This window comes from uncultured Pseudomonas sp., from assembly GCF_913774235.1.
Lineage (GTDB): Bacteria > Pseudomonadota > Gammaproteobacteria > Pseudomonadales > Pseudomonadaceae > Chryseomonas.
This window is the reverse complement of record NZ_CAJYDW010000013.1, coordinates 1-57,671: the sequence shown is the minus strand read 5'-3', so window position 1 is coordinate 57,671 and position 57,671 is coordinate 1. Positions and strand designations below refer to the sequence as shown.

The window sequence follows — 57,671 nt, the reverse complement described above, 5'->3', positions numbered from 1 at the left end:
TCGTTGACCTGCAGCGCCAGATCGCCGACCAGGGTGGCGCCGTGCTGGACGTCGCCGCTCATGGTGTCGATGGCGCCCACGGTTTCCTGCACCAGGTCGCGGCCTTCCCGGGCCACGCCCGCGGATTCCTGCGACGCCTGGGAGGTGCTCACGGCATTGCGCGCCACCTCATCCACCGCCGAGGACATCTGGTTCACCGCGGTGGCGGCCTGTTCGATCTCGGCGTTCTGCCGCTGCAGACCGCGGGTGGACTCCTCGGTCACCGCATTGAGTTCTTCCGCCGCCGAGGCGAGCTGGGTGGCGGAGCCGAGGATGCCCTGCAGCGTCTGGCGCAACTGGCCCTGCATGGTCTTCATGGCCTGTAGCAGCCGTGCGGCTTCATCGCGGCCTTCGCTGTGGATCTCTGCAGTGAGGTCACCGGTGGCGATCACCTCAGCCACCTGCACGGCCCGGGCGATGGGCTGAGTGATGCTGCGGATCAACAACCAGGCGAACACCAGGGTCAGCAGCGCCGTGGCGACCAGCAGCGCCACCAGCCACTGCATGGCATGGCTATAGTCGGCCGCCGCCAGGGCGTTGGCCGCCGCGGTCTGCTGATTGACCAGGTCAGTCAGTTGCTTGAGCACGGCATTCACCGCGTCGGAGTTGGCGAGCAGGTCTTCGTTGAGCAGCTGACGCAGCGGCTCCAACTGGCTGGCGGCGGAATAGGCCAGCATGCGCTGTTGCAGGCTGGCGTATTGGCCGATCAATTGTTGGTAGCGGGCGTAGGCATCACGCTCCTCGCCCGCCTGGACCAGGCCCTCGTAGCGCTGCTGGGCAGCGCGCATCTGACCATTGCGCTGTTCGAACAGCGCGGTGGTCTTGGCGATGGTCTCCGGCTCGCGGTTAAGCAGCAGACGGTAGGAAAGCACCCGCAGCCGCAGCGTCAGGGCGGTCAGTTCGTCGAGGGCAGCGACGCGCGGCATGGAGCGCTGCTCGATGGCGAGACCCGAGGCACGGATGTCGTTCATCTTGACCAGGGCAGTGCCGCCGAGCAGCAACAGCAGGAGACCGATGAAGGCGAAGCCGAGCGATGCACGGCGAGCGATGGAAAGGTTGCGAAGGGACATGAACTGTCTCCAGTGAGCCGTAAAGCACCCCTATCGACCGGCGGACGTAGATCCTGAGGCCCGATTATTCAGGGGATGGGTTCACGCCGGTGGTCTGTCCATGCAGCAAAAGCGCGGAACCCTTGTCCTATAGGGGATAGAGCCTTTTTGAAAGCCTGCTGAAAGCTTCGGGCTGCGGCGCTGTGCCACAGGTCACAGGCCGCGTCGAAAGCTCGGGAAGAAAGGTGAATGTGCGCCAACGGCATTGTGTTCACACTTTCGCACATCCCCCGCAAGCTACTGATCGGCAAGGAGAAAGCCCTCGCCTATCGCAATTCACATTTTCTTCACGGCGAAAGGCGCGACTTGGCGGCGAATTGTTGGCTTCGTGCCGATAAAAGTGCGAATGTCGCGGATCGTGCAGGGATAATGGCGGGATGATCTCAGTATAAGTTTGAAATATCTTCTGCGTTGTAGGTCACGAGAGATTCTTTCAGCGTGGATTAAGGTTGTTTCCACCAGGATGCGAAATCGAGGTGCCTGAAGGTGCTTCAAGTAGGCAAGGGATCGCCACGGAAAGACGTCACCAGAGCCCGAGATGGCCGGGGCGTATCGAGGCGAGGCCGGGGGGCGTCTAGCCATTACACCAGCGCTTGCCGCTGCCATTGCGTACTTGAGATGAGGTCAGAAACAGATGAGCGACAACACTGATACCCACGGCGCGCCCGACGAGGCCCTGCTGCAACTGGTCGATGGTTTCAAGCGTTTCCGCCACGATGTCTTTCCGGAACAGGAAGCGCTGTTCAAGAAGCTCGCCAATGCGCAGTCGCCCAAGGCCATGTTCATTACCTGTGCCGATTCGCGGATCGTGCCCGAGCTGATCACCCAGAGCTCGCCGGGCGATCTCTTCGTCACCCGTAACGTCGGTAACGTGGTGCCGCCCTATGGCCAGATGAACGGCGGCGTTTCCACCGCCATCGAATACGCGGTCGTGGCGCTCGGCGTGAAGCACATCATCATCTGCGGCCACTCCGACTGCGGCGCCATGAAGGCCGTACTGAATCCCGATCCGCTGGAAAAGATGCCCACGGTAAAGGCCTGGCTGCGCCACGCCGAAGTCGCTCGTACCGTGGTCGAGGACCACAGCCATTGCGATTGCGGCCACGGCGGCACCCTGGGCTTCTTGACCGAGGAGAACGTGGTCGCCCAGCTGGTGCACCTGCGGACCCATCCCTCGGTGGCCTCGCGCCTGGCCAGCGGCCAGCTGCAGATCCATGGCTGGGTCTATTCCATCGAAACCAGCGAAATCAAGGCGTACGACGCCCAGCAGGAACGCTTCCTGCCCCTGGACGGCGAGAACATGCCGGTCGCCACTCCGCGTCCGCGCCTGCAACCGGTCTGATCCGGCGCTGCTGTCCGGTGAAGCCTCGTCGCTTCCCGGCAGCCGCCCGTCCGGCAGGTCCCGCGGGCCTGCCGACATAACCACAGCGCACTGCGCAGGGCATGCCCGACCGAGGCTCCACGGGACTCGCCCACCGATCTGAACTCTGCCTGGAACGCACCGTGTCATACGACGTGATATGACGCGCGAGCACCCTTTTATCCCGAGTCGCTGGAGGACTAGGACCATGCTTGCCAATCAACCAACCCCCGGGCGCAGCCTGTCGCGCGATGCCCTGGCCTCCCTGGTGGTATTCCTGGTCGCCCTGCCGCTGTGCATGGGCATCGCCATCGCCTCCGGCATGCCGCCGGCCAAGGGCATCATCACCGGTATCATCGGCGGCCTGGTGGTGGGCTTTCTCGCCGGCTCGCCGCTCCAAGTCAGTGGCCCGGCCGCGGGCCTGGTGGTGCTGGTGTTCGACCTGATCAATCGCCATGGCATCGAAGCCCTGGGGCCGGTGTTGCTGCTGGCTGGTCTGCTACAACTGGTCGCCGGCTTCACCCGCCTGGGCGCCTGGTTCCGCGTCACCTCGCCCGCGGTGGTCTACGGCATGCTGGCCGGTATCGGTATCCTCATCGTGCTCTCGCAACTGCACGTGATGCTGGACGCCAAGCCGGCGGCGTCGGGGCTGTCCAACCTGCTGGCCTTCCCCGGCGCTGCGGTCGAGGCCGCCAGCCAGTGGAACGGCAGTGGCAGTGGTGCCCAGGCGGCCCTGATCGGTCTGCTGACCATCGCCAGCATGTGGCTATGGGAGAAATTTCGCCCGCAGACCCTGAGATTCCTCCCTGGCGCCCTGATCGGCGTGACCCTGGCGACCCTGGCCAGTCTTTGGCTGGCCCTGGACATCCGCCGCGTCGAGGTACCCAACAATCTGGCCGACGCCATCGACTGGGTGACCTTCGCCGATCTAGGAATGTTGGCCAACGCCGAGCTGGTGGTGGCCGCCTTGGCGCTGGCCTTCATCGCCAGTGCCGAGACCCTGCTCTCCGCCGCTGCGGTGGATCGCATGCACAACGGCCCGCGCTCGCACTTCGACCGCGAACTGGGCGCCCAGGGCGTCGGCAACCTACTGTGCGGCGCGGTGGGCGCCCTGCCCATGACCGGGGTCATCGTGCGCAGCTCGGCCAATGTCCAGGCCGGCGCCACCAGCCGGGCCTCCACCATCTTCCACGGCCTCTGGCTGCTGGCTTTCGTCGCCGCCCTGCCCTTCGTCCTCAAGCTGGTCCCCGTGGCGAGCCTGGCCGGGGTACTGGTGTTCACCGGGGTCAAGCTGGCCGATCCCAAGTCGCTGACCGGACTCAAGCGTTATGGCCGCGCGCCCATGGCCATCTATGCGCTGACCGCGCTGATGATCGTCGCCACCGACCTGCTGACCGGGGTGCTGGTGGGCTTTGGCCTGTCCATCGCCTTCCTGGCAATCAAGGCGGCGCAGCTCAAGGTCAGCCTCACCTACCGCGAGGACGATCCGCAGCAGGCCGAGCTGCGTCTGGTGGGCGCCGCTACCTTCCTGCGCGTCCCCCAACTGACCAAGGTGCTTGAGCAGGTCAAGCCGGGCACCACCCTGCACGTGCCGCTGGATCGGGTTTCCTATATCGATCATGCCTGTATGGAATTGCTGGAGGACTGGGGCCGCACCCAGGCCAGCAATGGCATGCGCTTGGTGATCGAGGCCAAGGCCCTGGAGCGCCGCCTGGAAGGCCAGGCACCCGCCAGTCAGCCGGTGATGGCCACCCAGGCGCCGGCCTGACCGCCACGCTGGAGCGTCCCCAGGACGCTCCAGCGCCTTCCTCCGGACGGCATGCCTCGGCCGCCAGGTGCGCCTGGCGCTTCGCCATCGCTCCCATCGCGCCGTTCATTCATGCCACGCCTCGGCCCCTCGCCCCGGCGGTCGTCCCGCCCAGCACGAGTCCACCATCCTGGAATTCCCCTGGCGGCCACGCACAGCAGCCATCTAGAGCCACCGCAGTCAAACGCCGAACCACCCTGATCCGCCGAACGGTGGACATTTCGTCCACTAATAGTGCCTGGAATGCCGCACAGTTGGCGAAGAAATGATCAGTCATCCTACCAACGGCTAATAGTCTGCTAATTAACTTTCGCTTGTGCGTGCTTTGCCTTATAACGCTATCTGGTTCGACTTTTGTCGCACCAACGTTATTGGTGTCGGGCCACCCTCTACCTTGGGGGAATCGCTTTGCCAGGAGAGCCATGCGAGGCCCGCACGGCTAAAAATGACTCCACGAGAGGTAGTTATGCGCAAGCCAGAACTGGCAACTGTGATCGCTGAAAAAGTCGGACTTCCAAAGGAACAAGCCAACACCGTGCTCAATACGCTGTTGGACGAGATCGCGAACGCGCTGCACCGCAAGGACAGCGTGACGCTGGTCGGCTTCGGTACCTTCCTGCCGCGTCACCGTGGCGCCCGCATGGGGAAGAATCCCCAGACCGGCGAGCCGGTCAAGATCCGGGCGAGCAATACGGTGGCGTTCAAGCCCGGCAAGGCACTGAAGGACAGCATCGAAGGCTGAGAATCGCGTGGCAGGGATGGCCGCTACAGCCAAAAGGCATCGCTCTCGCGATGCCTTTTTTGTTGCTCTTTATTACTAGTTATTACCAACAGGACCCGGCGATGCGGGATCAGCCGATTTCGATCATCTCGAAGTCAGCCTTGCCCACGCCACAATCCGGGCAGAGCCAGTCTTCCGGTACGTCTTCCCAGCGGGTGCCGGGGGCGATGCCGTCATCGGGCCAGCCCTGGGCCTCATCGTAGATATAGCCGCATACGATGCATTGCCATTTGCGCATTTTCTGTCTGTCTCTCATCCAGCTTCCGGTAGGGCGCACGCTACGCGAAAGCCCGGCAAAGGCCAACCGCGCCGGAACCCGCACGAGCAGCCAAGGCTCCATAGCCGGCGACCCGCTGTCTTCAGATAAGCTGAGCCCATGAGTACTTCATCCGCGCCTATGCCCTGGGCCATCTATTTCGCCGTGCTGGGCAGCGTCATCAGCGTAGGGCTGGCCATCGGCCTGTCGATGCCCCTGGTGTCGCTGCGCCTGGAAAGCTGGGGCTACGGCAGCTTCGCCATCGGCGTCATGGCCGCGGCCCCGGCCATCGGCATCCTCACCGGCGCCAGCCTGGCCGGCCGCCTCGCCACCTGGGTCGGCACGCCACGGCTGATGCAGCTGTGCCTGGTGAGCGGCGCCGGCTCGCTGATCCTGCTGTCGCTGCTGCCCAGCTATGCCCTGTGGCTGCTCCTGCGCCTGGCCCTGGGCGCCATCCTCACCCTGGTCTTCGTGCTCGGCGAGAGCTGGATGAACCAGGTCATCACCGATCACTGGCGCGGCCGGCTGGTGGCCCTCTACGGCAGCGCCTACGCCCTGAGCCAGCTGGCCGGTCCGCTGCTGCTCGGCGTGCTGGGTACCGAAGGCGATCAGGGCTTCTGGCTCGGCGCCCTGCTCATGCTCGGCGGTGCCGCCCTGCTGCTCGGTCGCCAGGGCGCGCCGGCCGCGGGCGGCCATACCGCGGCCTGGCGAGCGCTGCTGGATTTCTGCCGCGGCGCCCCGGCCATCGCCTGGGCCGTGGCACTGTTCGCCTGCTTCGAGGCGATGATCCTCACCCTGCTGCCGGTCTATGCCCTCAACCAGGGCTTCGGTCAGCAACTGGCGCTATACATGGTCAGCGCCGTGGTGGTGGGCGATGCCCTGCTGCAGCTTCCCCTGGGCCTGCTCGCCGACCGTCTTTCACGCCAGGGGCTGTTCCTCGGCTGCGCCCTGGGACTGCTGGCGGTCAGCCTGGCGCTACCGGCGCTGCTGCACACCTTCGGCGTCTGGCCCCTGCTGGTGCTGTTCGGTGCCACTGCGGGCGGGTTATTCACCCTGGCGCTGATCCTGGTGGGCGAGCGCTACCGCGACGCCGAACTGGTCCGCGCCAATGCCTGCATCGCCCAGCTCTGGGGCCTCGGCTGCCTGGTCGGCCCGCTGCTCACCGGCGCCGCCAGCCAGTGGCTCACCGGCCATGCCCTGCCGCTGCTGATGGCGATAGGAGCGGCGGTGCTGCTGGTGATCATCGGGCGCCGGGGGAGCGTGCCGGCCGCGGTGGGTTGACGTAATTTTCAATGTGCTGACGCTGCCTAGACGACCCCATCTGTTAACCTGTTCACAGTCAGGACAGGCGTAAAGAGAAACGGACGTTCCCCCTCTTAGTCCCCCCTTTTCCTTTCCCATCTGTCCCTGGACGTATCGTCACGCCGGAACACCAGGCTCCGGCGCTCTTGCTGGCGCTCATAAGGAAATGCTCATGCAGTACAAAGGATGGGGAATCACGGGTCTTGTCATGGCTCTGGCAAGCCTGAGCGGCTGCCAGACCCCGAATGCCGACAACTACGCATCCAATGTCTACACCGTGAATCAGGTGAATGCCCGACAGTTGGCGAGAACGGTCAACATCCTAGCCATCCTGCCGGCGAAGATCGAAGTCAACGACACCAGTTCCCAGCAAAACACCCAACTGATCGGCGCCCTGCTGGGGGTGGTGACGGGCGCCGTGCTGGGCAACAGCCTGGGTGGTGCGGGCGGCGGGATGCTGGGCGGTATAGGCGGCGGAGCGCTCGGCGCGGCCGGCGGTTCGGTGCTGCCCCACACCCGCCTGGTCGATGGCGTCTCCATCACCTATGCCGACGCCGGCGAGACCTTCAACTCGGCCCAGGTCGGCCTACCCTGCCAGTTCGCGCCGGGCACGGCGATCATGGTGGCTTCCTCGCCTACGGAAACGCGAATCCAGCCCAATGCCACCTGTCCTGTCGCCAGGTAGGAGTAAGACATGCGTGCCTTTCTCTTGATTGCAGCCCTGCTGCTGGTGACGACCGCCACAGCCGCCGACTTACAGACCCAAATCGACACCGTGCGTCAAGCCGAGCTGGGCCAGCAAGCCGAACGCCGCGCCGAGTGGGAATACCGCCTGCGCGAGCAGCAGGCGGCCTGGCAGTGGGAGTACGATCACTGGCTGGCCGAAAAGCGGCGTATCGAAGCCGCACGCGCCTCCCGCGAAGCCGAGCGCCGCGCCGACAAGCGCCGTGAACAGGTTTACGAAGATGAGTTGCGTCGCCTGGATATCGAGGAGCGCAAGCTTCGTCTCACCCAGCTCAAGACCCGTACCGAGCGCAGCGGCGAATTCATCGACCAGGAGCTGCACGGGGAAGCGGCGCGCACCGATGAGATCCAGTCGCGGGCTGACGCCAACCGCAATCTGTCCGAAGGCGCCAAGACTCTGATGCAGAGCGAAGGCGCTGCGCGGGAAAAAGAGGCGAGTAGCTGGTTCAAATGACCCGGCCCTGCCCATTCACCATAGAAAACGCCGGCGCAAGGCCGGCGTTTTCTATGGTGGCAAAGCTCAGAACGCCGGCACCACGGCGCCCTTGTACTTCTCTTCGATGAATTGCTTCACCGCCGGGGTGTTCAGCGCCTTGGCCAGCTTCTGCACGGCATCGCTGTCCTTGTTGTCCGGACGGGCGACCAGGATGTTGGCGTAGGGCGATTCCTTGCCTTCCAGCAGCAGGGCGTCCTGGGTCGGATTGAGCTTGGCTTCCAGAGCGTAGTTGGTGTTGATCAGCGCCAGGTCGACCTGGTTCAGCACCCGCGGCAGGGTCGCGGCTTCCAGCTCCTTGAACTTGAGCTTCTTCGGATTCTCGGCGATGTCCTTGGGCGTGGCGAGGATGTTGGCGCTGTTCTTGAGCTTGATCAGCCCGGCCTTTTCCAGCAGCAGCAGGGCACGGCCGCCGTTGGTGGCGTCGCTGGGGATGGCCACGACGGCGCCTTCGCGCAGTTCGTCGAGCTTCTTGATCTTTTGCGAGTAGATGCCGAAGGGCTCGACATGCACCTGGGCGACGGTCACCAGGTCGGTACCGCGGCTCTTGTTGAATTCGTCCAGGTAGGGCTGGTGCTGGAAGAAGTTGGCGTCCAGACGCTTCTGGGCCACCTGCAGGTTGGGCTGCACGTAGTCGGTGAAGACCTTGATCTGCAGGTCCACCCCTTCCTTGGCCAGTTGGGGTTTGACGAATTCAAGGATCTCGGCGTGGGGCACCGGGGTGGCGGCGACGCTGAGGGTCTCGGCGGCGTGGGCGGTCAGGCTGGCGGCCAGCAGGGCAGCGGTGGCGAGCAGTTTCTTCATGGCAGTTTCCTAGAACGGGGTGGAACCGTCGGCGCCTCTGCGGGCGTCGACGGCAGTGGAGCAGAGGCTTAAAAGGCGGGAACGACGGCGCCCTGATACTTCTTCTCGATGAATTGCTTCACCTCGGGGGTGGTCAGGGCCTTGGCCAGCTTCTGGATGGCCGGGTCGTTGGCCTTGTCGGCACGGGTGTAGAGCAGGTTGGCGTAGGGCGACTCGCCGCTTTCGATGAAGATAGCGTCCTTGGTCGGCACCAGCTTGGCTTCCAGGGCGTAGTTGGCGTTGATCAGCGCCAGATCGACCTGGTTCAGCACACGCGGCAGAGTCGCGGCTTCCAGCTCCTTGAACTTCAGGTGCTTGGGATTCTCGGCGATGTCCCGCGGGGTGGCGGTGACGTTGCTCGGGTCCTTGAGGGTGATCAGGCCCTGCTTGGCGATCAGCAGCAGCGCGCGACCGGAGTTGCTCGGGTCGTTGGGAATGGCCACGGTGGCGCCGTCCTTGAGCTCCTTGATGTCCTTGATCTTCTGCGAATAGGCACCGAAGGGCTCGACGTGCACCGCCACTACCGGCACCTGGTCGCTGCTCGGATTGCTCTTCTTGTAGCTGGCGTAATAGGGCTTGGTCTGGAAGTAGTTGGCATCCACCTGCTTCTGATCGGTCTGGCGATCCGGCTGGATGTAGTCGGTGAAGACCTTGATCTTGAGGTCCACGCCTTCCTTGGCCAGCTGCGGCTTGATGAATTCCAGGATCTCCGCGTGGGGAACCGGATTGACCGCGACGGTCAGGGTCTCGGCGGCCTGGGCGGCGGTGGCGACACCCAGGCCGAAGGCCAGGGACAGCAGGGTACGTTTCAGCGACATCTGGATTTTCCTTGTATGGACCTTCGGGTGGGATCAACGACGACTGAAATGGGCGACGAGCCTATCGCCGACCATCTGCAGTACCTGGACCAGCACCAGCAGCAAGAGCACCGTGACCACCATGACGTCGGTCTGGAAGCGCTGGTAGCCGAAACGAATGGCCAGGTCACCCAGGCCGCCGCCGCCGATCACCCCGGCCATGGCGGTGTAGGACACCAGGGCGATGGCGGTGACGGTGGTGGCCGCGATCAGCCCCGGCAGGGCCTCGGGCAACAGCGTACGGGTGACGATCTGCCAGAGGCTGGCGCCCATGGCCTGGGTGGCCTCGATGATGCCGCGGTCGACCTCGCGCAGGGCGGTCTCCACCAGCCGGGCGAAGAAGGGCGCGGCGCCCACCACCAGCGGCGGAATGGCGCCCTCGACGCCCAGGGAGGTGCCGATCAGCCAGACCGTGATGGGGATCATCAGGATCAGCAGGATGATGAAGGGCACCGAGCGCAGCACATTGACCACGAAGGAGAGGATGCCGTAGACCAGCGGTTGCTCCAGCAGCTGGCGGCGGCTGGTGAGAAACAGCAGCACGCCCAGCGGCAGCCCGAGGATCAGGGTGAAGAGCATGGACCAGCCGAGCATGGCCAGGGTGTCCTGGGTCGCCTGCCCGATCTCGGCCCAGTCGATGTTGGTGAAGAGTTCGTCCATCAGCGCAGGACCTCCACGGTGACGTCGGCGGCCTGGAAGCGAGCCAGGGCGGCATCCAGGTCACCGCCCACCAGGGCGATGGTGAGCTGGCCATAGGGCTCGTCCCGGATGCGGTCGATGCGACCGCCGAGAATGCTGTAGTCCACACCGGTCTCGCGGGCGACGTGGCCCAGGAGCGGTGCATAGGTGGCTTCGCCGCGGAAGGTCAGGCGCAGGATGCGGCCTTCGACGTGGGCATAGGCGTCGGCCAGGTCGGCTTCGTCCTGGTGTTCGGCCTCGAAGACGAAGCGACGGGTGGTGGGATGTTGCGGATGCAGGAAGACATCGGCGACGGCGCCCTGCTCCACCACGGCGCCGCCATCGAGCACGGCGACGCGATCGCAGACGCGGCGGATCACGTCCATCTCGTGGGTGATCAGCACGATGGTCAGCCCCAGCTCGCGATTGAGCTCGGCGAGCAGTTGCAGCACCTGGGCGGTGGTCTGGGGGTCGAGGGCGCTGGTGGCCTCGTCGCAGAGCAGGATCTTCGGCTCGGTGGCCAGGGCGCGGGCGATGCCGACGCGCTGCTTCTGGCCGCCGGAGAGTTGCGCCGGATACTTGCGCGCCTGGTCGGACAGGCCGACCCGTGCCAGCAACTCCTCGACACGCTGGGCGATCTGCGCCCGCGAACGCCCGCCGGCCAGTTCCAGCGGCATGGCCACGTTGGCCGCCACGGTCTTGGACGAGAGCAGATTGAAGTGCTGGAAGATCATGCCGATACGGCGACGAAAGTCGCGCAGCTCAGTGGAGCCCAGGGCAGTGACCTCGGCGCCATCGACCAGCAGGCGACCGCCGCTGGGGGCTTCGAGACGGTTGATCAGGCGCAAAAGGGTGCTCTTGCCCGCGCCGGAATGGCCGATCAGGCCGAAGATCTCGCCGGCTTCGATCCTCAGGTCGACCGGCTGGAGCGCCGCGACCTCGCGACCGCGCGTGCGGTACGTCTTGTGGACAGCATGGAATTCGATCAATGGAAGAACCTTGTGGGTATCGTCGGACAACAGGAGGGTGATCCCGGCGCGCAGTTTAACGTGCGCGCTTATATCTGCTTAGCACTTGTTATCGGATGTTAAGCCCATAAAGGCATATGGCCAGTGCCAGAGAGAATCCCGCGCCCAAGGAAACAGCCCGTCGCTTCGTACCATCTGAACGGAACACCGGCTCGCACCGGCTAGTCACTACAGGACTGCCTGAATTCGCCCCACATTCCGTAGGGGACGTAAAGAGCGCCTTCCAGGCGCCTGATGAGGACTTTCCATGGCTACGCCCCCCAAGAGTGAACTCGCCGGTACCGATACCCTGGATCGCCAGAACACCTCGAAGAAAACCGAGCAACTGGAACAATTCCGCTCCGATGCCACCGGCCAGGCACTGCGCACCAATCACGGCGTGAAGATCGCCGACAACCAGAATTCGCTGCGCGCCGGCACCCGCGGGCCTTCCCTGCTCGAAGACTTCATCATGCGGGAGAAGATCACCCACTTCGACCACGAGCGCATCCCGGAGCGTATCGTCCATGCCCGCGGGACCGGTGCCTACGGCTACTTCCAGCCCTACCAGGACTGGTCCGACCTGACCAAGGCCGCGCTGTTCCGCGACCCCAACCACCAGACCCCGGTGTTCGTCCGCTTCTCCACCGTTCAGGGCCCCCGCGGCTCAGGCGATACGGTGCGCGACGTGCGCGGCTTCGCCATCAAGTTCTACACCGAGGAAGGCAACTGGGACATGGTCGGCAACAACATGCCGGTCTTCTTCATCCAAGACGCCATCAAGTTTCCCGACTTCGTCCACGCGGTGAAACCCGAGCCGCACAACGAGATCCCCACCGGCGGCAGCGCCCACGACACCTTCTGGGACTTCGTCTCTCTGGTGCCCGAGTCGGCGCACATGGTGCTCTGGACCATGACCGACCGCGCCATCCCGGTGAACCTGCGCAGCATGCAGGGCTTCGGCATCCACACCTTCCGCATGATCAACACCGCCGGCAAGGGCGTCTTCGTCAAGATCCACCTCAAGCCCGCCGGTGGCGTGCGCTCCCTGGTGTGGGACGAAGCCCAGAAGCTGGCCGGCAAGGATACCGATGCCCACCGTCGTGACCTCTGGGAAGCCATCGAGGCCGGCGACTATCCCGAGTGGGAATTCGGCGTACAGATCATTCCCGAGGAAGACGAGCACAAGTTCGACTGGGACATCCTCGACGCCACCAAGATCATTCCCGAGGAGCTGGTGCCCATCACCCCGCTGGGCAAGCTGGTGCTCAACCGCAACCCGGACAACTACTTCGCCGAGACCGAGCAGGTGGCCTTCTGCCCCGGCCATGTCGTGCCCGGTATCGACTTCAGCAACGACCCCCTGTTGCAGGGTCGGTTGTTCTCCTACACCGACACCCAGATCAGCCGTCTCGGTGGGCCGAACTTCCACGAACTGCCGGTCAACCGCCCGGTGGTGCCGAACCACAATGGCCAGCGCGACGCCAAGTACCGCATGACCATCGACAAGGGTCGCGCCTCCTACGAGCCCAACTCCATCGACGGCGGCTGGCCCAAGGAAACCCCGCCGGCGCCCCAGGATGGCGGCTTCGAGAGCTACTACGAGCGCATCGATGGCTACAAGGTGCGCGAGCGTAGCGAGACCTTCGGCGACCACTTCTCCCAGGCCACACTGTTCTACAACAGCCTGTCGGAAGCCGAGCAGGCCCACGTCGCCGATGCCTACAGCTTCGAACTGGGCAAGGTCGAGCGGATGTGGATTCGCGAGCGCCAGGTCAACGAGATCCTCGCCAACATCGACCTGGAGCTGGCACAGAAGGTGGCCAAGAAGGTCGGCGTGACCCCGCCCATCGCGCCCACCGTACAACCGCGCAAGATCTCCATCGACAAGTCGCCGGCGCTGAGCCAGCTCAATCTGCTGTCCGGTAACATCAAGGGCTTCAAGGTGGCGGTGTTGGTGGGTGACGGCGTCATCGCCAGCGAGGTGGACGCCATCAAGCAAGCGCTCAAGGCCGAAGGCGCCCATGTGAAGGTGCTCGGCCCCACCGCCGGCCCGGTCAAGGCCGCCGACGGCAGCGAAGTCGCCGTGGACGGCTCGGCCGAGGGCATGCCTTCGGTGGCGCTGGACGCGGTCTATGTGCCGGGTGGCGACGAGAGCGTCAAGGCCATGCTCGATGACGGCGTGATCAAGCACTACCTGCTGGAAGCCTACAAGCACCTCAAGGCCATCGCCCTGACCGGCGAAGCCGAGCAGCTGCTCAAGGCGGTCTACCTGAGCCCCGACGAGGCGCTGCTGACCGGCAGCGACTTCAAGGCGGTGCAACAGGACTTTTTTGCTGCCATCGCCAAGCACCGTTGCTGGGCGCGGATGCCGAAGATCAAGTCCATCCCGGCCTAAGCAGGCAGGCATGAAAAAAGCCGACCGTCGCGAGACGGTCGGCTTTTTTTATCTGGGGCCATCGCGGCCATGGGCCGCTCCTACAGGAGATCATGCTGCTGTAGGAGCGGCCCATGGCCGCGATTGACCACTGATTACCCCAGCACCAACACCCCATCCATCTCCACCTGCGACCCCTTCGGCAGCGCGGCTACACCAATGGCAGCGCGCGCCGGATAGGGCTGCTGGAAATAGCGGCCCATGATCTCGTTGACGGTGGCGAAGTGGGCCAGGTCGATCAGGAAGATGTTCAGCTTGACGATATCGGCCAGCGAACCACCGGCGGCCTCGGCAACGGCCTTGAGGTTTTCGAAGACCTGGACCACCTGGGCCTCGAAGCCGTCCACCAGCTCCATGCTGGTCGGGTTGAGCGGGATCTGCCCGGAGAGATAGACGGTGTCACCGACCTTGATCGCCTGGGAATAGGTACCAATGGCGGCGGGCGCCTTGTCGGTGTGGATCACTTGCTTGCTCATGGATCACTCCTGTGCGGGAAAGACCCGATTCTGCAAGCCGGTGGCAACCCGCTGCAACCTCAGCTGCGAACCCGAGTGATACCAGCTACGCCCTTGAGCGTGCGCAGCTTCTTGATCACTCGCGCCAGGTGCACGCGATCACGCACGCTGACTACCAGCTGGACCACGCTGACCCGGCCGTCACGCTCGTTCATGCCGATCTTCTCGACATTGGCGTCCACGGCGGTGACGTTGTTGGCCAGCATGGCGATCAGGCCGCGCTGGTGCTCCAGCTGGACGCGCAATTCGACGCTGAATTCGCCGGTGACGTCCTTGGCCCAGTTGAGCACGATGCACTTTTCGCTGTTGTGCCGGAATTCGGCAATGTTCCGGCAATTTTCCAGGTGGATCACCATGCCCTTGCCGGCCGAGAGGTGACCGACGATGGGATCGCCCGGAATCGGCGTACAGCACTTGGCGTAGCTGATCACCAGGCCTTCGGTGCCGCGGATCGCCAGCGGGCCCTGAGGAGTGGTGCTGGCCTGGGGTTCCAGCGGCTCTTCCTGCTCGCTGCCGGACACCAGGCGCCGCGCCACCACATAGGCCATGCGATTGCCCAGGCCGATCTCTTCGAGCAGGTCTTCCAGCACCACGCCCTTGTATTCGCCGAGCACCGAGAGGATGCGCATCGGCGAGATCTTCGACAGCTGAGTGCCGAAGCCGGACAGCGCCTTGTTCAGCAGCCGCTCGCCGAGGCTGATGGATTCGGAGCGACGCTGCTGCTTGAGCGCGTGGCGGATGTTGGTGCGCGCCTTGCCGGTGACCACGAAGTTGAGCCAGGCCGGATTGGGCCGGGCGCCGGGGGCGGTGACGATCTCCACCGTCTCGCCACTGCCCAGCGGCTGTGACAGCGGCGCCAGGCGGCGGTTGATGCGACAGGCGATGCAACTGTTGCCGACGTCGGTGTGCACCGCGTAGGCGAAGTCCACGGCCGTGGAGCCCTTGGGCAGCTCCATGATGCGGCCCTTGGGGGTGAAGACATAGACCTCGTCGGGGAAGAGGTCGATCTTCACGTTCTCGATGAATTCCAAGGAGTTGCCCGCACGTTGCTGCAACTCAAGGATGCCCTTCACCCACTGGCGCGCCCGCAGGTGGCTGGCGCGCGGCTCGTCGCCACCGGCCTTGTACAGGCCATGGGCGGCGATGCCGTTGTTGGCCATCTCTTCCATCTCGCGGGTGCGGATCTGGATCTCGATGGGCACGCCGTGCATACCGAACAGGGTGGTGTGCAGGGACTGGTAGCCGTTGGCCTTGGGGATAGCGATGTAGTCCTTGAAGCGCCCCGGGAACGGCTTGTAAAGATTGTGCACCGCACCGAGCACCCGGTAGCAGGTGTCGACCTTGTCGACGATGATGCGGAAGCCGTAGACGTCCATGATCTCGTTGAACGACTTCCGCTTGCCGCGCATCTTCTGGTAAATGCTGTGCAGGTGCTTCTCGCGGCCGACCACCTCGCCGTCGAGGCCGTCGCGAGCCAGGCAGTTGGCCAGGGATTCCTGGATCTTGCCGAGGATCTCGCGGCGATTGCCCCGTGCGGTCTTGACCGCCCGCTGGATGCGTTCGGCGCGCATCGGGTGCATGGCGCGGAAACCCAGGTCCTCGAACTCTACATAGAAATCGTGCATGCCCAGCCGGTTGGCGATGGGCGCGTAGATTTCCAGGGTTTCCTTGGCGATGCGCCGGCTCTTGTCCGGCGGCATGGCGTCCAGGGTGCGCATGTTGTGCAGCCGGTCGGCCAGCTTGACCAGGATGACGCGGATGTCCTTGGACATCGCCATGGTCATCTTCTGGAAGTTCTCCGCCTGGGCCTCGGCCTTGGTCTCGAACTTCATCTGGGTCAGCTTGCTGACCCCGTCCACCAGCTCCGCCACCGTCTCGCCGAACTGGCCGGCAAGGGCCTCCTTGGCGATGCCGGTGTCCTCGATCACGTCGTGCAGCATGGCGGCCATCAGGCTCTGATGGTCCATGTGCATGTCGGCGAGGATGTTGGCGACGGCCAACGGATGGGTGACGTAGGGCTCGCCGCTGCGGCGGCGCTGCCCGTCGTGAGCCTGCTCGGCATAGTAGTAGGCCCGCCGGACCAGGTTGACCTGGTCCGGGGTCAGGTAGTCCGCCAGACGCTCGGCCAGCAAATCGATGCCGGTCGGGCGGACGTCACTATGCGCAGGCTCGGCGGCCATGGCTTAGAGGGCCTCGCCGTCCGCTTCGTCGTTGACTTCGAAGGCGGCGAACAGGGGCTCTTCCTCGACGATGTCGTCCAGACGGATGACTTCCTCGTCGACCAGGCCTTCGGCGATTTCGCGCAGGGCGACGACGGTGGGCTTGTCGTTGTCCCACGGTACCTTGGGCTCCTTGCCGCCGGTAGCCAGCTGGCGCGAGCGCTTGGTGGCGAGCATGACCAGCTCGAATCGGTTGTCTACGTTATCCAGGCAGTCTTCGACAGTGACGCGGGCCATGGTCTTCCTCGTGGCGATGATGATCCCGGGAACGGGTGACCCGATAGTATAAAAATTCGCCAGTGGCAAGGGAAGAGGCGGTGGTCGGAGGGCCAGCGGTCGTCAATGCTGTTCCGGAGAGGGTCCGCCCCGAGCAAAAGGCTTCTGCCTGATCCGCTGGATCACCAACGTACTGTGAGCTTTCCTTTTACTCGCAGAATACTCCTGCTTAAGCTCTCTTCGAGAAGACCCGAGGGATCGCACAGCTCGGGATAGAGGCTATTTGCTAAGCCTCTGCATAGCTTTCTGATCAAAAGGAATGGATCAATGTCGGGATACGCCAAGCCATGGATGAGCGTGGATGATCAGCTGGCTCAATTGACTCGACGGGGTCTGACCATCACCGATAGAACGTTGGCGCTCAACTACCTGAGCCGAATCGGCTATTACCGTCTGAGCGGCTATTGGTATGCGTTCCGAGAGCGAAGCGGTGCCGTGGTGTTGCTCGATAGGGGTAAGAAGCCGCAAAAGCTCAGGGTCACCACCTTGGCGCTGGACGATTTCAAAGTCGGTGCCACCTTCCAGAATGCCGTCGACCTCTATGTGTTCGACAAGAAGCTACGACTACTGACGCTGGATGCCCTGGAGCGCATTGAAGTCGGCTTGAGAGTCGACATCGCCTACTGCCTCGGCGCCAGAGACGCCTTTGCCTACCTGCGCCCCGAACTATTGCACGGCGACTTCAGCAGCAAACTTGATCCTCGAACCGGACTCAGCCGCCACCACGACTGGCTGGGGCGTCAGGCAAAATTGATCGCCCGCTCCAAGGAAGACTTTATTCGGCATTGCAAGGATAAGTACGGGCTGCCTTTGCCAATCTGGATAGCGGCGGAAGTTTGGGATTTCGGCACGACGTCCACGTTGTACAGTGGCCTGCAAGAGACCGAACAGGACGCCATTGCAGCCAAGTATGGACTATCGAACGGTCGTATCTTTTCGTCCTGGTTACGTAGCCTCAACTATCTACGTAATGTTTGCGCGCACCACAGCCGACTGTGGAATCGCAACATCGTCGATCAGCCGAAGCTGCCCTCCTTGACCGAGGCGCCTTGGACACAGCCTTTCATAGGTAATGCCCATGCTCTGGCGCGCTGCTATCTACTGCTGCGTATGACACGCCATCTTCTAGACGTCGTGAATCCTCGATCAACCTGGTCACAGCGAATCAAGGCGCATCTACTGAGTTTCCCGGAGCTATCACACCTAGGCCTGAACATCGCAGGCATGGGCGCCCAGCCTGGCTGGGAAGCCGACTGGTAAAACGCAGACAATAAAAAACCCCTCAGCAGCTTCATCACCTAAGTGAGTCAGCCGAGAGGGGCCGTGTTGGGATCCATACTAGGGAACGACCTGAGGTCCGTCAAGCCGGTGCATACGGCGTTGGATCAAGGGCCTCAACGCTCGCTCCGCAAGCTACGTCCGAGCGTTGAGAATCATACCTTCAGGCCCCGGCTTTCTTCTTCAACCGCCAGGCGTGCAGCAGCGGTTCGGTGTAGCCGCTGGGCTGCTCGCGGCCCTTGAAGATGAGGTCGCGGGCGGCGCGGTAGGCGTAGGACGTGTCGAAGTGGCCGGCCATGGGCTCGTAGAGCGCATCGCCGGCGTTCTGGCCGTCGACCACCTTGGCCATGCGCTGCAGCGTCTCGTCCACCTGTTCGGCGCTGACCACACCGTGGTGCAGCCAGTTGGCGATGTGCTGGCTGGAGATGCGCAGGGTGGCGCGGTCTTCCATCAGGCCGACGTCATGGATGTCGGGCACCTTGGAACAGCCCACGCCCTGGTCGACCCAGCGCACCACGTAGCCGAGGATGCCCTGGCAGTTGTTGTCCAGCTCCTGCTGGATGGCTTCGGCGGACCAGTCCGGCGACTCGGCCACCGGCACGCTGAGCAGCCCGGCGAGCAATTCGCCGCGGGCGGCATCGACGTCGCTGCGCTCCAGTTCCTGCTGTACCTGCTGGACGTTGACCTGGTGGTAATGCAGGGCGTGCAGCACGGCGGCGGTGGGCGACGGCACCCAAGCGGTGTTGGCGCCGGCCTTGGGATGGCCGATCTTCTGCTCCAGCATGGCGGCCATCAGATCCGGCATGGCCCACATGCCCTTGCCGATCTGCGCCTTGCCGCGCAGGCCGCAGGCCAGGCCGACCAGCACGTTGTTGCGCTCGTAGGCGGTGATCCACTTGGAGGTCTTCATGTCGCCCTTGCGCAGCATGGGACCGGCCAGCATGGCGGTGTGCATCTCGTCGCCGGTGCGGTCGAGGAAGCCGGTGTTGATGAAGGCCACTCGCGCCGCGGCGGCGGCGATGCAGGCCTTGAGGTTGACGCTGGTGCGGCGTTCCTCGTCCATGATGCCCAGCTTGACCGTATTGGCCGGCAGCCCCAACAGGGCTTCGACACGGTCGAACAGCTGGACGGCAAAGGCCACCTCGGCCGGGCCGTGCATCTTGGGTTTGACGATGTACACCGAGCCGCTGCGGGAATTGCCCTGGCGCTTGAGGTCGTGCATCGCGATGGTCACGGTGACCACGGCGTCGAGGATGCCCTCGGGGATCTCACGCCCATCTTCCAGCAGCACCGCCGGGTTGGTCATCAGGTGGCCGACGTTACGGATGAACAGCAGCGAACGCCCGTGCAGGGTCAGCGGCTGGCCGTTGGCACCCTGGTATTCGCGGTCGGAGTTGAGGCGGCGGGTAAAGGTCTCGCCGCCCTTGCTGACTTCCTCGGCCAGGTCGCCCTTCATCAGGCCCAGCCAGTTGCGATAGGCCAAGACCTTGTCGGCGGCATCCACCGCGGCGATGGAGTCTTCCAGGTCCATGATGGTGCTGACCGCGGCCTCCATCAGCAGGTCCTTGACCCCGGCGGCGTCGGTCTTGCCGATGGTGCTATCGCGGTCGATCTGGATCTCCAGGTGTAGGCCGTTATGGCGCAGCAGCACGGCCGAGGGCGCGGCGGCATCGCCCTGGTAGCCGACGAAGACGGCCGGATCGGCCAGTTCGCTGGTGCCGCTCTTGAGGTCCACCACCAGGCGGCCGTCCTGGATGCGGTAGGCGGTGGCGTCCTGGTGCGAGCCGCTGGCCAGGGGCGCCACGCCGTCCAGCACCTGGCGGGCGAAGGCCACCACCTTGGCACCGCGGACGGGGTTGTAGCCCTTGCCACGCTCGGCGCCGTCGGTCTCGGGCAGAGCATCGGTGCCGTAGAGGGCGTCGTACAGCGAGCCCCAGCGGGCGTTGGCGGCGTTCAGGGCGTAGCGGGCGTTGAGCACCGGCACCACCAGCTGCGGACCGGCCTGCTCGGCGATCTCGCGGTCGACGCCCGAGGTCGAGGCCTGCACCTGGCCGGGCACCGGCTGCAGATAGCCGATGCCTTCCAGGAAGCTCTGGTAGGCGGCCACGTCGGTCACCGGGCCGGGATGGGCACTGTGCCAGTTGTCCAGTTCCACCTGCAGGCGATCACGCTCGGCCAAGAGTTCGCGATTGCGCGGCGCCAGCTCGTGCACCAGTTGGTCCACCCCCGACCAGAAGGCGGCGGTGTCGAGCCCGGTGCCGGGCAGCACTTCCTCGTCGATGAAGCGCTGCAGCTCGGTGGCCACCTGCAGGCGGCCCAGGGTAGTACGGTCGGTCATGATGGCTTTCCTTAATGTGAAGCGTTGAATTCAGTTGAGGGCTGCAATCGCGGCCTTGGCAACCTGGGCATCTTCCGGCGCCTTGACGCCCGAGACGCCGACGGCGCCCACCACCTGGCCGTCTACCAGGATGGGCACCCCGCCTTCGAGCATGCCCTGCATCAGTGGCGCGCTGAGAAAGGCGGTGCGGCCGTTGTTGATCATCTCTTCCAGCGCCTTGGACTCCTTGCGCGCCAGGGCGGCGCTGCGGGCCTTTTCCGGGGCGATGTAGGCGCTGTTGGGCGCGGCGCCGTCGAGGCGCAGCAGCGCCAGCGGATGACCGCCGTCGTCGGCCACGGCGATGCACACGGCCCAGCCCTGGCGCTCGGCTTCGGCGCGGCCGGCGGCCAGCAGGGTGTCGATCTCGGCGAGGGTGAGCACGGCTTTGGTCTTCATGGGGCCTCCAGGGTCAGGCTTGGGTCGGGGCGGCCAGGGCCGCGTCGAGGATTTCGATCCAGTGGCGCACGGGAGTACGCCCGGCGCCGTCGAGATGGCTCTGGCAGCCGATGTTGGCGGTGGCGATCACCTCCGGCCGGCCGCTCTCCAGGGCGTCGAGCTTGGCGTCGCGCAGCCGCCGCGACAAGTCCGGCTGGGTCAGCGAATAGGTACCGGCCGAGCCGCAGCAGAGGTGGCCGTCCGGCACCGGCGCCAGGGGGAAGCCGAGGCGCTGCAGCACGCCTTCCACGGCGCCGCCCAGGCGCTGGGCGTGCTGCAGGGTGCAAGGGCAATGGAAGGCCAGCCGCGGGGTGTTGGCCAGGCGCAATTCTTCCAGCGGCAGTTCGCGCAGCACCTCCACCAGGTCGCGGGTGCGCGCCGAGACTTCCCGCGCCTTGGCAGCATAGGCCGGATCGTCCTTGAGCAGGCTGGCGTATTCCTTGACGAAGGCACCGCAGCCGCTGGCGGTCTGGATGATGGCCTCGGCGCCGGCCTGCAGCGCCGGCCACCAGGCGTCGATGTTGCGCCGGGCGCGGTCGAGGCCGGCCTCCTGGGCGTTGAGGTGGTAGTCAACCGCGCCGCAGCAGCCGGCACGGGGCGCCGCTTCCAGGCTGATGCCGAGGCGATCCAGCACCCGTGCGGCGGCGGCATTGGTATTGGGCGACAGCCCCGGCTGCACGCAGCCTTCGAGGATCAGCATGCGCCGGGCATGGCGCGGCGCCGGCCGTACACCGGGGGCGGCGATGCGCGCCGGCAACTTGGCCTGGACACTGGCCGGCAGCAGCGGCTTCAGCGCCTGGCCGCTTTTCAGCAGCGCCCCGAACAGCCGCGGCTGCGGCAGCACCTGGCGTAGCCCGGCGCGCAGCAGGCGCTGGCCCAGCGGCCGGGGCACCCGGCGCTCCACCTCGGCGCGGCCGACGTCGAGCAATTCGTGATAGGACACGCCCGAGGGACAGGTGGTCTCGCAATTGCGGCAGGTCAGGCAGCGGTCGAGGTGCTCGCGGGTCTTCTCGCTGACCTCGCCACCTTCGAGCATGCCCTTGATCAGGTAGATCCGGCCACGCGGACCGTCCAGCTCGTCGCCAAGCAACTGGTAGGTTGGGCAGGTGGCGTTGCAGAAGCCGCAGTGCACGCAGCTGCGCAGCACCCGCTCGGCATCGGCGGCGCGGGGCAGTTCGCGAGCGGCGGGACTCAGATTGGTTTGCATAGCTCGCTCCTTACAGCCCGGCGTACAGCCGACCCGGATTGAAGATCCCCTGGGGGTCGAGGCGCGCCTTGAGGCGGCGGTGGTAGTCCAGCAGCGCGGCCGGCAGCGGATGCTGGGCCTCGCGCTCGGCATCCGGTGCATAGCAGAGCGCATGGCCACCGGCTCGTTCAGCGATCTCGCGCAGGACGGTGGCCAGGGCATCGCTCTTGAGCCAGTACTGGGCACCGCCCCAATCCAGCAAGCGGGTGCCGGGCAGGTCCAGCAGCGGGGTATTGACCGGCACCGACAGCCGCCACAGCGGCGCAGGGCCTTGGAAGAACGCCAGGCGCTGTTCGTTGAGCTCGTCCCAGAAGGCATCGGCCAGGGCGTCACCGCCCAGCCGATCGGCGGCCGAGCGCACCGAGCCCTCGCCGCCTTCCAGGCGCAGGTGCAGGTGCTGGCCGTCATGGCAGGCCGCGGAAATCGGCAGGGCTTCGCGACCCCAGACGGCCAGGCGCTGCAGGGCGCGCTCGGCGTCCAGCTCCAGGCTCAGGCTCTGGGTGCAACGGGGCTTGGGCAGTACCTTGAAGGACACCTCGGTGATCACCCCCAGGCAGCCCTGGCTGCCGGCCAGCAGGCGGGAGACGTCGTAGCCGGCGACATTCTTCATCACCTCGCCACCGAATCTCAGGTGCTCGCCGGTGCCGGTGATCAGGCGGGTACCCAGCACGAAATCGCGCAGGCTGCCGGACCAAGGCCGCCGCGGACCGGAAAGGCCGCAGGCCAGGGTGCCGCCGACGGTGGCGCCCTCCCCCAGCCGCGGCGGTTCGCAGGGCAGCATCTGGCCCTGTTCGGCCAGGGCGGCATTGAGTTCGGCCAACGGCGTGCCGGTACGCACCGTGGCCACCAGTTCGGTGGGGTCGTAGCGCACCAGGCCGCGGTGGACGCTGACGTCCAAAGGCTCGCCCTCCACCGCACGGCCCAGTCGGGCCTTGGTGTCGCCGCCGTGGATGCGCAGCGGCTGGCGACGGGCCAGGGCCTCGCGGACCTGGTCGAGGAGCAGGTTCAGATTGTCCATCAGAAACGCTCCAGTTCGGGATGGGGCAACTGGCCGTGGTGCACGTGCAGGCCGCCGAATTCGGCGCAGCGGTGCAGGGTCGGCACGTTCTTGCCGGGATTGAGCAGCCCGGGGGCATCAAAGGCGGCCTTCACCGCATGGAAGAAGGTCAGCTCGCCCGGCTGGAACTGGGTGCACATGGCATTGATCTTCTCGCGACCCACACCGTGTTCGCCGGTGATGGTGCCGCCCACCGCCACGCAGAGATCGAGGATGCGCCCACCCAGGGCCTCGGCCTGCTCCAGCTCGCCGGGACGATTGGCATCGAAGAGGATCAGCGGGTGCAGGTTGCCGTCGCCGGCATGGAAGACGTTACCCACCGCCAGGCCGTATTCCGCCGACAGCGCCTCGATGCCGCGCAGCACCTCGGGCAGGGCACGACGCGGGATGGTGCCGTCCATGCAGTAGTAGTCGGGCGACAATCGACCCACGGCGGGAAAGGCGTTCTTGCGCCCGGCCCAGAATCTCTGCCGCTCGGCCTCGTCGCGCGCCAGGCGGATCTCGGTGGCGCCGGCCGCGGCCAACAGGGCGCTGACGCGTTCGATGTCGGCGGCCACATCGGCTTCCACCCCGTCCAGCTCGCAGAGCAGGATGGCGGCGGCGTCTACCGGGTAGCCGGCGTGGATGAAATCCTCGGCGGCTCTCAGGGTCAGGTTGTCCATCATCTCCAGACCACCGGGGATGATGCCGGCGGCGATGATGTCGGCCACCGCCGCGCCGGCGCGCTCGACATCGGCGAAGCTGGCCATCACCACCCGGGCACAGGGCGGCTTGGGCAGCAGTTTGACGGTCACCTCGACCACCACCCCGAGTAGGCCCTCGGAACCGGTGAACAGCGCCAGCAGGTCGAAGCCGGGGCTGTCCAGCGCGGCGCTGCCCAGGGTCAGGCGCTCGCCTTCCAGAGTGACGATCTCCACCGCCAGCACGTTGTGCACGGTCAGACCGTATTTCAGACAGTGCACGCCACCGGCGTTCTCGGCCACGTTGCCGCCGATGGAACAGGCGATCTGCGAGGAGGGATCGGGGGCGTAGTAGAGGTCATGGGGCGCCGCGGCCTGGGAGATGGCCAGGTTGCGTACCCCGGGCTGGACCCGCGCACGACGACCGTCGGGGTCCACTTCGAGGATGCGATTGAAGCGCGCCATCACCAGCAGCACGCCCTGCTCCAGCGGCAAGGCGCCACCGGACAGCCCGGTACCGGCGCCGCGGGCCACCAAGGGCACTTTGAGTTCGTGGCAGAGACGCAGGGTGGCCTGGACCTGCTCCACCGTTTCCGGCAGTACCACCAGCAGCGGCGTGGTGCGATAGGCCGCCAGGCCATCGCATTCGTAGGGTTTGAGGTCTTCCCTGTCGTGCAGCAGGCAGTGCTCGGGCAGCTCGGCGCACAGGCGCTGCAGCAGTTGCGCCTTGTCCGGGCGGGGCAAGGCGCCGTCGAGACGTTCGTCGTAGACCAGGCTCATCAGGTAACCGCCATTGTTGTTGTTCTGGCTGAAGAGGCTTCGTTGTACCCCGGGACTCGCCAGCGAGTCCATGGCTGAAACCACTGGTCATACCAGTTTTTTCGGCCTCTTCGACCAAAGGACTAGGCTATCTCAGCAGGCTTGACGGCCTTTCCCGTCAATGGCTCACTAGCCTTTAACCTCGTGGTCATACCAGCAGGAAACCAGCATGACCGTTGCCACTGCCCGCCTCCCCGTCGCCGAGAACGTCAGCCAGCAGATCGAACGCCTGGTGGTGGACGGGGTACTCAAGGTCGGCCAGCCGCTGCCCTCCGAGCGCCGCCTCTGCGACAAGCTCGGCGTCTCCCGCACCGCCCTGCGTGAGGGCCTGGGCCTGCTGCGCGCCCGCGGCATCATCGAGACGCGCCACGGCCAGGGCAGCTTCGTCGCCCGCCTGGCGGCCCCGGCGGCGGAGAATCCCTTGCTACACCTGTTCAGCAGCCAGCCGCGCACCCTCTACGACCTGCTGGAAGTCCGCGCCCTGCTGGAAGGCGAGGCGGCGCGCCTGGCCGCGCTGCGCGCCACCACCGCCGACCTGGTGCTGATCGGCCGGCGCTACGACGAGCTCTGCGCTGCCGCCCGGGACCTCGCCACCCTCTCCGCCGAAGCCCACGCCCGCCTCGACCACGCCTTCCATCTGGCGATCAGCGAGGCCTCGCACAATCCGGTGCTGGTGCATACCCTGCAATCGCTCAACGAACTCTTGCTGGGGTCGGTGTTCGCCTGCATCGCCAACCTCTACCACCGCCCGCCGCAGCGCCAGGAGATCGATGCCCAGCACGCCCGCCTCTATGCCGCCGTGAGTCAGCGCCTGCCCGACGAGGCCCACGCCGCCGCCCGCGAGCACATCCATAGCGTCAGGGACAGCCTGCGCGAAATCGAACAGGAAGAGCAGCGCCTGGTGCGGGCGACCATGCGTCTGGAGGGCTGGACCTAGATGAAAGGCCGCGGGCGCCAGGGCCCACGCCAGAGCGCCTGTCGGATCCCACGTACGACCACCGGACCATCCGTCGGGCGCAACATCTTGCAACTGCCCTGCCCCGCCCCCATGCTAAGCCGACCTTTTTCCAGTTCCCGGCCCTAATGGACCCTTCCACTAGTCTTTCCTCGACGCTGTTCGCCGATCTCGGCCTCGTGTTCTTCGCTTTCTTCCTCGTGCTGCTCAACGGCTTCTTCGTCGCCGCCGAGTTCGCCATGGTCAAGCTGCGCGCCACCCGCGTGGAGGCCATCGCCAAGAAGCACGGCTGGCGCGGGCGCATCCTCAAGAAGGTGCACAACCAGCTCGACGCCTACCTCTCCGCCTGCCAGCTCGGCATCACCCTGGCCTCCCTGGGCCTGGGCTGGGTCGGCGAACCGGCCTTCGCCGAATTGCTCGAACCGCTACTGGGTGCCGTCGGGGTCAACAATCCCGAGGTGGTCCACGGCATCTCCTTCTTCACCGCCTTCTTCATCATCTCCTACCTGCACATCGTGGTTGGCGAGCTGGCGCCCAAGTCCTGGGCCATCCGCAAGCCAGACCTGCTGTCGCTGTGGACGGCGGTGCCGCTGTACCTCTTCTACTGGCTGATGTACCCGGCCATCTGGCTGCTCAATGCCAGTGCCAACACCATCCTGCGCATCGCCGGCCAGGGCGAGCCGGGCGCGCACCACGAGCACCACTACAGCCGCGACGAACTCAAGCTGATCCTGCACTCCAACCGGGCCACCGACCCGGACGCCCGGGTGCTGGCCTCGGCCGTGGAGTTGGGCGAACTGGAGGTGGTGGACTGGGCCAATTCCCGCGAAGACCTCATCTACCTGGACAGCAAGGCCAGCCTGGACGAGATCCTCACCCAGATCCGCCGCTCCAAGTACAGCCGCTATCCGGTCTACGACGAAGAGAGCGAGACCTTCACCGGGGTGCTGCATATCAAGGACCTGCTCCTGGCCATCGCCGGCCTGGACAGCGAGACCGCCTCCTTCGACCTCGACGACCTGGTGCATCCGCTGGAGCGGGTGACCAAGCACATGCCGCTGTCCGACCTGCTGGAGCAATTCCGCCGCGGCGGCGCGCACTTCGTGCTGGTGGAGGAAGCCGACCACAAGGTGATCGGCTTCCTGACCATGGAAGACGTGCTCGAGGTGCTGGTGGGCGACATCCAGGACGAACACCGCAAGACCGAGCGCGGCGTGGTCGCCTACCAGCCGGGCAAGCTACTGGTGCGCGGCGACACCCCCCTGTTCAAGGTCGAGCGGCTGCTGGGCATCGATCTGGACCACGTCGAGGCCGAGACCCTGGCCGGGCTGATCTACGACAGCCTGAAGCGCGTGCCCGAAGAGGAAACGGTGCTGGAGGCCGAGGGCCTGCGCATCATCGTGAAGAAGATGAAGGGTCCCAAGATCGTGCTGGCCAAGGTCATCAAGCTCGATCCGCGGGAGCCGAAGCGCCGCCAGACCGACGACCGCTGAGGCGCGGGCGAGCGCCTCAGCTCCGGCTGCTCAGCAGCCGCGGCAGGCCGTCGCTCAGGCAAACGCGATTGCGCCCGCCGCGCTTGGCCGCATAGAGCGCCCGGTCGGCATCCTCCAGCAGTCCCTGTCCATGCTCCAGGTTGCTCGGCACGGCCACTGCTACGCCGATGCTCACCGACGGCCGCAACGATCCGTACTCGCTCTGCAGTTCCAGCTCCGCCACCTGCTGGCGAATGCGCTCCGCCAGCAGGTGGGCCGCCTGGGGATCGCTGCCGGGCAGGGCGATGACGAATTCCTCGCCCCCGTAGCGCGCCGCCACCTCCCCTGCTCGCTGCGCATGCTGGCGCAGCAACTCGGCCACGCACCTCAGGCACTCGTCACCCAGGGTATGGCCGTGGGTATCGTTGACCGCCTTGAAGTGATCGATGTCGACCACCAGCACTGCCAGCGGCACCTCGGCGCGGATGGCGCGGCGGATTTCCTCCTGGAACACCCGCTCGAAATGCCGGCGATTGCTCAGGCCGGTCAGGGGGTCGGTCTGACTTTGGTGCAGCAGCTCGCGATTGAGGCGCTCAAGGTCGGCCTTGGCCTGCTGCAATTCCACGGTGCGCATGGCCACCCGTAGCTCCAGCTCGACGAAGGAAGCCTCGCGCTCACGCGCCAGGGCGGCCGACGCCTCCAGCGCCTGGCGCTGGGCTTCGATCCGCTGCCGCCGCTGCTGGCTCAAGCCTTCGGTGAGCCCCAGGGACAGCATCACGAAGCCCAGGGCGAAGCCGGTCATCTGGCCGTAGAGCGCCGGGCTTTCCGGTGCCAGCCAACCGGCGATGGCCAGCAGTTGCGCCAGGCTGCCCAGCAGCAACAGACCCCAAGCGGCGCTGAACCAGAGCGCCATACGGCTGCCACGCAAGGCCAGGTGCGTGGTGGTGCCGAGCAGCACCACGCAACTCAGCGCCATCATGCCCAGCAGACCCTGGAAGCTCAGCAGGTCCGGCCAGACCAGGGCGATGACCAGCCCCAGGCTCCAGTAGCCGATCAATAGGCGATTGCCGAGGTCGAGCCAGCGCTCGCCGTGATAGAGGCTGAGCAGATAGCGGACGAACAGCCCCCCGCTGAGCAGGCACAGTGCCGCGAAGGCCAGGTGCGCGCGCAGGCCGAAGGCCGGGCTGTCCGGCCAGAGCAGCCAGGCACCGTAACCGGTGGTGACCGCCTGGTAGCCGATGACGCTCAGCAGATAGAGGGCATACCAGCCGAAGCCCGAGCGTCGACCGAAGCTCCACAGGGTAAGAGTCAGCAGCAGGATGGTGACCAGGCAACCGAAGAAGCCGCCGATCAGCCAGGCATCCTGCTGCGCCTCGGTGAGGTAGGTGGCCGGCGTCACCAGGCGCAGCGGCAGCACGAAGGTCTCGCGGGAATCCACCCGCAGATAGACCTCTTCCACCACCCCGGCGGTCGGCGCCAGGGCGAACATGAGTTGGCGACCCGGCAGGGCGCGCTCCTGGGCCGGCAGGGCGATCCCGCTAAGCTGCGGCGCGCTCCACTCACCGGTGGCGCTGCGGGTGCGCAGCTCCAGCCGATCCAGCACCGCCCAGCTGGGAATCAGCCACCAGGCCCGGTTGTCGCGGCTCTGCAGGCGAAAGCGCAGCCAGAGGCCCTGGCGGCCGTCGTACAGCAGCGTTTCCAGCACTCCAGGAGCATACCAGCCGTGCTGCGCATCCACCGGCTGGGCGGCGGCTTCGGCGAAGCTCAGGCTGGCGGGCGCCTTGAGGATTTCCAGGAACGGGCGGGGATCGTAGCTGCGTGTTGGATCATCGAGGCTCAAGACCTCCGCCCGGCCGGTGGTGGCGAAGACCAGCAGCGGCAACCACAGCACGGCGCTGCACCCCCAGAGGCGCAAGGCGGCCAAGAATCCATTCATGGGTATCGTCCACAGCTGGTAGGAAGAGAGAGCAGCTGGCGAAGCAGGAGGACAGGAAATCTGGTGATAGCATAACGCCACCCACCCCGATCCTGGCAATGGATTTCTGACCGTCGCGACGACTTCGGTCGCGCGGGAGATGTCTGGCGACCGGGCGAGCGCGAAGCGTCTGCGCGGAGTCTAGCGGTCGCCTAGGGCCATATTGGGCAGCGCCGCCAGGGGACGCACGAAGCGGAAGGGGATCGACACCAGCTCGCCGCCCTCGCGCGCCTGCACCACGAAGTGCAGGTGCGGACCGGTGCTACGCCCGGTATTGCCCGACTCCGCCAGCGGCGTACCGACCTCCACCCGCTCGCCGGGGCGAACCTTGACCGAGCCACGGCGCAGGTGCAGGTAGGCACTCTGGCTGCCATCCTCGTGGGCGATGCGCACGAAGTTGCCGGACGGACTGGGCCCATGGCCGAACTGCCCATTCTCGACCTCGATCACCGTGCCCGCGCGGGCCGCGGCGATGGGCGTGCCCTCGGGCATGGCGATGTCCACCGCGTAGCGACCCTTGGGGGTGTTGTGGCTGAAATCGCCGCCGGCGCCCTGGGTCACGTAGTAGACGCCCTGGCGCCAGGGCCAGGCGTAGCCATAGCCTATGCCGCTGGTGGTACCGCCCGCGGCCACGTCCGCCGTCAGCGGCACGCTGCCGACCGGTAGCTGCGGGCTGTAGTTGAACGTCTGGTCGAAATGCATGGGGAAGCCCTGTTGCCGCTTGCGGATCACTGCCAGCTGTACCGTCGAGCGGGGCTCGATGACCTGGCGAATCGGGCGCTCGGCACCGGCCACGTTGACGGTGCGCTGCAGGCGCAACTCGACCCGCACCGGCACGTCGAAGTCATTGCGCACCTCGAAGATGCGGCCTTCGCTGGCATTGCGCACCCTGAGCTTGACCTGCCCCTTGCGGGCCTGGCTCTTGGCGGAAACCTTGCTGCTGGCGGAGGACTCGGCGGCCTGGCTGGCGACGGGCGCGGCCAGGGCGAAGGTCAGGCAGGTGATCAGGGCGGTCAGGCGTCGGTCCATGGCATAGGGCCACCATGATGAACAAGGGCCGAACCTAACAAAGCCGCAGCGGGCGAGCGATCACCAAACCGCGGCTTTGTGAAGCCGCTGGCAAAGCATCGTCGTAAAAAGCCCCAGTTTTGCAGGGCTTTCGATAGGCTCGTCATACGGAAGGCTGTGACCGTTCCCCGTCCGCATCTGAAGCGCTTGGTGTTTTTCCAAGTGAAAGTCTGGGCTTTCTGTTGGCCGTGCTGTAGAGGGCCTTACATGGTCCTAACAGCTCGTCTGCATTCCGAGCGCCGTCACTCCAGGCAAGTTCTGCCTTTCCCCTATGCCTCACTAGCTCATCAAGATAGGCTTCTATCTTTTCCATCCGATCAGGATCAATCGTGACGTATCCAACCGGGACAGTCACCGCACTGGAGCTATCGGGTTGCACATGGTACTGCACCACCGCGAGCTGACCTGGGATCAGTAGGATTTCGACTCTGGACGCCATATCGCTGCCCCGATACACAATCCCGTTAGCGATGCGGGTGTGGTACAGCGATTTCAGCCTTTGGCACTCTTTGAAGTCATCGAGCCCCATGATCGCCGTGACCCAGCCACGATCCTCACCGCTCTCGGAAAGGAGCTTCGACAGTTTGAAGCCGAAGTCACGCAGCCCCGTGTTAGCAGCCCATAATGGCACATTGCTGGCGAGCCAAAACGCACGATGGGTCTCGTTTGGCTTCCAATGCTTGGATACAGTCTCCAGCATCCGATCTAGCGTCTTCTGATTATTTTTGGCAAAGACAGGGCCGACGATCGCGCGGGTATCGGTCGAGCCAAAGCCGGTTTTACGATTGGCATGATCGATCAGCCATAGGCCAAGATCCAGGCCGCGATCATCCACGTAACGCTCAAGCACTGGGTCGTCGAATACACGGCAGTACCGTTCGAGGCTCATACCTGGCACCGGCATCCGCTTACCCAGGTCATTCAGGTAATCGGAGAGCTTGGCCTGGATCTCCATCGACAAGGGCCGATGCCGGGTCGAGCCATCCCCTTCCTGGATGGCTTTGATGACATCGACTGCGCCGTCCTGGTTTGGCTTCACCCAAATGTCGATGTCGATCGGAATCTGCACAAATCTGCCCGTGCCGCAGCTTTCGACCTTGTAGAGACGGGTTTTGCGCTTCTCGAATTCAGGCCTGTTCGAGTAGTCCAGGAATGCCCTGAACTGCCTTCCGAAGGCCTCAGCCACTCGGCTGGGTGCAGGACTATGGTTCTCCGAAGGAATCGGGATCTCGGGAAGGCCATACCGTCCCTTCTGCAGATTCTTGCTGGGCATCACCGTTACCGTGAGCGCCTCGAAGACTACGCTTTCGTTTTTGGTCTCGTACTTGGTCAGACTCGGAGTGGCATCAGGGTTACCCTTGGTGCGATCCAGCAGGATGGTGCTTGGCACGAGATTGTTCTGGTCGTTGTACTTCACCAGTTTATTTTTGGTGAGCGTGTCGATGAGAACTTCAATTTCACGCGCATTGATGTCGAAGTAGCCCTGCAGCTCGCCAGGTGCGAGCTCCCCCATGGCGATCAGCAGCCGGCAAGTAAATTCCTCGATCGCAGGCAGCGGTATCTCCTGCGTCCAGGCGCAGCCAATGTCATACCGATAGGCCGGGATCATCAGGGAGATAACATTGCACAGGCGGGTACCACCCTGTTCGTTTTCGTGCTCTTCAAACATGGCGGTGGCCCTCGATCACAGTGGTGCCATCCACCAGCTCATATTTATGATTGCCAGCGGCAATCTGCTTGGTAATGAAACCCAACACATCAGCCAAGGCCGATTGCTGGTTGCCGGCCTCCCACATCTGCTTGGATCCGATGATGACAAGGCGCTCCTGTGCGCGTGACAGCGACACGTTGATGCGTGACGGCTCAATCAGGAAGCCTTGTTTTCGCTCAGGATTGTTGCGCACCAGATTCAGGATAATGATCTGGCGCTCTTGGCCCTGATAGGAGTCGACCGTAGCGATATCAATCAAGTCGCGTAGGGGCGCCATCCATTCCTGGCGCGACATCTCGCTCTCGATGATCTTCTTTTGAGCGCTGTACATGACAATGATCCCGATCGGATAGGGATGCTTTTCACTCTTGGTTTCTTTCAGGCGTTCCAAAGAAGGAGAATTTGCGATCTTGCGCAGCAGATCCATGCAAACCTGCATCTCGTGGCGGTTGATGTACTTGCCGCTACCTTTGCTCTGATCCTCTTCCCAAACCGAGCGAGCGCCAGAACCGCTGTCGATCCAGCTCACTGGCTTATTCATGGGATAGGGCAATTCGCTGAACCAGGGCTTCGCGTCTTTGCGGTGGCTGTGCAACTTGCCGCTATAGAAGCAGTGGCTAATCACTTCGCCGATGGGCTCGATCATGCGGTACTGGGTATCCAGAGTGACCCCATCGTTCGCGATGAAAGCTCGTTCGAAGTCAGTTTTTTTGACTTCGGCTTCATCGATCTTTAAGTGCCGTGCGACATGCTTGGTCTGGTGATTGTCGTAATGGGGCGGAAGCTGACGGTGGTCGCCGACCAGCAAGGCGCGCTTGGCGCACTGCAGTACGATCATCAGCTCCGAGGCCTGAGCCCTTCCCGCTTCGTCAACGATAACCCAGTCAAAGCTTTGCTCTTCGATGTTCAGCCAGCGGGCGCCCATGCCTACCAGCGTGCCCGTGACTAGCTGACTGGTCTTCACGAAGAACTGGTCAAAACTACCTTGGCCAGAGGTCAGTACATCAATCCAATCCTTGCTGATGGTGATCAGCTGCATGAGGCGCTGCAGAGCCAACTGGTTGGTGACGCCGTGCATGATCGCTATCTGCCTAACCAGCTCTTTCCAGTAGCCAGGACTGACGACTTCAGGCAGAGAAAACTCATAGCCCCGCGTGCGGATGATGTTCTCTACGATGGCCACACCGTCGGTGATGCCGCGCGAATACTCATCTTTCTTGATGTGGTAGTCGGTAGTTTGCTCACCGCGCTGTTCCAGGCGCAACAGCTTATCCCCTAGCGTCGCGATGCGGGCCAAAAGAGGACTGATACTGCGATGGAGCTTGGCTACTTCCTCAACGAAGTCTTTGTCGAGCAGCAGGCGCTTCGCCAGAGCATTGATGCGCTTTTCGTATTCCCGCTGGAATTTGTGCTGCATGCGCATCTGCACGGCACTGGGATGGCACTGCAACAGCTTCTCGTCGATCTGGTGCTCCTGACCAAGGCGCACCACACTGATTGTGTTGCCCATCTCCTCACAGAGCTCACGAGCTTTGATGGCCACCGTATCAACGGAGGTGTGGGATTGGCCAACGAGCAGAATGTTGCGCGCCAGATTATTGCTGAACAAGTAATCGATTAGCTTGCTTACGAAGCTCGTTTTACCGGTGCCGGGCGGCCCTTGAATAACCTGTAGTGGTGCTCGGCTGATAACCTGCTGAAACGCAACGATTTGTTGCGGATTCAGGACTTCGGGGGAGCCTTTGTAGTTGTCGTATCGGCTACGAATAGACTCCTCAGAAGGCACAGCATAGTGAGCGCAGGCACGGATTTCGCCTTCCTCGTCAAAGTAGGAGGGTAGCGAGAGAATACGGGCCTTGCCAGCCAGCACGCTATCCATAGCTCGCTGCCGGCGAAAACGCGATGCGTGGTTGCGTTTGGACTCGAAAAAGATCTCTGTGCCTGCTGGGATTTTCTTGCGGAAAGAGCCCAAGGATTCCCCCTGCGGTCTTACGGCAAGGGTGATACCGCCCGATTCCTCAGGCACCACCCAGCCAAAGTGGCGCTGATCGCTCGCTAGGTAGATGCCGATCTCCTCGTCTTCACCGCTCGAGAAGTCCAGCTCATTTCCAGATTTTAGGACGCAGGGGATGTGCCAGTGACCCGTCCTGCTTTCGGTAATTGCGCCATCACCCACCTCCACTTTGAGGCGTTGTTCACCCTCGGTTTTGAGAAGCGCCTGCCAGATATGGTGGGGCTTGATGGTCTGCGCAACCGTTTCGCTGGGATCAAGGTCAAGAGTCTCTTCCTCATCCAGGCCAAACATCTCGTCGAGTAGATCAATGACGTCATCTTGATCAAGCACGAAGTTGAGCAGCGAGTCTGGAAGGTTGTTCGGGGTCACACCGCGTTGAACCATAACCGGACGGGTAAAGGTTGCCACTGAACGAAAGGCCGCTTGGGCGTATTCGTTCAGGCTGATGTCATCGACCCAAACAGTAGTGATGAATCGCTTTTCGGGGTTTATTCGAAAGCGCAATTTTCTGTAGTTGCCGGTCAGGGTGCAACTGAGTTCCCCTGCATATTTTTTCGAAACCTCAACACTGAGGTGGTATTCGAGACCACTATCCTGAAACAGGGAAGCTTGCTCTGGCAGCGAATTGTTCTGAAAAACAAGCTTCAATGGAGGCTCTTCGGGCTTTTCCGGCTCATCCTTTCTAGTGAGCAGCTCATCTATGCAAGCTTTGAGCAAGCCAAGCTCGACTGGAACTCCATAAGGCTGTTCAGCAGCCGCCTGGATCTCCGCTTCAAGCTCGACTGGGATCTCGTCACCAAAGAGCTCTGCGACCATGTGGTATACGGCGAATTTGTCGCGACCAAAGCTATCGGTTGCTGCAGGGTTGGATGGGCCGTAGCTGGTATTATGCGGCTCTGATGCGCCACCCCAGTCCAGAGCGTCGATCAGTACGAGTTTGGCTGACGGGCTCCCCTCCCCGGCATCAATGGTCTGCACGAGTATGTTTTCAGGATGCAGGTCGCCATGAGCAAATTCACTGGCATGGATCTGCAGGATGATTTCGCAAAGCTGCTGGCCGATCCTAAGACGCTCCTCGACCATCACCAAGTCGCCGACATAATCCGCCCAGGTTTGGCCTTCTTCGTAACGTGTGACGATAAACAGGCCTTCGCCTTGGCCGAACATACCGTGCTTTAGCACCTTGGTGATCGGCAACTTATTATTGATCGCCGTTTCGATGCGCATACGCATGCGCAGCAAGCGACGGTTGATGCCAGGATTTTTGCCATCGATAGCGGCTTTCTGCCAGAACTTCAGGTATCCCTGTTCACCGTCGACAGTGCAGCGGTAAGCGATTTTTTCGCCCATCAGCGGAGGCGCCGCGCCCGGTATCGGCGGAAAGTGCGCGATCAGATAGAAAGGGCTGAGATCACTTTTGATGAAATCCCCACTGGTCAGGCCAGCGATTACCTCAGCGTTGTCATCGAACAGGCGATCATCACCCAAGGCGATCGTGTTGAAGGTCGCATGCATATCAGCAGCGTTTGCAAAGCGGTTCTGGTGTTCCAGATCCATGGCCTTGGCAAAGAAGCCATCAAGCTTCCCTTCAAACGGATCGTTTTCGATAGGTGACCAGACGCACAAGCCCTCTTCCGTTTTCATCTTCTGGTCGGGGAAACAGATCTTGTGCGCAACGATTGCGAGCAGGTAAACGTCCTGGGCAAAAGGATCGTGGATATCTCCATCCTCGCCATAAACATCTTCTGGAAGCAGCGACTGATTACTTTTGATCAGGCTGCTGAGCTCCTTCACAGTACCTTTTTCAGGCAGAAAAGCATTGTGGAAGCCACTGACCAGGATATGGGCGCTGTCTTCGGCGTACCAAAGCACTTGTGGCTGGATATCGCGGTGCGCCACAGACATCGTGTGCATTTCGGCAAAGGGCTGTAGCAACGCGCGGACGATGTCCAGCTTCTGCTCGGGCGACCACTTATGAGCGTTGCCGGCGATGAAGTCGCTCAGGCGACGTGTATTGCTCTTGAGCTCGTAGGCCGCAACACAGTCTTCGCCGATGTTGTCTTCGTCAGGCGCTTCGATTGGCCTGAGCATGTAATTCTGGAGGGTGCTGTTGGTTGCAGAGGCGGTGCGGTAAAGATGATCTTCCCGAGTCACGATTCGCTGCCAGATAGCGTCCTCGCGATGTATCAGGCCCAAAACCGTCAGATCCCAGCGGCGTATCAGCGCTTTCTGGTTGTGGTATTTCTCGTGCTCAGCAGAGTATTCAGAGAATAGGCCATTTCCATGCTGGTGATCCGGGGTATCCGTAAGGGCGCGATAGCCCTTGATCTTAAACGTAGCCGGCTCTACACGAGTCCCGGTGAAGAATGCATCGAAGTGCTTGAGGTTCGCGGGATCATTAGGTCGCTTGAAGTTGATTCCGTCGAACCGAAGGAATTGATGCCCCGTGATCAGTTTGGCGTAACCAGCCTCCCCTCGGATGGTCATGAACTCATCAAGGGTATGGACGAAAAGCCGATCGTTTGGCTGCAGAGTGTCTGGCTTCGAGGTACCACACATCACGACATGGGCTTCGACGCTAGGATAAAAACCGAGCTTGTGCTGCAGCTCTGTCTGAATGATCTTCAGCAAGCGCAGCGCCTGGTCGCGCTTGGTGTGGTAGGGGCTCTTTGAACGGCGTTTGCCGTTTACATACCAATTCCCATTGTAGGAGGTGAGCTCACCATTCCAGTTTTTTAGCTCAACGACCAGGAGCCGGTCGTGGGTCACGATCAGCAGGTCGAATTCCATCGAGCCTTGCGAGTCCGTTACAAGGACAGAGGCATAGGCGTGCCAGGAGTCGCGAAGCTCCGCCTCCATCCGAGCGACCGCCTTGGTCTCACTGCCGTGGAGCCCTTGGCCTCTAACGATGATCTTCATGCCGCGTCCTCGTGTTTCGGGAGGCTAGGCATCTGCTTAGGCATCCTGCCTCCATCAATGCAATCCGTGTCTTGGAGCAGCAGCTTGTCGATAAAGGCTGACTTTTCCGGGTGGTCGCATCCTAGCCTAAGACTGGCTTGGCGGGAAGATGTGAAATGCGTCAAATTTTTTGCGAATTCTGAAGCAACAAAACCGCTCTTTTTAATCTACATCAATGTGAATTTTGGATTATTTTATAATATAAAATATATTATTTTTAAATTGACTAGCCCAAGCCAATTATTCTGCCATTGCCATCTCATCAACGGCAACATGGTTATCAATAATCGCCCAATATAAAATAGAATTCTCGAACATATAAACCGCCACATGATCAAGCTTAATTTTCTTTGCAGGTCACAAAAGATTTGTTCCTGATACTCGCAAAGCATTTAAATTTCTGGCAATTATATACTACTATAGCCTAAATTTTTATTTTTCCAGCCGCCCTGTGAATCACAGGACAAGCCCGATCCAAGTCGCCTTTTAATAGTATTTAAAGTTTTTGGCGAAGCTTTTCAATGCTAACATATCAGTTAGAGGTTACCGCGACCCCTAAGTTACTCTCAACTCCTAGCTCGTACGAGAACCAAAATTTCTTTGGTTCGATACTCGTCAAGTAAATGGCCAGTGATGATTGGTTGGTGACCAGCAAGACTTACAATTGGATCTATTATTTAGCGCTTTCAGGATCATCTAATTTACGTAGAGACAACAGTGACCGATGACCTATCAAGAACTATTTTCATGACGCGACCAGTTAGCTTTTTTAAAAAAACACTGTCGATCACTCACGGCCTTACTTGTGTATGCTATGGAGCACGGCGTAGAGCAAGCGTATCCAAGAACAGTATTAGCGCACTTTTCAAGTCGAAGACGCTATTTATTCCATCGTACGTCGATCCGCACGCATCTCTTAGGCCTCAGCTGATATAGCGATGGCCTATGAAGGATGAGGGATCATCTATCACACGGCGTCAGGGTCGCCTTTTCGGCAGTCGGCGCGAGTACGGGCGCGGCCAGGGCGAGGGTCAGGCAGGTGATCAGGGCGGTCAGGCGTCGGTCCATGGCATAGGGCCACCATGATGAACAAGGGCCGAACCTAACAAAGCCGCAGAAGGCGGGCGATCACCAAACCGCGGCTTTGTGAAGCCGCTGGCAAAGCATCGATACGAATAAAAAAGCGTGGTACTCAGATCCCTGTACCACGCTGCCACCGACAAGACGGTAGTTCAAATGCACTGCCAGCCTTTCAGGCTAGCGAACCAAGCGGCCGATGTTCTGTGCGACACTCCTGGGAGAGACCTGTCCTGGCGTGCAGGCGCCTCTTCCCCTCAGTCCGCACGATGCTCCGGCCATAGTGCGGCAGGTTAGGCCCTAGCGCCTCGTCGATGCCCAACCGAAACGGACAGCCGTTATGCAGGAACAGACAATCGACCGGTATCCCCGGTCGATCACGGCGCCCACCGCGACGCCCCTGGTGTCGCGACTCAATACCTTCGCCCATGGCCAGGTGTGGCCGCCGCACGCCCACGCCCAGGCGCACCTGATGTACACGGTCAACGGGGTATTGGAGGTCAGTACCGAGGAAGGCGTCTGGTACGTGCCACCCAAGCAGGCGATCTGGATTCCGCCCGGGGTCGAGCACCAGGCACGCGCCAATGGCGAGGCCACCCTGCAGGTGATCATGATCGACCTGCCGCGCGAGTTGCCCTCACCGCAGTCGGCTACCCGCATGTCGGCCACCCGCATGGTGCTGATCTCGCCGCTGCTGCGGGAACTGCTGCGCTGCCTGCGGCGGGGCGACAACACCTATGGCGAGGCCGACCTGGGACGTCATGTCCGGGCGCTGATGCTGGCGGAGCTGGTCTTCCTCGAAGAGACCGCGCTGCACCTCCCGGCCCTGGCCGACCGGCGCCTGCGCACCATCCAGACCAGCCTACATGCCGACCCGGCCGACGACACGGCACTGGCGACCTGGGCGCAACAGCTGCACCTCTGCTCGCGCAGCCTCGCCCGGCTGTTCCTCAAGGAGACCGGCACCAGCTTTTCCACCTGGCGCCAGCACACCCGCCTGATGCTGGCCCTGCCGCGGCTGGCCGCCGGCGAGCCGGTGACCCGGGTGGCCCTGGACCTGGGCTATGCCTCGCCCTCGGCCTTCACCCGCATGTTCCGCCGGGTGCTGGGGGTCTCGCCGAGCGAGTATCTCGACGCTCAGGGCTGAAGCTAGACGAGGGTGTGAGCCTGCTCAAGGGCTCGCGAGCTAGCACACAAGGCCTAGGCGGCCTCACGAACAGGCGCTCAGGGACCGCCGACGGCGAAGTTCGGCAGGCTATCCACCGCCTGGGCGAAGCGGAAGGGAATGGATTCGACCGCCTCGCCGGTGTTGCGCTGAACCACGAAGTGCAGGTGCGGCCCGGTGCTGCGTCCGGTATTGCCCGAGGACGCCAGCGGCTGGCCGGTACGCACCCACTGGCCCTCGGCGACCTTGATCGAGCCGCGCTGCAGGTGCAGGTAGACGCTCATGGTGCCGTCGTCGTGGAGGATGCGCACGAAGTTGCCGGAGGGGTGGTTGCCACGGCCGTCCTGGTCGTTCTCCACCTCCACCACCTGGCCGGCGCGCGACACCACGATGGGCGTGCCCTCGGGCATGGCGATGTCCACCGCATAGCGACTCTTGGGGGTGTTGTGGCTGAAGCCGCCGCCGGCTCCCTGGCTGACGCTGAAGGGGCCGCCCAGCCAGGGCAACGGATAGGCGAAGCCGGAGGCGAAGACCGGGGTGGCGCTGCCCATCAGGGTAGTGAGCTGCGGGGTATAGCGCTGTGGCCGACTCGGATCGGGGGCGATCAGGGTGGCCAGACGGGTCAGGCTGCGCGCCGGCAGGACCTTGCGGATCGGCGCCGCGCCCACCCCGCTGACGTTCTGCAACGCGGAAAGCCGCAGGGTGACGGTGACCGGCAGGAAGCTGTCGTTGCGCACCTCCAGCACGGTGCCACCGGCATAGTGCCGCGGTTGCAACTTGACCCGCTGGTCCAGTCGCTCGATGGGATCGTCGCTGAAGGTCAGCACCTTGGCGCCCTTCTGCGCCTTGTCGGTGTAGGTCACCACGCCATTGGCGTCGACGTACTTGTAGATGGGCGCCGCGAGCGCGGGACCGCTGAGGACGAGGCAGAGCAGCAACAGATGACGGGCGCAGGGCATGGAGGGGGCGTCAGGAATCCGCGATGAGGCGGATCGAAGCAGTCTCCGTGCCAGCGCCCTCATGCCCCGGCTCCGTCCTAGGCGCCCGGCACGTAATGCCGCTGAGCGGTACCCTTGGCGATCAGCCGCGACAGATAGTCGAGCTTGGCCGGGTCCCGGTCGATGAAGCGGAAGTTGACCTGCACCCACTCGCTGGCCGGGGTCGGTTCCACCGCGGCCAGCGAATGCAGGTAGCCGTTGAGGCGCGCCACGTCGCCACCGTCGTCGCCCTGCTCCAGGTCGAGTACGGCGGTTTCCAGGATCTGCGGCAGCGGGTCGCCGCGGCGTACCACCAGCAGGGCCTCCTTGATGCTGAGGGCCTTGATCAGGCAGGCCATGCTGGCATTGGGCAGCCGCAACTGGCCCTGGCCGAAATTGGCGGCGGGCTTGCCGCGGGCGGTGCTGGGCGGAGGGACCGCGCCGGTCAGCAGGGCAGCGCTGGAACTGGCGGCCGGTGCCGGCGCCGCGACCGGCGCTGCCGGACTCGGCTGGACCACGTCGCTGCGGTTACCGGTGAGGGCGCCGAGGGAGTCGTTGGCGAAGCCGGTGGCCGGGCGCGGCTGGGCGCCGGCCTGCAGTTCGGCGAGCTTGCCGGTGCGCTGCAGGGCCTTCTTGACCTTGGCGGCCAGTTGCTCGTTGGAGAAGGGCTTGCCCATGTAGTCGGACACGCCGGCCTGGATGGCCTGGACGACGTTTTCCTTGTCGCCGCGGCTGGTGACCATGATGAAGGGCACGCCCTGATGGGCCGGCTGGGCACGGAACCAGGTCAGGAGTTCCAGGCCGGTCATGCCGGGCATTTCCCAATCGCAGAGGATGAGGTCGAAGCGCTGCTTGCCGAGCAACGTCTGGGCGCGGCGACCATCGGCCGCCTCGTCCAACGCGAGCCCCGGAAACAGATTGCGCAGGCCCTTCTTGATCAGGTCGCGGATGAAGGGCGCATCGTCCACTACCAGTACGTTCAACTTGCTCATCGGTCACTCCATGCCAAGTCTTGCAGCATAGCAGGCAGCCCCGGGTCGCCACCCGGGGAGTGACCGGGCGGATCATTCGCGCGACCGATTGACCTCTTCGGCCATGCGCTTGAGGCCCAGGTGGCGGACATCGGTGCCCTGTACCAGGTAGATGACCAACTCGGCGATGTTGCGGGCGTGGTCGCCGACGCGCTCCAGGGAACGCAGGACCCAGATGATGCTCAGCACCCGGGAAATGGAGCGCGGGTCTTCCATCATGTAGGTGGCCAGCTCGCGCAGGGCGGACTTGTATTCGCGGTCGATCAGCTTGTCGTACTGGGCCACCGACAGCGCCAGCTCGGCGTCGAAGCGGGCGAAGGCGTCCAGCGCCTGGTGCACCATCTTGCGCACCTGTTCGCCGATGTGACGGACCTCGACGTAGCCACGCGGGGCCTCGCCGTCCTCGGTCAGTTCGATGGCGCGACGGGCGATCTTGGAGGCTTCGTCACCGATGCGCTCCAGGTCGATCACCGACTTGGAGATGCTGATGATCAGCCGCAGGTCGGAGGCCGCCGGCTGGCGCCGGGCGAGGATGCGCAGGCATTCCTCGTCGATGCCGCGCTCCATGATGTCGATCTGGTCGTCGATGGTGCGCACCTGACGGGCCAGGCCGGCATCGGCGTCGATCACCGCGCGCACGGCGTCGCTGACCTGCTTTTCCACCAGACCGCCCATGGCCAGCAGGTGACTGCGGACCTCCTCCAGTTCGACGTTGTACTGCTGGGAGATGTGCTGCGTGTGACCGTCTTTGTTGATCATGGTGTCAGTCCTGCCTGAGATGATCGAGTCGCCGGTAGGGGCACCGGCCTGCCTGTAACTAGCCGTAGCGGCCGGTGATGTAGTCTTCGGTCTGCCGCTTCGCCGGATTGGTGAAGAGGGTGTCGGTGTCGCCGTGCTCGACGAGCTGGCCCAGGTACATGAAGGCGGTGTAGTCGGAGACCCGCGCCGCCTGTTGCATGTTGTGGGTGACGATGACGATGGTGTAGCGCTGTTTCAATTCGTGGATCAGCTCTTCCACCTTGAGGGTGGAGATGGGGTCCAGCGCCGAGCAGGGTTCGTCGAGCAAGAGCACGTCGGGCTGCACGGCGATGGTGCGGGCGATCACCAACCGCTGCTGCTGGCCGCCGGAGAGGCCCAGGGCCGACTCGTGCAGGCGATCCTTGACCTCGTCCCACAGCGCCGCGCCATGCAGCGCCCACTCCACCGCCTCGTCGAGCACCCGCTTCTGCTTGATGCCCTGGATGCGCAGGCCGTAGACCACGTTCTCGTAGATGCTCTTGGGAAAGGGATTGGGCTTCTGGAACACCATGCCTACGCGCCGGCGCAACTCGGCGATCTCGGTGCCGCGGGCGTAGATGTTCTGGCCGTCGAGCAGGATCTCGCCGTCGATGCGGCAGTCTTCCACCAGGTCGTTCAGGCGGTTGAAGCAACGCAGCAGGGTCGACTTGCCACAGCCGCTGGGGCCGATGAAGGCGGTGACACGCTGGCGCGGGATCTCCAGGGCGATGTCCTGTAGCACCTGCTTCTTGCCGTAGAACAGGTTGAGCCGCGGCACCGACAGGGCCACGCCACCTTCGCTCGCCGCGGGCGGGACGCTGGCCGCGTAGGCGGCGGCGGTTCTGAAGATGGACGAATCGGAAGGCATGGGTTCTCCTCGGCGCTAGTATGGTGCTTCAGAAGTTCGCACGAGATTTGGCGAGTGATTTTTGGGTGGGGGCCAGGCGCCGCGACGAGTCATAGCAGGGCTATGGCGAGGAGTGGCAACGCCGTCCACGCCGAAAAAGCGCCGCCAAAATCGTGTAGTTAACTTCTGAAGCACCATACTAGTCTTCCAGCAGCCGATACTTTTCGCGCAACCGGTTGCGCAGGAATACGGCGGACAGGTTCAGCCCGGCGATCACCAGTACCAGCAGCAGTGCGGTGGCATAGACCAGCGGGCGGGCGGCTTCCACATTGGGGCTCTGGAAGCCGACGTCATAGATGTGGAAGCCCAGGTGCATGATCTTCTGGTCCAGGTGCAGATAGGGATAGTTGCCGTCCAGCGGCAGCGCCGGTGCCAGCTTGACCACCCCGACCAGCATCAGCGGGGCCACCTCGCCGGCGGCGCGGGCCACGGCCAGGATCAGCCCGGTCATCATCGCCGGACTGGCCAGCGGCAGCACCACCTTCCACAGGGTCTCGGCCTGGGTCGCGCCCAGCGCCAGGGAGCCTTCGCGGATGCTGCGCGGAATCCGCGTCAGCCCCTCTTCGGTGGCGACGATCACCACTGGCATGGCGAGGATCGCCAGGGTCAGCGAGGCCCACAACAGGCCCGGGGTGCCGAAGGTGGGCGACGGCAGGCTGGCGCGGAAGAACAGCTGGTCCAGCGAGCCGCCCAGCACATAGACGAAGAAGCCCAGGCCGAAGACGCCGTAGACGATGGCCGGTACCCCGGCGAGGTTGTTGACGGCGATGCGGATGCTGCGGGTCAGCGGGCCTTGGCGGGCGTATTCGCGCAGGTAGATGGCGGCGATCACGCCGAAGGGGGTGACGATCACCGCCATCAGCAGGGTCATCATCACGGTGCCGAAGATGGCCGGGAAGACGCCGCCCTCGGTATTGGCCTCGCGCGGATCGGCGCTGAGGAATTCCCATAGCTTGGTGCCGTAGAAGCCGAGCTTGGCGCCCAGGCCCATGGCGTTGGGCTGGTAGGCCCGCACGATGCGGTCCAGGTTCAGCTCCAGGGTACGGCCCTCGACGTCGCGCACTACCAGGCTGTCGCGGCGCAGCGCCTGGCGCAGGCTGGCGAGCTGGTCTTCCAGCTCGTCGTAGCGCGCCTCCAGCTCGGCGCGACGGGCGGCCAGGTCGGCCTGGGCGGCGGCATCGAGGCGACCGTCCAATTCCAGGCCACGGCCCTCCAGGCGCAGGCGCTCCAGGGCATGGTTGACGCTGCCGATGTCCTGCTTTTCCAGACGTTCCAGACGTGCGCTGAGCGCCTGGTTGCGGGCCAGCCGGCGTTGCAGCTCGGCCAGCGCCGCGGCGCCCTTGGCGACCTGGCGGCCTTCCTCGCGCACCTCCACGGCATAGCCGTAGAAGTTGCCCCATTCGCGGCGCTCCAGCACCAGGACGTCGGCGGGGGAGCGGCGATCCTGCAGCCAGTCGCCGATCAGCCAGACGAAATCGCTGCCCAGGAGGTCGCGATTGCCGAGTTTGAAGAGTTCGCGGGTGAGGGTTTCACCGCTGTCCGCGCTGATCGGCAGACCAGCACTGCGCAGCTGCTCCACGGGTACCGTTTCCCGTTGCACCACCTCACCCAGTACCAGGCGGGACGCGAGCCCCGGCGGCGCATAGCGCGCCTCTACCACCTCGGCCGGCCAGAAGTGCGCCAGGCCGCGCACGGCGATGATGCCGATCAGGCCGAGGGTCATCAGCACGGCGATGGCCACGGCGCCGCCGCTGAGCCAGATGCCCGGATCGCCACCGCGCAGCCAGCCGCTCAGGGAGCGCCGGCGCCCGGGGTGGCCGCGCTCTGGCGACACGCGAGCCTCAGAGCGTCGCATACTTTTTCCTCAAACGCTGGCGGATCAGCTCGGCCAGGGTATTCATCAGGAAGGTGAAGCTGAGCAGCACCAGGGCGGCCAGGAACAGCAGCCGGTAATGGGTGCCGCCCACCTCGGACTCCGGCAGTTCCACGGCGATGTTGGCCGCCAGGGTGCGCATGCCCTCGAACAGGTTGGCGTCCATGATCGGGGTGTTGCCGGTGGCCATGAGTACGATCATGGTCTCGCCCACGGCGCGACCGAGACCTATCATCAACGCCGAGAAGATGCCGGGGCTGGCGGTCAGCAGCACCACCCGTACCAGCGTCTGCCAGGGCGTGGCGCCCAGCGCCAGGGAACCCAGGGTGAGGCTGCGCGGCACGCTGTAGATGGCGTCTTCGGCGATGGAGAAGATGTTGGGAATGACGGCGAAGCCCATGGCCAGACCGACGATCAGGGCGTTGCGCTGGTCGTAGGCGATACCCAGTTCCTGGTTCAGCCAGAGCCGCAGGTCGCCGGCGAACAGTGCTCCTTCCAGCCAGGGACTGAGATAGAGAGCGAGCGCGGTGGTGAGCAGTACCACCGGCAACAGCAACAGACTTTCCCAGCCCTCCGGCACCCGCTCGCGCAGCGCGGCCGGCAGGCGCGACCAGCCGAAACCGGTGGCCAGGATGGTCAAAGGTAGCAGCAACAGGAGGCTGAACAGGCCTGGCAGGTGATTTTCCACGAAGGGCGCCAGGAACAGGCCGGCGAAGAAACCGAGGATCACCGTGGGCAGGGCTTCCATCAGCTCGATGACCGGCTTGACCGTGCGCCTCATGCGCGGCGCCATGAAGTAGGCGGTGTAGACTGCCGCGGCGATGGCCAGGGGCGCGGCGAACAGCATGGCGTAGAAAGCCGCCTTGAGGGTGCCGAAGGTCAGCGGCGCCAGGCTGAGCTTGGGTTCGAAGTCGGCGGTCGCCGCGCTGGACTGCCAGACCTGCGCCGGCGCGGCGTAATTCTCGTACCAGACCTTGTCCCACAGCGCCGACCAGGAGACTTCCGGGTGCGGATTGTTCAGGACGAAGCCGAGCAGGTGGCCATCGACCTCCAGCAGCAGCCGGTCGGCCCGCGGCGACAGGGCCAGCACGCCGGCGGCCGGGGCGATCTGCTCGCGCAGCAGGGTACGGGCCGCGGTGCTGTGGTAGACGCCGAGCCAGCCCTGGGCATCCAGCGCCAGGAAGCCCTTGCGCCGCTGCTCGGGCACCAGTTGCACGATGGGGGCAGCGCCGAGCTGGAAGCTGCGGATGTGCCGCAGCACCGGTTCGCCATCCTGGCCGCGAACCATGAACCACTGGGCGATACCGCCCTTGGCGGTGCCTACCAGCAGGGACACGCCGCCGAGCAGTTGGGCACTGGCGGTGACCTCGTCGTCGGCGGACTCGAGCAGCTTGTAGTGACCGTTGAGGCTGCCGTCGCGCAGGTCGAAGACGTCCGCCTGGGCGCGACCGTTGAGGGCATAGAGCCACTGGCCGCGCGGATCGAGGTGGAGCGCCTTGACCGCGGCATTGAGCGGAATCAGCCGCGTGACGCTACGCACCTCGCCGCTCTCGCCACCGGTCACCGGCACCGCACGCCGCGCCAGGCGCAGGGCGGTCACCCGATTGCCCTGGGCGCCGGCGAGCACCAGCAGGTCGTCGTCGCCGGCGATGGCTACCCGGTCCAGCGCGGTGCGGTCGGCGCCGAGGTCGAGGGGCGTGCGGCCGTAGGGGAAGTCGAGTTCCGGGATGATCACCCGGTTACCCTGGGGATAGCGCGAGACATAGCGCTTGTGCGCCACCAGCACGCGGCCGTCGGACAGTCCCAGGGCGATCAGCCCGCGCGGGGCGTCCTGGGCCTGGCTGGTGATGCCGACCCCCGGCGGCAGCGGCAGCCGCTCACGCAGGACCGGCTGACCATCGGCCAGGGTGAAGAAGGTGGCTTCGCCGCTGGCGGCGAGGTGCAGGCCGATGCGGTTCTGCTCGTCGAGGCCCAGCAGCAGCGGTGTCCCGGCACTCGCCAGCCAGTCCGGTTGGGGCAGCGGCTGGGCCTGCAGGCTGGCACCGCGAAACAGCGGCGCCACCACGTAGGCCAGGTAGAAGAAGATCAGCGTGATGGTGGCCAGCACGGCGAGGCCGCCGACCAGTACCGCCCCCCGGATGAGTCGATCCTGCAGGGCCCGCCAACGCCGCCGCCGGCGCAGTGCGGACGTGTTGAAGTCCAGCCGGGCGGGGCCGCGAGGATCGGGCGTGGACGGGGGTACCGGGGATTTCATGGCGCAGAGCCTAATCACGTCGTGTGACAGAAAGGTTACAGCGAATGGACAGCCGGACGCGCCCCTGGCGAGGCGAGCGGAAGCGCAGCGGCGATCAGTAGCCCAGGGACTTCAGCGCCTGCTGCACCACCGGCGCCGGCAGCGGAATGTAGCCGTCCTTGACCACCGCCTCCTGGCCGGTGCGGGAGAGGATCAACCGCAGGAACTCGCCTTCCAGGGGGTTGAGCGGACGATTGGGTGCCTTGTTCACATAGACGTAGAGAAAGCGTGCCAGTGGGTAGCGCCCGGACAGGGTGTTCTCCTGGTTGTCCTCGACGAAGTCGGTGGTACCCTGCTTGGCCAGGGCCAGGGTGTGGACGCTGGCGGTCTGGTAACCGATGCCGGAGTAGCCGATGCCGCCCAGGGACTGGCTGATGGCCTGGACCACCGAGGCCGAGCCAGGCTGCTCGTTGACGTTGGCGCGGAAATCGCCGCGACACAGCGCTGCTTCCTTGAAATAGCCGTAGGTGCCGGACACCGAGTTGCGGCCGAACAGCTGGATCGGGCGCCTGGCCCAGTCGCCGGTCAGCCCCAGGTCGCCCCAGGTGCGCAGCTCGCGGGGGCCACCACAGAGCCGGGTGCTGGAGAAGATGGCATCGACCTGCTCCAGGGTCAGCTGTTTCAGTGGATTGTCCTTGTGCACGAAGATCGCCAGGGCATCGATGGCCACCGGCACGGCGGTGGGGCGATAACCGAAGCGCTGCTCGAAGGCCTGCAGTTCGGCGTCCTTCATCTTGCGACTCATGGGACCGATACTGGCGGTGCCCTCGGTGAGCGCGGGCGGCGCGGTGGACGAACCGGCGGCCTGAATCTGGATATTGAGGTTGGGATATTCGCGTTTGTAGCTCTCGGCCCATAGCGTGACCAGGTTGGCCAGGGTATCGGAGCCGACGCTGGACAGGTTGCCGGAGACGCCGCTCACCTTCTGGTACTCGGGCAGGGCCGGGTCGACGTCGGTCGCCCGGGCGACGGTCGGGCCACCGAGCGCCAGAACGAGCGCCAGCGTGGTCAGCGGGCCTCTGAGATGCATGCCGGATTCCTCGCGGGGATGGGAGACGGACCTGGGCCGGCGACGCGCAGGCGCGAGCTGGCACTCTAGGCAGGCATTGTGACGGATTTATGAACGACTGCCACGGGTCGCCCAGGCGGCACAGCTGGCCGCCGTGCACTAGGCTGGCGCAAGGATAGGTACCGCGCCCTGCCCCACTCGCGCCAAGACGCGGCTCGGACGGGCCGGACCGGTACTTGCATAGCTAAGCATTCACCCCGTCACCGAGGAGCGCTCCATGGCCCAGGTCCTTCCGACGTCCTCCACCCCGGCGACCGCCCGGCCCGTCGCCGGTCCCTCGCGCGCCAAGCTGATCGCCGCCGCCAGCCTCGGCAACGGGCTGGAGATGTTCGACTTCACCGTGTTCAGCTTCTTCGCCGCCATCATCGGCCAGCTCTACTTTCCTTCGGACACCCCCTACGGCTCCCTGCTAATGGCGGTTGGCGTCTTTGGCGTCGGCTTCGTTATGCGCCCGCTGGGCAGCATGGTGCTGGGCGCCTATGCCGACCGCCACGGTCGCAAGCAGGCCATGCTGCTGACTATTTCCCTGATGGGCCTGGGCAGTGCCCTCATCGCCTTCACCCCGACCCACGCCCAGATCGGTCTTGCCGCCCCGCTGATCCTGCTGTTGGGTCGCCTGCTGCAGGGCTTCTCGGCGGGTGGCGAGATCGGCGCTGCCACCACCCTGCTGCTGGAATCGGCCAGCCCCGGGCGGCGCGGCTTCCACGTCAGCTGGCAGGTCATCAGCCAAGGCGGCAGTGCCCTGCTCGGTGCCGCCTTGGGTGCCCTGCTCACCCGCAGCCTGTCCGAAGCCGACCTGCACGCCTGGGGCTGGCGCATCCCCTTCCTGGTCGGGCTGCTGATCATCCCGGTCGGCCTCTATATCCGCCGCCAGGTGGACGAGACCTGGAGCGGCGCCGGCGTGGCCGAGGGCGGCCCGGTGCGCGCCTTCCTGCGTGAGCACCCGCGGCGTTTCGGCCTGGGCCTGCTGATCGTGATGTCGGCCACCCTGCTGACCTACCTGATGCAGTTCTACATGCCCACCTACATGACCCGCATTGTCGGCCTGCCGGCTACCAGCGCCTATCTCGCCGGGGTGGCCTCCAGCGCGGTGCAGATGGCCGCCGCCCTGGCCGCCGGGCTGCTGCTGGATCGCTTCGGCCGCTACAAGCCGGTGGCCCTGGTCAGCCTGGCGGTGGCCCTGCTGGGCATCTATCCGGCCTTCGTCTGGCTGCACGACCCGACCACCCAGGGGCTGGCCTTCGCCGCCCGCTTCCTGGTGATCACCGCCATGAGCGTGAACATGACCGCCGGTCTGCTGCTGATCCTCGCCGGCCTGCCGCGGCCGGTGCGGGCCACGGGACTGGCCATGACCTATGCCCTGGCGGTGACGCTGTTCGGCGGCACCGCCCAATTCATCGCCACCTGGCTGATCCAGGCCAGCGGCAGTCCGCTCGCCCCGGCCTGGTACCTGATCGCCATGCTGCTGATAGGATGGTTGGCATTGCTGAGCTATCCCGAACGCCACCTGGATTGAGAGAGATCGCCATGAGCCTCGCCACCGCTGCGGATCAAGACGCCACCGCCCGTCATATCGCCGGCTACCTGCCGGACATGGTCGCCCTGCGCCGCGACATCCACCGTCATCCCGAACTGGGTTACCAGGAACAGCGCACCAGCGACCTGGTGGCCGCCGCCCTCGCCGGCTGGGGCTACGAGGTCCATCGCGGCCTGGGCGGCACCGGGGTGGTCGGCACCCTGCGCGCCGGCAGCGGCAGCAAGGTGCTAGGCATCCGCGCCGACATGGACGCCCTGCCGATCCTGGAAACCACCGGCCTCGACTACGCCAGCCAGCACCCCGGGCGCATGCACGCCTGCGGTCACGACGGCCACACCACCACCCTGCTCACCGCCGCCCGCTGCCTGGCCGAGACCCGCGCCTTCGACGGCACCCTGCACCTGATCTTCCAGCCGGCCGAGGAAGGCCTGGGCGGCGCCCTGAAGATGATGCAGGACGGCCTCTTCGAGCTGTTCCCCTGCGACCAGGTGTTCGGCCTGCACAACATGCCGGGCGTGCCCACCGGCAAGTTCTGCTTCGTCGACGGCGCCGCCATGGCCTCCTCCGACACCGCCCTCCTGCGCATCCGCGGCCAGGGCGGTCACGGCGCGGTGCCGGACAAGGCGGTCGACCCCATCGTCGCCAGCGCCGCCACCGTGCTGGCGCTGCAGACCGTGGTCTCGCGCAACGTGGCGCCGCTGGATACCGCCGTGGTCACCGTCGGCAGCATCCATGGCGGCGAAGCCTCCAACGTCATCCCCGATGCGGTGGAGATGAAGCTCACCATCCGCGCCTTCCAGGACAGCACCCGCGATCTGCTGGAGCAGCGCATCAGCGCCCTGGTACGCGCCCAGGCCGAGAGCTTCGGCGCCAGCGCCGAGCTGGATTACCAGCGCGGCTATCCGGTGCTGGTCAACCACGACGGCCCCACCGCCTTCGCCCGCCAGGTGGCCCTCGACCACTTCGGTGCCGACGCCCTGCACCCCTTCGCGCCCATCCCGGCCAGCGAGGATTTCGCCTACATGCTGCAACAGGTGCCCGGCTGCTACCTGTTCGTCGGCAATGGCCCCAGCGCCAACCTGCACAACCCGGCCTACGACTTCAACGACGCCCTGCTGCCGGTGGGCGCGCGCTACTGGGTCAAGCTGACCGAGGCCTTCCTCACCGCCTGAGGCGCCGCCTCTACTGCCGGCGCTCCTCCTGGGGGGCGCCGGCGACGGAATCTTCACGTCCTGCCCGCTAAGCTGAGAGGTCTTTCCATCGCTTAGCGAGGTCGCCATGCGACGTTTTTCACGCCGGGGTTTGGGCAAGGGTCTGGCGCTGGGCGTCGCCGTGGTGGCGCTCGGCTTCGCCTACCCGGCCTGGCGGCATTTCCATCCGGTCAGCGCCGCCGCGGGCTGGGGCTATCGCGAATTCGCCACGGACATCCCCATGGTCAGCGCCCTGGCACTGGCGGCCGATGGCAGCCTGTTCGCCACCCAGGAGTTCTCCAGTCGCCGTGGCAGCCTGCTGCGCCTGAAGCCCGATAGGCAGCGCCAGCCAGTGCTGGGCGAATTGTCCAAACCGGATGGCCTGGTCATGTTCCAGGGTCAGTTGGTGGTCAGCCAGGAAGGCGGGACCTTCCCGGTGTTCCTGTTGCGCGACGGGCGTCCCGAGTCGCTGTTCGACGGCAACGACGTCGAGGGCGTGGCCACCGACGGCCAGTTGCTCTATGCCATCGAAGACCGGCCCAGTGGCCGGTTGCTGAGCTACGACCCCGCGCAGCGACGCCTGGAGGTGCTGCGCGACGGCCTGGTGGAGGGCGAAGGCGTCGCGCGCTGTCCCGATGGCCGGCTGTTCTATACCGAGAAGGCCAAGGGCTGGGTCAAGCAGTGGCAACCCCAGGGCGCCGACACCCTGGTCGCCGAGGGCCTCGATGCCCCCGGCTTCGTGCAGTGCTCGGCCGACGGCCTATGGATCACCGAAGACGCCACCCATGGCGCCCGCGTCCTGCTGGTGCAGCCCGACGGTCGCCTGGTCACGGTGCTCTCGCACCTGCGCTCGGCGCAGACCCTGATTGCCCGCGGCGACGGCCATTACCTGGTCGCCGAGCAGGGACGCAGTCGGATCCTGGAGCTGTACAGAGCTGACCGCTAGCGCGGTCAGCTCCGGGGCGTCACGGTAGGCGGTACACCAGGCAGGGATTGCCGTTGAGGCGGCGTTCCAGCACCGGTTGCTGATTCACCAGCGGGGTGCCGGCCAGCAGCTCGCGGTCGGCGCGGGCGAGGATGACCCAGGCGCCGGCGGGCAGATGGGCCAGGTCGGCGACCTGGGGCCGGGCGATGAAGAGCGGCTGCTCGTCGTGGTCCAGGTTCATGATGTAGCGGATCGCCCAGCTGTCCTGGCCGAGGCCGAAGAATACCAGGGGACCCGGCTGCGCCTGACGCATCCCTTCCACCTGCTGGACGAAGCCGCGGCTGTCGTATTGCAGGTCCTGGGCCGGTTCCACGACCACGACCAACATCAGCCACTGGGCGGCCAGCGCCAGGGCGCTGAGGGCGAGCAGTCGGCGGGTACCGTCCAGGCGCCGCCAGGCGATCAGGGCGGCGAGCTGCAGGGCGACGAAAACGGGTATCCACAGCGCCAGGGAGACGTCCGGCCAGTAGCCGTGGCGCTGCCAGAGGTGACGGCAGACCAGCAGCGCCACCAGAGCCAGCCCCGGCAGCGCCAGCACCAGCGCCCTGTAGACCGGCACGATCCGGCGGAACCAACCCTCCGCGCGCAGCAGGCCATGGGCGGCGATGGCGGCCAGGAAAGGCACCATGGGCACCACGTAGTAGGCGCGCTTGAAGTGCGGGATGGACAGCCCGACCAGGATCAGCAGACCGCTACCGGCCAGAGCCAGCAGCAGGCGCCGCTGGACGGTGTGCGGCCAGTCCAGCAGGCGGCGGCGCTCGGCCACCAGCACCAGCAACGCCAGCGGCATTACCGGCAGGTAGCGATACAGGCCCAGTTGCAGATAGAACCAGAACGGCTTGCCGCTCTCGTCCAGCCGGCCGCTGACCTGCATGTGCCAGACTTCGGCGGCGAAGTCGGCGCCGCCTTCATGGTGGGCCAGCTGGATCAGCGTCCACCAGCACAGGGCGAGCAGCGCCAGGCCGGCCAGGCCATAGCCCACCAGCCGCTGCAGAGCCAGGGTGCGCCGCGCCGGTTCCCCCCAGGCCACCACCAGCCAGTAGAGGCAGACCACGCCGCAGGGCTCGATCAGCCCCAGCGGGCCGCGGATGGCGAAGCCCAGGGCGAACAGCGGCAACACCAACAGGCGGCGCAGCGGCCGACCGTCGCGGTCGGCGCTGTAGAGCAGATAGAAGCAGCCCAGCACCACCAGGGCGACCAGTTGATCCAGGCAGACCGCGCGGGCCTTTTCCAGCCACTGCGGGGTCAGGGCCACCAGCAGCACCGTGAGCAACGCCCAGGCGCGACGGGTGTCGGCCAGCAGGCGATAGGTCAGCGCCAGTACCGCGGCCGAGGCCAGGGCGGTGGGCAGCACGTTGGCCAGGTGATTGGGCGCGCCGATCACCCGCGCCGCCAGCCAGCTCAGCCAGGTGGCTGTGGCGGGATAGTCCGGATAGGGCTGGCCGTAGGTGGTGGGGAAAAAGGCCGGGCCATGGCGGAACATCTCCTCCAGGAACACCGCCCAGCGCCCGTCGAAGCCCTGGGGCGCCTGGTTCCAGATACCCAGGGTGAACAGCAGCGTGGCGACCAGTCCGACCAGCAGGCTTTCCCCGCGCAGGCGGTTGGCCGCCGGCAGGGTGACCAGGCGCGCACCCGGCGGGGTCAGGGGAATGGGCGACACCATCAGGCGGCGTCCACGCGACGGGGGACCTGGGGACCGCTCAGGGCCGCGCCGCGACCGATGGCGAAGTACTCGATGCCGCGGCGCGCCATGCGCTCGGGATCGAAGAGGTTGCGGCCATCGAAGATCACCGGCTGGTTGAGCTGGCGGGCGATGAGGTCGAAGTCCGGCGCCTTGAACTGCTGCCATTCGGTGCAGATGATCAGGGCATCGGCACCGGCCAGGGCGGCCTCGGGGGTGCCCATCAGCGCCAGGCGCTCGTCGTGGCCATAGAGGCGCTGGGCCTCGGCCATGGCCACCGGGTCGAAGGCGCGCACCTTAGCGCCGGCCTCCCAGAGGGCTTCCATCAGCACCCGGCTGGGCGCATCGCGCATGTCGTCGGTGTTGGGCTTGAAGGCCAGGCCCCAGAGGGCGAAGGTGCGGCCCTTGAGGTCACCGTCGAAGTAGGTGCTGATGCGCTCGAACAGCTTGGTCTTCTGGCGCACGTTGATGGCTTCCACGGCGCGCAGCAGATCCAGGTCCAGCTCGTTTTCCTCGCCGGTGCGGATCAGCGCCTGCAGGTCCTTGGGGAAGCAGGAGCCGCCGTAGCCGCAGCCGGGATAGATGAAGTGGTGACCGATGCGCGGATCGGCGCCGATGGCCTGGCGCACCGCCTCGATGTCGGCGCCGACCCGCTCGGCCAGTTCGGCGATCTGGTTGATGAAGCTGATCTTCACCGCCAGCAGGCTGTTGGCGGCGTACTTGGCCAGCTCGGCGCTGCGCAGGTCCATGCACTGGATACGGTCATGGTTGCGATTGAAGGGCGCATAGAGTTCGCGCATCAGGTCGCGGGCCACCGGCGAATCGGTACCCACCACGATGCGGTCGGGCTTCTTGCAATCGGCGATGGCGGCGCCTTCCTTGAGGAATTCCGGGTTGGAGACCACTTCCACGTGCAGGGTACGGCCCTCTTCGGCCAGCACCTCGTGGATCAGCGCACGGACGCGGTCACCGGTGCCCACCGGCACGGTGGACTTGTTCACCACCAGCAGCGGATCGCGCGAGACCGGCTGACCGACCAACGGCTCACGGCGCAGGCGGGCGATGGTCTCGGCCACAGCGAAGACGGCGGACAGGTCGGCCGAGCCATCGGCGGCCGGCGGGGTGCCGACGGCGATGAATTGCACGGCGCCATGGGCCACGGCCTCGGCGGCGTCATGGGTGAACACCAGGCGGCCGGCGGCCAGGTTGCTGCGCACCAGGTCTTCGAGACCGGGTTCGTAGAGGGTCACCTCGCCACGCTTGAGCTTGTCGATCTTGACGCGATCGATGTCCATGCACACCACCTGGTGGCCGACTTCCGCCAGCACGGCGGCTTGCACCAGGCCCACGTAGCCGATGCCGAAAACGCTGATGTTCATAGGGTGTTCCTCGAGGTGGGAGCGGCGCCGGACCGGGGTCCGCCGACGAGGGCGACGCCGGCCACGACCAGCGCGACGCCCAGGGTTTTCCAGGGAGTGAAGGATTCGGCGGCGCCTGGCAGCCAGGCTGCGCCGAGGTGGACGAAGACGTAGGAGAGGCCGAGCGCGGCATAGGCGCGGCCCAGCGGCAGGCGCGCCAGGGCGGCCAGCCAGGCCAGCAGCGACAGGCCGTAGCAGAGGATGCCCAGGGCCAGCAGCAGCCCGTCAGTGCCGAACAGCGCCGTGGGCGCGCTGGCCCAGGTGGCCATGGCCGGCAGCCGCACCAGGGCCGCGCGCAGGGACAGCTGGGCCAGGGTGGTCAGGAGGATGCTCAGGCCCAGGGGCAGCAGACCGTTCATAGCTGGCCTCCCAGCAGGGCGGCGCCGACGACGATGCACAGGCAGCCACACCAGGCACGGGCGTCCACCGTCTCGCCGAAGACCAGGCGTGCCACCAGGGTGACCGCCAGGGTATTGAGCGACAACAAGGGATAGGCGACGCCCACCGGCACCCGCTGCAGCACCGCGCACCAGACCAGCAGGGCCAGACCCAGGCAGACCAGCGCGCCCCACAGCCAGGGCGATCTCAGCCGGGCGGCCAGGGCGTTGCCGGCGGCCACCGCGCGCTTCTGGCCCAATTGGCCGGCGCAGGTGAGCGCTATCACCAGGGCGATCAGCAGGCCATCGACAGCGGTCATGGCGTAAGCCTCGGATAGACCAGCAGCACCAGGCGCTCGCTGGCGATGCTTTCGCCAGGTTCGGGCAGGCTGTCGAGCAGTTGGCGATCGCTGGGGCCGTCCACCCGCAGCAGGATGTCCACCGGGCCCTGATCGCGATGCGCGGCGAGCCAGGCGGCCAGTCCCTGCTCGGGGATCAGCCGGCCACTGTCGGGCTCACGCTCGAAGCCGTACTTGAGCTCACCCGGACCACCTACCACCACCACGTCATCGCGATGGGTAGCCCAGGCCAGGCTGGCGGCGACCCCGAGGTCGTTGCTGACCAGCAGGCCGGCTTTCTTGAAGTGACTGAGCTGGGCCTCGATGAAGGTACTCGGCAGCTTGTTGTCGACCACGCTGTTGGGCAGGGCGACGGACAGCAGCGGCAGGATCACCCAGAGCGCCACGGCCGGCGCCAGGGCGGTAAGGCGTGGCCAGCGCAGCGCTCCCAGGCCGGCCACCAGCAGTGCCAGAGGGGCCAGCAGCGCCAGGCCATGGGTCAGGCCTTCGTCGCCGCCATCGTAGAGACGGCCGCCATAGACCAGCAGCGCCACCAGGCCGACCAGCCCCAGCAGCAGGTTGCACAGGCCGTTCAGGCGCAGAGCACCGAAATCGCTGCGGCGATAGCCTTCCAGCAGGGTACGCGCCAGCAGCGGCACCAGCGCGGTCAGGCTCGGCAGCAGATAGGTGGGTAGCTTGCCGCGGCTGAGGCTGAAGAACACCAGCTGGGTCGCGAACGCCAGGCCGAGAAAGGCCGTGCCGGCATGACGCCGCTCGCGCCAGGCCGCGCCCAGGGTGCGCGGCAACAGGCCGGCCCAGGGCAGGATGGCCAGCAGCAGGATCGGGCCGTAGAACCAGAAGGGCCGCTCGTGCTGGGCGTCCTGGCCGGCGAAACGCTGGATGTGCTCGTGCCAGAAGAAGAAATGCCAGAAATCCGGATCGCGGTGGGCCACCAGCAAGGCCCAGGGCGCCACCACCAGGGCCGCCACCAGCACGGCCAGCGGGCCGCGCTTGAGCAGTTCGCCCAGCCGCCCCTGCAGGATGAAGAAGGGCACGGCAACCAGCACTGGCAGCACCAGGGCGAGAAAGCCCTTGGTCAGCAGGCCACAGCCGCAGGCCAGGCCGAGCAGTGCCCAGTTGCCCAGGGCAGCGCTAAGGGTCGTGGCCGCCTGGGCCTGCCAAAGGGCGAGCAGCGCCAGGGCCATCCAGCAGGCGAATTGGGCATCCAGGGTCACGTAGGTAGCCAGGCCGGCCACGGCCAGGCAGGAGAGATAGAGCACCCCGGCGAGCAGGGCCAGGGTACGGTCCTGCCAGATCGACCGGGTCAGGCGCACCACTAGGGCGGCGGTGGCGAGGCTGGCCAGCAGCGGCACCAGGCGCACGCTGAACAGCGAATCGCCCAGCCAGGCCTGGGCGATGGCCTGGGTCCAGTAACCACCGATGGGCTTCTCGAAGTACGGCAGGCCGAGGAAATGCGGCACCACCCAGTCGCCGCTGCGCCAAAGTTCCTGGGCGATCTGGGCGTAGCGCGACTCGTCCGGAATCCACAGCCCCCGCCATTCGAGCGGCAACGCATAGGCCAGCAGCGCCAGCGGCAGCAGCGCGAGTAGACAGCGCCGGGTCATGCCTGCACGCCCAGCCAGCCCTGGCGGCCAGCCAGGCTACCGCGGATCAGGTTGCCCGCGGGTAACTGGCGCGGATCGGTCGGCAGGCGGTCGCCCAGGGTCAGGAAGAGCACGCCCTGTTCCCGCGCCGCCTTGAGCAGGGCGCGGAAATCCTCGGCGAAGGCGATGCCTTCCACCTCGGCGTGCAGGGTGTAGACGTTGAGCGCATTGGGACGGAACAGCTTGAGCAGATAATCGTTCCAATCCGCGGCGGCAAGATCCGGACCGACCACCTCGTCGAAGGTCGGCATGTCCACCGGGATCTGCGGCGTGCCGTGGCCGCCGTTGCTCAGCCGCGGGCGGAACAGGGCGCTGCCGCGGCAATCGCTGTTGTAGCGCAGGCCGAAGGCCTCCTTGGCCAGCACCACCCGCGGATCGGCGCGCCAGCCGGCGGCGGCGGAGCAGTCGACCTGGGCGCCGAGGATGTCTTCCAGGGCGTGCAGGCCGCGGCCGAATTCCTCGCCCAGGCGTTCCAGGCTCCAGCTGCCGGTATGGGCCTGCCAGGCATGGTGGTCCCAGGCGTGCAGCCCGACCTCGTGGCCCC

45 protein-coding genes (1 of these 45 running past the window's edge) are annotated in these 57,671 nt (G+C 65.0%); 14 read left to right on the top strand and 31 right to left on the bottom strand.

Annotation, left to right across the window (positions count from 1 at the left end):
* Positions 1-1,109, bottom strand: the 5' portion of a protein-coding gene (locus QZ471_RS14195; RefSeq protein ID WP_295464814.1) for a methyl-accepting chemotaxis protein. 517 nt of this gene lie to the left of the window's left edge; the window shows 1,109 of its 1,626 coding nt (coding positions 1-1,109); it begins with the start codon at positions 1,107-1,109; the stop codon falls past the left edge of the window.
* A gap of 673 nt (positions 1,110-1,782) precedes the next feature.
* On the opposite strand from QZ471_RS14195, the gene QZ471_RS14190 reads away from it, so the two are divergent.
* The 3 genes from QZ471_RS14190 (at position 1,783) to QZ471_RS14180 (ending at position 5,057) form a co-directional block, all read left to right on the top strand.
* The gene (locus tag QZ471_RS14190; protein WP_295464812.1) at positions 1,783-2,490 is read left to right on the top strand and encodes a carbonic anhydrase; all 708 of its coding nucleotides are present in this window, start codon (positions 1,783-1,785) and stop codon (positions 2,488-2,490) included.
* A 226-nt stretch (positions 2,491-2,716) separates the two neighbouring features.
* Positions 2,717-4,276 carry a SulP family inorganic anion transporter gene (locus tag QZ471_RS14185; RefSeq protein WP_295464810.1) on the top strand — a complete coding sequence of 520 codons (1,560 nt, stop codon included), beginning with the start codon at positions 2,717-2,719 and terminating at the stop codon, positions 4,274-4,276.
* A 505-nt stretch (positions 4,277-4,781) separates the two neighbouring features.
* Entirely contained in the window at positions 4,782-5,057 is a 276-nt protein-coding gene (locus tag QZ471_RS14180) for an HU family DNA-binding protein (protein ID WP_059230413.1), read from the top strand.
* 109 nt (positions 5,058-5,166) lie between these two features.
* On the opposite strand, the gene QZ471_RS14175 is transcribed toward QZ471_RS14180, so the two are convergent.
* Positions 5,167-5,334: a rubredoxin gene (locus QZ471_RS14175; protein WP_295464808.1), complete on the bottom strand. Its 168-nt coding sequence runs from the start codon at positions 5,332-5,334 to the stop codon at positions 5,167-5,169.
* Between the two features lie 159 nt (positions 5,335-5,493).
* On the opposite strand from QZ471_RS14175, the gene QZ471_RS14170 reads away from it, so the two are divergent.
* From QZ471_RS14170 to QZ471_RS14160, 3 genes are all read left to right on the top strand, one after another.
* Positions 5,494-6,633: an MFS transporter gene (locus tag QZ471_RS14170; protein WP_295465007.1), complete on the top strand. Its 1,140-nt coding sequence runs from the start codon at positions 5,494-5,496 to the stop codon at positions 6,631-6,633.
* Between the two features lie 229 nt (positions 6,634-6,862).
* Positions 6,863-7,339, top strand: coding sequence for a hypothetical protein (locus tag QZ471_RS14165; RefSeq protein ID WP_295464806.1), 477 nt, complete (start codon positions 6,863-6,865; stop codon positions 7,337-7,339).
* 9 nt (positions 7,340-7,348) lie between these two features.
* The gene (locus tag QZ471_RS14160; protein ID WP_295464804.1) at positions 7,349-7,852 is read left to right on the top strand and encodes a DUF5384 family protein; all 504 of its coding nucleotides are present in this window, start codon (positions 7,349-7,351) and stop codon (positions 7,850-7,852) included.
* A gap of 66 nt (positions 7,853-7,918) precedes the next feature.
* Here QZ471_RS14160 and QZ471_RS14155 read toward each other — a convergent pair whose 3' ends face one another.
* The 4 genes from QZ471_RS14155 to QZ471_RS14140 all read right to left on the bottom strand — a co-directional run bounded on the left by QZ471_RS14155 (position 7,919) and on the right by QZ471_RS14140 (position 11,258).
* Complete coding sequence (locus QZ471_RS14155; RefSeq protein WP_295464802.1) at positions 7,919-8,695, bottom strand: MetQ/NlpA family ABC transporter substrate-binding protein; 777 nt, start codon at positions 8,693-8,695, stop codon at positions 7,919-7,921.
* A 68-nt stretch (positions 8,696-8,763) separates the two neighbouring features.
* A complete protein-coding gene (locus QZ471_RS14150; RefSeq protein ID WP_295464800.1) occupies positions 8,764-9,552 on the bottom strand; it encodes a MetQ/NlpA family ABC transporter substrate-binding protein in 789 nt (262 codons plus the stop codon).
* 33 nt (positions 9,553-9,585) lie between these two features.
* Positions 9,586-10,251 carry a methionine ABC transporter permease gene (locus tag QZ471_RS14145; RefSeq protein ID WP_295464798.1) on the bottom strand — a complete coding sequence of 222 codons (666 nt, stop codon included), beginning with the start codon at positions 10,249-10,251 and terminating at the stop codon, positions 9,586-9,588.
* Positions 10,251-11,258, bottom strand: a complete 1,008-nt coding sequence (locus tag QZ471_RS14140) for a methionine ABC transporter ATP-binding protein (protein ID WP_295465005.1) — start codon at positions 11,256-11,258, stop codon at positions 10,251-10,253. Before QZ471_RS14140 ends, QZ471_RS14145 begins: the two co-directional genes overlap by 1 nt.
* Positions 11,259-11,544: 286 nt before the next feature.
* Between QZ471_RS14140 and katE the strand changes: the two genes are divergently transcribed.
* Positions 11,545-13,674: a catalase HPII gene (katE, locus tag QZ471_RS14135; protein ID WP_295464796.1), complete on the top strand. Its 2,130-nt coding sequence runs from the start codon at positions 11,545-11,547 to the stop codon at positions 13,672-13,674.
* A gap of 134 nt (positions 13,675-13,808) precedes the next feature.
* On the opposite strand, the gene QZ471_RS14130 is transcribed toward katE, so the two are convergent.
* The 3 genes from QZ471_RS14130 to rpoZ are packed head-to-tail and all read right to left on the bottom strand — an operon-like array spanning position 13,809 to position 16,684.
* A complete protein-coding gene (locus QZ471_RS14130) occupies positions 13,809-14,189 on the bottom strand; it encodes a RidA family protein (protein WP_271653379.1) in 381 nt (126 codons plus the stop codon).
* Between the two features lie 59 nt (positions 14,190-14,248).
* Positions 14,249-16,408 (bottom strand): bifunctional GTP diphosphokinase/guanosine-3',5'-bis pyrophosphate 3'-pyrophosphohydrolase, encoded by a 2,160-nt coding sequence (spoT, locus tag QZ471_RS14125; protein ID WP_295464792.1) that lies wholly within the window; start codon positions 16,406-16,408, stop codon positions 14,249-14,251.
* A gap of 3 nt (positions 16,409-16,411) precedes the next feature.
* Positions 16,412-16,684, bottom strand: a complete 273-nt coding sequence (rpoZ, locus tag QZ471_RS14120) for a DNA-directed RNA polymerase subunit omega (protein ID WP_017639297.1) — start codon at positions 16,682-16,684, stop codon at positions 16,412-16,414.
* A 306-nt stretch (positions 16,685-16,990) separates the two neighbouring features.
* Between rpoZ and QZ471_RS14115 the strand changes: the two genes are divergently transcribed.
* A complete protein-coding gene (locus tag QZ471_RS14115) occupies positions 16,991-17,983 on the top strand; it encodes an Abi family protein (protein ID WP_295464788.1) in 993 nt (330 codons plus the stop codon).
* A gap of 181 nt (positions 17,984-18,164) precedes the next feature.
* Here the strand turns inward: QZ471_RS14115 and QZ471_RS14110 are convergent, their stop codons facing one another.
* From QZ471_RS14110 to glcD, 5 genes are read right to left on the bottom strand one after another with little or no spacing between them, the layout of a single operon-like run.
* The gene (locus tag QZ471_RS14110) at positions 18,165-20,339 is read right to left on the bottom strand and encodes a malate synthase G (RefSeq protein WP_295464787.1); all 2,175 of its coding nucleotides are present in this window, start codon (positions 20,337-20,339) and stop codon (positions 18,165-18,167) included.
* Between the two features lie 30 nt (positions 20,340-20,369).
* Positions 20,370-20,774 carry a heme-binding protein gene (locus QZ471_RS14105; RefSeq protein WP_058760429.1) on the bottom strand — a complete coding sequence of 135 codons (405 nt, stop codon included), beginning with the start codon at positions 20,772-20,774 and terminating at the stop codon, positions 20,370-20,372.
* A gap of 13 nt (positions 20,775-20,787) precedes the next feature.
* A complete protein-coding gene (gene glcF, locus QZ471_RS14100) occupies positions 20,788-22,020 on the bottom strand; it encodes a glycolate oxidase subunit GlcF (RefSeq protein WP_295464784.1) in 1,233 nt (410 codons plus the stop codon).
* A gap of 10 nt (positions 22,021-22,030) precedes the next feature.
* On the bottom strand, positions 22,031-23,077 hold the full coding sequence (gene glcE / locus QZ471_RS14095) for a glycolate oxidase subunit GlcE (protein ID WP_295464782.1): 1,047 nt from the start codon (positions 23,075-23,077) through the stop codon (positions 22,031-22,033).
* A complete protein-coding gene (gene glcD, locus QZ471_RS14090; RefSeq protein WP_295465002.1) occupies positions 23,077-24,576 on the bottom strand; it encodes a glycolate oxidase subunit GlcD in 1,500 nt (499 codons plus the stop codon). The genes glcE and glcD overlap by 1 nt, the downstream gene beginning before the upstream one ends.
* 208 nt (positions 24,577-24,784) lie before the next feature.
* On the opposite strand from glcD, the gene glcC reads away from it, so the two are divergent.
* Both glcC and QZ471_RS14080 read left to right on the top strand, forming a co-directional pair.
* Entirely contained in the window at positions 24,785-25,552 is a 768-nt protein-coding gene (glcC, locus tag QZ471_RS14085; protein WP_295464780.1) for a transcriptional regulator GlcC, read from the top strand.
* A gap of 146 nt (positions 25,553-25,698) precedes the next feature.
* Positions 25,699-27,063 (top strand): hemolysin family protein, encoded by a 1,365-nt coding sequence (locus QZ471_RS14080; RefSeq protein ID WP_295464779.1) that lies wholly within the window; start codon positions 25,699-25,701, stop codon positions 27,061-27,063.
* A 16-nt stretch (positions 27,064-27,079) separates the two neighbouring features.
* Here the strand turns inward: QZ471_RS14080 and QZ471_RS14075 are convergent, their stop codons facing one another.
* The 4 genes from QZ471_RS14075 to QZ471_RS14060 form a co-directional block, all read right to left on the bottom strand.
* A complete protein-coding gene (locus QZ471_RS14075; protein ID WP_295464778.1) occupies positions 27,080-28,978 on the bottom strand; it encodes a diguanylate cyclase in 1,899 nt (632 codons plus the stop codon).
* 180 nt (positions 28,979-29,158) lie between these two features.
* The gene (locus QZ471_RS14070) at positions 29,159-30,046 is read right to left on the bottom strand and encodes a M23 family metallopeptidase (RefSeq protein WP_295464776.1); all 888 of its coding nucleotides are present in this window, start codon (positions 30,044-30,046) and stop codon (positions 29,159-29,161) included.
* A 142-nt stretch (positions 30,047-30,188) separates the two neighbouring features.
* Positions 30,189-31,754: a hypothetical protein gene (locus tag QZ471_RS14065; protein WP_295464774.1), complete on the bottom strand. Its 1,566-nt coding sequence runs from the start codon at positions 31,752-31,754 to the stop codon at positions 30,189-30,191.
* Entirely contained in the window at positions 31,747-36,729 is a 4,983-nt protein-coding gene (locus QZ471_RS14060) for an AAA domain-containing protein (protein WP_295464772.1), read from the bottom strand. The genes QZ471_RS14065 and QZ471_RS14060 overlap by 8 nt, the downstream gene beginning before the upstream one ends.
* A 1,456-nt stretch (positions 36,730-38,185) precedes the next feature.
* Between QZ471_RS14060 and QZ471_RS14055 the strand changes: the two genes are divergently transcribed.
* Positions 38,186-38,992, top strand: a complete 807-nt coding sequence (locus tag QZ471_RS14055) for a helix-turn-helix transcriptional regulator (RefSeq protein WP_295464770.1) — start codon at positions 38,186-38,188, stop codon at positions 38,990-38,992.
* Positions 38,993-39,069: 77 nt separating this feature from the next.
* On the opposite strand, the gene QZ471_RS14050 is transcribed toward QZ471_RS14055, so the two are convergent.
* From QZ471_RS14050 to QZ471_RS14020, 7 genes are all read right to left on the bottom strand, one after another.
* Positions 39,070-39,969: a M23 family metallopeptidase gene (locus tag QZ471_RS14050; RefSeq protein ID WP_295464768.1), complete on the bottom strand. Its 900-nt coding sequence runs from the start codon at positions 39,967-39,969 to the stop codon at positions 39,070-39,072.
* A 77-nt stretch (positions 39,970-40,046) separates the two neighbouring features.
* Complete coding sequence (locus QZ471_RS14045) at positions 40,047-40,979, bottom strand: response regulator (RefSeq protein ID WP_295464766.1); 933 nt, start codon at positions 40,977-40,979, stop codon at positions 40,047-40,049.
* A 72-nt stretch (positions 40,980-41,051) separates the two neighbouring features.
* A complete protein-coding gene (gene phoU, locus QZ471_RS14040; protein ID WP_295464764.1) occupies positions 41,052-41,777 on the bottom strand; it encodes a phosphate signaling complex protein PhoU in 726 nt (241 codons plus the stop codon).
* Positions 41,778-41,835: 58 nt separating this feature from the next.
* A complete protein-coding gene (gene pstB, locus QZ471_RS14035; protein WP_295464762.1) occupies positions 41,836-42,663 on the bottom strand; it encodes a phosphate ABC transporter ATP-binding protein PstB in 828 nt (275 codons plus the stop codon).
* Between the two features lie 178 nt (positions 42,664-42,841).
* Complete coding sequence (pstA, locus tag QZ471_RS14030; protein ID WP_295464760.1) at positions 42,842-44,557, bottom strand: phosphate ABC transporter permease PstA; 1,716 nt, start codon at positions 44,555-44,557, stop codon at positions 42,842-42,844.
* Complete coding sequence (locus tag QZ471_RS14025; RefSeq protein WP_295464758.1) at positions 44,544-46,829, bottom strand: ABC transporter permease subunit; 2,286 nt, start codon at positions 46,827-46,829, stop codon at positions 44,544-44,546. Before QZ471_RS14025 ends, pstA begins: the two co-directional genes overlap by 14 nt.
* 94 nt (positions 46,830-46,923) lie before the next feature.
* On the bottom strand, positions 46,924-47,898 hold the full coding sequence (locus QZ471_RS14020) for a phosphate ABC transporter substrate-binding protein PstS family protein (protein WP_295464756.1): 975 nt from the start codon (positions 47,896-47,898) through the stop codon (positions 46,924-46,926).
* A 256-nt stretch (positions 47,899-48,154) separates the two neighbouring features.
* Between QZ471_RS14020 and QZ471_RS14015 the strand changes: the two genes are divergently transcribed.
* The 3 genes from QZ471_RS14015 (at position 48,155) to QZ471_RS14005 (ending at position 51,610) form a co-directional block, all read left to right on the top strand.
* Positions 48,155-49,453 carry an MFS transporter gene (locus QZ471_RS14015; protein ID WP_295464754.1) on the top strand — a complete coding sequence of 433 codons (1,299 nt, stop codon included), beginning with the start codon at positions 48,155-48,157 and terminating at the stop codon, positions 49,451-49,453.
* Between the two features lie 11 nt (positions 49,454-49,464).
* Complete coding sequence (locus QZ471_RS14010) at positions 49,465-50,646, top strand: M20 aminoacylase family protein (protein ID WP_295464752.1); 1,182 nt, start codon at positions 49,465-49,467, stop codon at positions 50,644-50,646.
* A gap of 106 nt (positions 50,647-50,752) precedes the next feature.
* Entirely contained in the window at positions 50,753-51,610 is an 858-nt protein-coding gene (locus tag QZ471_RS14005; RefSeq protein WP_295464750.1) for a hypothetical protein, read from the top strand.
* 19 nt (positions 51,611-51,629) lie between these two features.
* Here QZ471_RS14005 and QZ471_RS14000 read toward each other — a convergent pair whose 3' ends face one another.
* The 6 genes from QZ471_RS14000 to QZ471_RS13975 form a co-directional block, all read right to left on the bottom strand.
* Positions 51,630-53,312 carry a glycosyltransferase family 39 protein gene (locus QZ471_RS14000; protein WP_295464748.1) on the bottom strand — a complete coding sequence of 561 codons (1,683 nt, stop codon included), beginning with the start codon at positions 53,310-53,312 and terminating at the stop codon, positions 51,630-51,632.
* Positions 53,312-54,709 (bottom strand): UDP-glucose/GDP-mannose dehydrogenase family protein, encoded by a 1,398-nt coding sequence (locus tag QZ471_RS13995; RefSeq protein ID WP_295464746.1) that lies wholly within the window; start codon positions 54,707-54,709, stop codon positions 53,312-53,314. The genes QZ471_RS14000 and QZ471_RS13995 overlap by 1 nt, the downstream gene beginning before the upstream one ends.
* Positions 54,706-55,107 carry a 4-amino-4-deoxy-L-arabinose-phosphoundecaprenol flippase subunit ArnF gene (arnF, locus tag QZ471_RS13990; RefSeq protein ID WP_295464744.1) on the bottom strand — a complete coding sequence of 134 codons (402 nt, stop codon included), beginning with the start codon at positions 55,105-55,107 and terminating at the stop codon, positions 54,706-54,708. Before arnF ends, QZ471_RS13995 begins: the two co-directional genes overlap by 4 nt.
* The gene (locus tag QZ471_RS13985; RefSeq protein ID WP_295464742.1) at positions 55,104-55,445 is read right to left on the bottom strand and encodes an EamA family transporter; all 342 of its coding nucleotides are present in this window, start codon (positions 55,443-55,445) and stop codon (positions 55,104-55,106) included. The genes arnF and QZ471_RS13985 overlap by 4 nt, the downstream gene beginning before the upstream one ends.
* A complete protein-coding gene (gene arnT / locus QZ471_RS13980; RefSeq protein ID WP_295464740.1) occupies positions 55,442-57,088 on the bottom strand; it encodes a lipid IV(A) 4-amino-4-deoxy-L-arabinosyltransferase in 1,647 nt (548 codons plus the stop codon). The genes QZ471_RS13985 and arnT overlap by 4 nt, the downstream gene beginning before the upstream one ends.
* The coding region (locus tag QZ471_RS13975; RefSeq protein WP_295464738.1) for a 4-deoxy-4-formamido-L-arabinose-phosphoundecaprenol deformylase at positions 57,085-57,671 on the bottom strand (587 nt) is incomplete at its 5' end. The genes arnT and QZ471_RS13975, both read right to left, overlap by 4 nt.

What these genes read in the sequence shown, in the direction of transcription:
- QZ471_RS14190 (WP_295464812.1), top strand. Translation starts at nt 1,783, where the DNA reads ATGAGCGACAACACTGATACCCACGGCGCGCCCGACGAGGCCCTGCTG.
- QZ471_RS14185 (WP_295464810.1), top strand. Translation starts at nt 2,717, where the DNA reads ATGCTTGCCAATCAACCAACCCCCGGGCGCAGCCTGTCGCGCGATGCC.
- QZ471_RS14180 (WP_059230413.1), top strand. Translation starts at nt 4,782, where the DNA reads ATGCGCAAGCCAGAACTGGCAACTGTGATCGCTGAAAAAGTCGGACTT.
- QZ471_RS14175 (WP_295464808.1), bottom strand. Translation starts at nt 5,334, where the DNA reads ATGCGCAAATGGCAATGCATCGTATGCGGCTATATCTACGATGAGGCC.
- QZ471_RS14170 (WP_295465007.1), top strand. Translation starts at nt 5,494, where the DNA reads ATGCCCTGGGCCATCTATTTCGCCGTGCTGGGCAGCGTCATCAGCGTA.
- QZ471_RS14165 (WP_295464806.1), top strand. Translation starts at nt 6,863, where the DNA reads ATGGCTCTGGCAAGCCTGAGCGGCTGCCAGACCCCGAATGCCGACAAC.
- QZ471_RS14160 (WP_295464804.1), top strand. Translation starts at nt 7,349, where the DNA reads ATGCGTGCCTTTCTCTTGATTGCAGCCCTGCTGCTGGTGACGACCGCC.
- QZ471_RS14155 (WP_295464802.1), bottom strand. Translation starts at nt 8,695, where the DNA reads ATGAAGAAACTGCTCGCCACCGCTGCCCTGCTGGCCGCCAGCCTGACC.
- QZ471_RS14150 (WP_295464800.1), bottom strand. Translation starts at nt 9,552, where the DNA reads ATGTCGCTGAAACGTACCCTGCTGTCCCTGGCCTTCGGCCTGGGTGTC.
- QZ471_RS14145 (WP_295464798.1), bottom strand. Translation starts at nt 10,251, where the DNA reads ATGGACGAACTCTTCACCAACATCGACTGGGCCGAGATCGGGCAGGCG.
- katE (WP_295464796.1), top strand. Translation starts at nt 11,545, where the DNA reads ATGGCTACGCCCCCCAAGAGTGAACTCGCCGGTACCGATACCCTGGAT.
- QZ471_RS14130 (WP_271653379.1), bottom strand. Translation starts at nt 14,189, where the DNA reads ATGAGCAAGCAAGTGATCCACACCGACAAGGCGCCCGCCGCCATTGGT.
- spoT (WP_295464792.1), bottom strand. Translation starts at nt 16,408, where the DNA reads ATGGCCGCCGAGCCTGCGCATAGTGACGTCCGCCCGACCGGCATCGAT.
- rpoZ (WP_017639297.1), bottom strand. Translation starts at nt 16,684, where the DNA reads ATGGCCCGCGTCACTGTCGAAGACTGCCTGGATAACGTAGACAACCGA.
- QZ471_RS14115 (WP_295464788.1), top strand. Translation starts at nt 16,991, where the DNA reads ATGTCGGGATACGCCAAGCCATGGATGAGCGTGGATGATCAGCTGGCT.
- QZ471_RS14110 (WP_295464787.1), bottom strand. Translation starts at nt 20,339, where the DNA reads ATGACCGACCGTACTACCCTGGGCCGCCTGCAGGTGGCCACCGAGCTG.
- QZ471_RS14105 (WP_058760429.1), bottom strand. Translation starts at nt 20,774, where the DNA reads ATGAAGACCAAAGCCGTGCTCACCCTCGCCGAGATCGACACCCTGCTG.
- glcF (WP_295464784.1), bottom strand. Translation starts at nt 22,020, where the DNA reads ATGCAAACCAATCTGAGTCCCGCCGCTCGCGAACTGCCCCGCGCCGCC.
- glcE (WP_295464782.1), bottom strand. Translation starts at nt 23,077, where the DNA reads ATGGACAATCTGAACCTGCTCCTCGACCAGGTCCGCGAGGCCCTGGCC.
- glcD (WP_295465002.1), bottom strand. Translation starts at nt 24,576, where the DNA reads ATGAGCCTGGTCTACGACGAACGTCTCGACGGCGCCTTGCCCCGCCCG.
- glcC (WP_295464780.1), top strand. Translation starts at nt 24,785, where the DNA reads ATGACCGTTGCCACTGCCCGCCTCCCCGTCGCCGAGAACGTCAGCCAG.
- QZ471_RS14080 (WP_295464779.1), top strand. Translation starts at nt 25,699, where the DNA reads ATGGACCCTTCCACTAGTCTTTCCTCGACGCTGTTCGCCGATCTCGGC.
- QZ471_RS14075 (WP_295464778.1), bottom strand. Translation starts at nt 28,978, where the DNA reads ATGAATGGATTCTTGGCCGCCTTGCGCCTCTGGGGGTGCAGCGCCGTG.
- QZ471_RS14070 (WP_295464776.1), bottom strand. Translation starts at nt 30,046, where the DNA reads ATGGACCGACGCCTGACCGCCCTGATCACCTGCCTGACCTTCGCCCTG.
- QZ471_RS14065 (WP_295464774.1), bottom strand. Translation starts at nt 31,754, where the DNA reads ATGTTTGAAGAGCACGAAAACGAACAGGGTGGTACCCGCCTGTGCAAT.
- QZ471_RS14060 (WP_295464772.1), bottom strand. Translation starts at nt 36,729, where the DNA reads ATGAAGATCATCGTTAGAGGCCAAGGGCTCCACGGCAGTGAGACCAAG.
- QZ471_RS14055 (WP_295464770.1), top strand. Translation starts at nt 38,186, where the DNA reads ATGCAGGAACAGACAATCGACCGGTATCCCCGGTCGATCACGGCGCCC.
- QZ471_RS14050 (WP_295464768.1), bottom strand. Translation starts at nt 39,969, where the DNA reads ATGCCCTGCGCCCGTCATCTGTTGCTGCTCTGCCTCGTCCTCAGCGGT.
- QZ471_RS14045 (WP_295464766.1), bottom strand. Translation starts at nt 40,979, where the DNA reads ATGAGCAAGTTGAACGTACTGGTAGTGGACGATGCGCCCTTCATCCGC.
- phoU (WP_295464764.1), bottom strand. Translation starts at nt 41,777, where the DNA reads ATGATCAACAAAGACGGTCACACGCAGCACATCTCCCAGCAGTACAAC.
- pstB (WP_295464762.1), bottom strand. Translation starts at nt 42,663, where the DNA reads ATGCCTTCCGATTCGTCCATCTTCAGAACCGCCGCCGCCTACGCGGCC.
- pstA (WP_295464760.1), bottom strand. Translation starts at nt 44,557, where the DNA reads ATGCGACGCTCTGAGGCTCGCGTGTCGCCAGAGCGCGGCCACCCCGGG.
- QZ471_RS14025 (WP_295464758.1), bottom strand. Translation starts at nt 46,829, where the DNA reads ATGAAATCCCCGGTACCCCCGTCCACGCCCGATCCTCGCGGCCCCGCC.
- QZ471_RS14020 (WP_295464756.1), bottom strand. Translation starts at nt 47,898, where the DNA reads ATGCATCTCAGAGGCCCGCTGACCACGCTGGCGCTCGTTCTGGCGCTC.
- QZ471_RS14015 (WP_295464754.1), top strand. Translation starts at nt 48,155, where the DNA reads ATGGCCCAGGTCCTTCCGACGTCCTCCACCCCGGCGACCGCCCGGCCC.
- QZ471_RS14010 (WP_295464752.1), top strand. Translation starts at nt 49,465, where the DNA reads ATGAGCCTCGCCACCGCTGCGGATCAAGACGCCACCGCCCGTCATATC.
- QZ471_RS14005 (WP_295464750.1), top strand. Translation starts at nt 50,753, where the DNA reads ATGCGACGTTTTTCACGCCGGGGTTTGGGCAAGGGTCTGGCGCTGGGC.
- QZ471_RS14000 (WP_295464748.1), bottom strand. Translation starts at nt 53,312, where the DNA reads ATGGTGTCGCCCATTCCCCTGACCCCGCCGGGTGCGCGCCTGGTCACC.
- QZ471_RS13995 (WP_295464746.1), bottom strand. Translation starts at nt 54,709, where the DNA reads ATGAACATCAGCGTTTTCGGCATCGGCTACGTGGGCCTGGTGCAAGCC.
- arnF (WP_295464744.1), bottom strand. Translation starts at nt 55,107, where the DNA reads ATGAACGGTCTGCTGCCCCTGGGCCTGAGCATCCTCCTGACCACCCTG.
- QZ471_RS13985 (WP_295464742.1), bottom strand. Translation starts at nt 55,445, where the DNA reads ATGACCGCTGTCGATGGCCTGCTGATCGCCCTGGTGATAGCGCTCACC.
- arnT (WP_295464740.1), bottom strand. Translation starts at nt 57,088, where the DNA reads ATGACCCGGCGCTGTCTACTCGCGCTGCTGCCGCTGGCGCTGCTGGCC.